The sequence below is a fragment of the Amycolatopsis sp. lyj-23 genome (assembly GCF_046549135.1).
GTDB lineage: Bacteria > Actinomycetota > Actinomycetes > Mycobacteriales > Pseudonocardiaceae > Amycolatopsis.
Window position 1 is genome coordinate 55,463 of the sequence record NZ_JAJPWN010000028.1, and the last position, 52,733, is coordinate 108,195.

Annotated in this window: 44 protein-coding genes and 1 pseudogene (1 of these 45 cut by a window edge); 20 read left to right on the plus strand and 25 right to left on the minus strand. The window is 71.2% G+C overall.

The annotated features are described in order from the left end of the window. On the minus strand, window positions 1-71 hold the start of the coding sequence (locus ACLJPY_RS46800) for an ABC transporter ATP-binding protein (protein WP_410597463.1). The gene continues 745 nt to the left of window position 1, outside the view; only the first 71 of its 816 coding nucleotides appear in the window; it begins with the start codon at window positions 69-71; the stop codon falls past the left edge of the window. 171 nt (window positions 72-242) lie between these two features. On the opposite strand from ACLJPY_RS46800, the gene ACLJPY_RS46805 reads away from it, so the two are divergent. Both ACLJPY_RS46805 and ACLJPY_RS46810 read left to right on the plus strand, forming a co-directional pair. Further along, window positions 243-1,832: an ATP-binding protein gene (locus tag ACLJPY_RS46805; RefSeq protein WP_410597464.1), complete on the plus strand. Its 1,590-nt coding sequence runs from the start codon at window positions 243-245 to the stop codon at window positions 1,830-1,832. Continuing rightward, entirely contained in the window at window positions 1,829-2,518 is a 690-nt protein-coding gene (locus ACLJPY_RS46810) for a response regulator (protein ID WP_410597465.1), read from the plus strand. The genes ACLJPY_RS46805 and ACLJPY_RS46810 overlap by 4 nt, the downstream gene beginning before the upstream one ends. Window positions 2,519-2,530: 12 nt before the next feature. On the opposite strand, the gene ACLJPY_RS46815 is transcribed toward ACLJPY_RS46810, so the two are convergent. Next, window positions 2,531-3,355, minus strand: coding sequence for a ZIP family metal transporter (locus tag ACLJPY_RS46815; RefSeq protein WP_410597466.1), 825 nt, complete (start codon window positions 3,353-3,355; stop codon window positions 2,531-2,533). 199 nt (window positions 3,356-3,554) lie between these two features. Beyond that, complete coding sequence (locus ACLJPY_RS46820; protein ID WP_410597467.1) at window positions 3,555-4,850, minus strand: ATP-binding protein; 1,296 nt, start codon at window positions 4,848-4,850, stop codon at window positions 3,555-3,557. A gap of 161 nt (window positions 4,851-5,011) precedes the next feature. Here ACLJPY_RS46820 and ACLJPY_RS46825 point away from each other — a divergent pair, with 161 nt between their 5' ends. The 5 genes from ACLJPY_RS46825 to ACLJPY_RS46845 are packed head-to-tail and all read left to right on the plus strand — an operon-like array spanning window position 5,012 to window position 10,385. Continuing rightward, on the plus strand, window positions 5,012-5,647 hold the full coding sequence (locus ACLJPY_RS46825; protein ID WP_410597468.1) for a hypothetical protein: 636 nt from the start codon (window positions 5,012-5,014) through the stop codon (window positions 5,645-5,647). Next, window positions 5,644-6,315 (plus strand): ABC transporter ATP-binding protein, encoded by a 672-nt coding sequence (locus ACLJPY_RS46830; RefSeq protein WP_410597469.1) that lies wholly within the window; start codon window positions 5,644-5,646, stop codon window positions 6,313-6,315. Before ACLJPY_RS46825 ends, ACLJPY_RS46830 begins: the two co-directional genes overlap by 4 nt. Next, complete coding sequence (locus ACLJPY_RS46835) at window positions 6,312-6,983, plus strand: ABC transporter ATP-binding protein (protein ID WP_410597470.1); 672 nt, start codon at window positions 6,312-6,314, stop codon at window positions 6,981-6,983. Before ACLJPY_RS46830 ends, ACLJPY_RS46835 begins: the two co-directional genes overlap by 4 nt. After that, window positions 6,980-9,619 carry an FtsX-like permease family protein gene (locus ACLJPY_RS46840; protein WP_410597471.1) on the plus strand — a complete coding sequence of 880 codons (2,640 nt, stop codon included), beginning with the start codon at window positions 6,980-6,982 and terminating at the stop codon, window positions 9,617-9,619. Before ACLJPY_RS46835 ends, ACLJPY_RS46840 begins: the two co-directional genes overlap by 4 nt. 52 nt (window positions 9,620-9,671) lie before the next feature. Continuing rightward, window positions 9,672-10,385, plus strand: a complete 714-nt coding sequence (locus tag ACLJPY_RS46845) for a response regulator transcription factor (RefSeq protein WP_410597472.1) — start codon at window positions 9,672-9,674, stop codon at window positions 10,383-10,385. 7 nt (window positions 10,386-10,392) lie between these two features. On the opposite strand, the gene ACLJPY_RS46850 is transcribed toward ACLJPY_RS46845, so the two are convergent. Both ACLJPY_RS46850 and ACLJPY_RS46855 read right to left on the minus strand, forming a co-directional pair. Beyond that, window positions 10,393-11,352 carry a M56 family metallopeptidase gene (locus tag ACLJPY_RS46850; RefSeq protein ID WP_410597473.1) on the minus strand — a complete coding sequence of 320 codons (960 nt, stop codon included), beginning with the start codon at window positions 11,350-11,352 and terminating at the stop codon, window positions 10,393-10,395. Between the two features lie 4 nt (window positions 11,353-11,356). Beyond that, window positions 11,357-11,734 carry a BlaI/MecI/CopY family transcriptional regulator gene (locus ACLJPY_RS46855; RefSeq protein WP_410597474.1) on the minus strand — a complete coding sequence of 126 codons (378 nt, stop codon included), beginning with the start codon at window positions 11,732-11,734 and terminating at the stop codon, window positions 11,357-11,359. A 121-nt stretch (window positions 11,735-11,855) separates the two neighbouring features. On the opposite strand from ACLJPY_RS46855, the gene ACLJPY_RS46860 reads away from it, so the two are divergent. Both ACLJPY_RS46860 and ACLJPY_RS46865 read left to right on the plus strand, forming a co-directional pair. After that, a complete protein-coding gene (locus ACLJPY_RS46860; protein WP_410597475.1) occupies window positions 11,856-12,473 on the plus strand; it encodes a phosphatase PAP2 family protein in 618 nt (205 codons plus the stop codon). A 348-nt stretch (window positions 12,474-12,821) separates the two neighbouring features. Beyond that, window positions 12,822-14,153 carry a hypothetical protein gene (locus tag ACLJPY_RS46865; protein WP_410597476.1) on the plus strand — a complete coding sequence of 444 codons (1,332 nt, stop codon included), beginning with the start codon at window positions 12,822-12,824 and terminating at the stop codon, window positions 14,151-14,153. 120 nt (window positions 14,154-14,273) lie between these two features. Here ACLJPY_RS46865 and ACLJPY_RS46870 read toward each other — a convergent pair whose 3' ends face one another. Next, window positions 14,274-14,963, minus strand: a complete 690-nt coding sequence (locus tag ACLJPY_RS46870) for an FtsX-like permease family protein (protein WP_410597477.1) — start codon at window positions 14,961-14,963, stop codon at window positions 14,274-14,276. 408 nt (window positions 14,964-15,371) lie between these two features. Here ACLJPY_RS46870 and ACLJPY_RS46875 point away from each other — a divergent pair, with 408 nt between their 5' ends. Beyond that, window positions 15,372-15,563, plus strand: coding sequence for a hypothetical protein (locus ACLJPY_RS46875; RefSeq protein ID WP_410597478.1), 192 nt, complete (start codon window positions 15,372-15,374; stop codon window positions 15,561-15,563). Window positions 15,564-15,891: 328 nt separating this feature from the next. Here ACLJPY_RS46875 and ACLJPY_RS46880 read toward each other — a convergent pair whose 3' ends face one another. The 9 genes from ACLJPY_RS46880 to ACLJPY_RS46920 form a co-directional block, all read right to left on the minus strand. Next, on the minus strand, window positions 15,892-16,929 hold the full coding sequence (locus tag ACLJPY_RS46880) for an esterase/lipase family protein (RefSeq protein ID WP_410597479.1): 1,038 nt from the start codon (window positions 16,927-16,929) through the stop codon (window positions 15,892-15,894). Window positions 16,930-17,203: 274 nt separating this feature from the next. After that, a complete protein-coding gene (locus ACLJPY_RS46885) occupies window positions 17,204-18,601 on the minus strand; it encodes a SpoIIE family protein phosphatase (protein ID WP_410597480.1) in 1,398 nt (465 codons plus the stop codon). Between the two features lie 791 nt (window positions 18,602-19,392). Next, entirely contained in the window at window positions 19,393-19,788 is a 396-nt protein-coding gene (locus ACLJPY_RS46890; RefSeq protein WP_410597481.1) for a tetratricopeptide repeat protein, read from the minus strand. Beyond that, on the minus strand, window positions 19,785-22,367 hold the full coding sequence (locus ACLJPY_RS46895; RefSeq protein WP_410597482.1) for an Hsp70 family protein: 2,583 nt from the start codon (window positions 22,365-22,367) through the stop codon (window positions 19,785-19,787). Before ACLJPY_RS46895 ends, ACLJPY_RS46890 begins: the two co-directional genes overlap by 4 nt. Next, window positions 22,367-22,918 (minus strand): hypothetical protein, encoded by a 552-nt coding sequence (locus ACLJPY_RS46900; RefSeq protein ID WP_410597483.1) that lies wholly within the window; start codon window positions 22,916-22,918, stop codon window positions 22,367-22,369. The genes ACLJPY_RS46895 and ACLJPY_RS46900 overlap by 1 nt, the downstream gene beginning before the upstream one ends. Then, the gene (locus tag ACLJPY_RS46905; protein WP_410597484.1) at window positions 22,902-23,348 is read right to left on the minus strand and encodes a hypothetical protein; all 447 of its coding nucleotides are present in this window, start codon (window positions 23,346-23,348) and stop codon (window positions 22,902-22,904) included. The genes ACLJPY_RS46900 and ACLJPY_RS46905 overlap by 17 nt, the downstream gene beginning before the upstream one ends. After that, window positions 23,345-28,273: a hypothetical protein gene (locus ACLJPY_RS46910; RefSeq protein WP_410597485.1), complete on the minus strand. Its 4,929-nt coding sequence runs from the start codon at window positions 28,271-28,273 to the stop codon at window positions 23,345-23,347. Before ACLJPY_RS46910 ends, ACLJPY_RS46905 begins: the two co-directional genes overlap by 4 nt. Beyond that, the gene (locus ACLJPY_RS46915) at window positions 28,270-29,538 is read right to left on the minus strand and encodes a serine/threonine-protein kinase (RefSeq protein ID WP_410597486.1); all 1,269 of its coding nucleotides are present in this window, start codon (window positions 29,536-29,538) and stop codon (window positions 28,270-28,272) included. Before ACLJPY_RS46915 ends, ACLJPY_RS46910 begins: the two co-directional genes overlap by 4 nt. After that, window positions 29,535-32,321 (minus strand): AAA family ATPase, encoded by a 2,787-nt coding sequence (locus ACLJPY_RS46920; RefSeq protein WP_410597487.1) that lies wholly within the window; start codon window positions 32,319-32,321, stop codon window positions 29,535-29,537. The genes ACLJPY_RS46915 and ACLJPY_RS46920 overlap by 4 nt, the downstream gene beginning before the upstream one ends. A gap of 127 nt (window positions 32,322-32,448) precedes the next feature. Here ACLJPY_RS46920 and ACLJPY_RS46925 point away from each other — a divergent pair, with 127 nt between their 5' ends. Both ACLJPY_RS46925 and ACLJPY_RS46930 read left to right on the plus strand, forming a co-directional pair. Continuing rightward, complete coding sequence (locus ACLJPY_RS46925; RefSeq protein WP_410597488.1) at window positions 32,449-32,811, plus strand: effector-associated constant component EACC1; 363 nt, start codon at window positions 32,449-32,451, stop codon at window positions 32,809-32,811. A gap of 4 nt (window positions 32,812-32,815) precedes the next feature. Further along, entirely contained in the window at window positions 32,816-34,792 is a 1,977-nt protein-coding gene (locus ACLJPY_RS46930; protein ID WP_410597489.1) for a CHAT domain-containing protein, read from the plus strand. Window positions 34,793-34,812: 20 nt separating this feature from the next. Here ACLJPY_RS46930 and ACLJPY_RS46935 read toward each other — a convergent pair whose 3' ends face one another. Together ACLJPY_RS46935 and sigK are read right to left on the minus strand one after the other, a co-directional pair. Beyond that, window positions 34,813-35,532, minus strand: coding sequence for an anti-sigma factor domain-containing protein (locus tag ACLJPY_RS46935; RefSeq protein WP_410597490.1), 720 nt, complete (start codon window positions 35,530-35,532; stop codon window positions 34,813-34,815). Beyond that, on the minus strand, window positions 35,529-36,122 hold the full coding sequence (gene sigK, locus ACLJPY_RS46940) for an ECF RNA polymerase sigma factor SigK (RefSeq protein WP_410597491.1): 594 nt from the start codon (window positions 36,120-36,122) through the stop codon (window positions 35,529-35,531). Before sigK ends, ACLJPY_RS46935 begins: the two co-directional genes overlap by 4 nt. Window positions 36,123-36,419: 297 nt before the next feature. Between sigK and ACLJPY_RS46945 the strand changes: the two genes are divergently transcribed. The 3 genes from ACLJPY_RS46945 to ACLJPY_RS46955 all read left to right on the plus strand — a co-directional run bounded on the left by ACLJPY_RS46945 (window position 36,420) and on the right by ACLJPY_RS46955 (window position 39,377). Continuing rightward, window positions 36,420-38,000, plus strand: a complete 1,581-nt coding sequence (locus ACLJPY_RS46945; protein ID WP_410597492.1) for a molybdopterin-dependent oxidoreductase — start codon at window positions 36,420-36,422, stop codon at window positions 37,998-38,000. 114 nt (window positions 38,001-38,114) lie between these two features. Next, entirely contained in the window at window positions 38,115-38,795 is a 681-nt protein-coding gene (locus tag ACLJPY_RS46950) for a fasciclin domain-containing protein (protein ID WP_410597493.1), read from the plus strand. 438 nt (window positions 38,796-39,233) lie between these two features. Further along, window positions 39,234-39,377, plus strand: coding sequence for a hypothetical protein (locus tag ACLJPY_RS46955; protein WP_410597494.1), 144 nt, complete (start codon window positions 39,234-39,236; stop codon window positions 39,375-39,377). Window positions 39,378-39,828: 451 nt separating this feature from the next. Here ACLJPY_RS46955 and ACLJPY_RS46960 read toward each other — a convergent pair whose 3' ends face one another. Further along, window positions 39,829-40,794, minus strand: a complete 966-nt coding sequence (locus ACLJPY_RS46960) for a ferritin-like domain-containing protein (RefSeq protein ID WP_410597495.1) — start codon at window positions 40,792-40,794, stop codon at window positions 39,829-39,831. A gap of 330 nt (window positions 40,795-41,124) precedes the next feature. Between ACLJPY_RS46960 and ACLJPY_RS46965 the strand changes: the two genes are divergently transcribed. Continuing rightward, window positions 41,125-42,024 (plus strand): hypothetical protein, encoded by a 900-nt coding sequence (locus ACLJPY_RS46965; protein ID WP_410597496.1) that lies wholly within the window; start codon window positions 41,125-41,127, stop codon window positions 42,022-42,024. Window positions 42,025-42,081: 57 nt separating this feature from the next. Further along, on the plus strand, window positions 42,082-43,827 hold the full coding sequence (locus tag ACLJPY_RS46970) for a beta strand repeat-containing protein (protein WP_410597497.1): 1,746 nt from the start codon (window positions 42,082-42,084) through the stop codon (window positions 43,825-43,827). Window positions 43,828-43,976: 149 nt separating this feature from the next. Here ACLJPY_RS46970 and ACLJPY_RS46975 read toward each other — a convergent pair whose 3' ends face one another. Then, window positions 43,977-44,213, minus strand: coding sequence for a hypothetical protein (locus tag ACLJPY_RS46975; RefSeq protein ID WP_410597498.1), 237 nt, complete (start codon window positions 44,211-44,213; stop codon window positions 43,977-43,979). A gap of 444 nt (window positions 44,214-44,657) precedes the next feature. On the opposite strand from ACLJPY_RS46975, the gene ACLJPY_RS46980 reads away from it, so the two are divergent. Further along, window positions 44,658-45,161 (plus strand): hypothetical protein, encoded by a 504-nt coding sequence (locus ACLJPY_RS46980; protein ID WP_410597499.1) that lies wholly within the window; start codon window positions 44,658-44,660, stop codon window positions 45,159-45,161. 175 nt (window positions 45,162-45,336) lie between these two features. On the opposite strand, the gene ACLJPY_RS46985 is transcribed toward ACLJPY_RS46980, so the two are convergent. The 4 genes from ACLJPY_RS46985 to ACLJPY_RS47000 all read right to left on the minus strand — a co-directional run bounded on the left by ACLJPY_RS46985 (window position 45,337) and on the right by ACLJPY_RS47000 (window position 49,227). After that, a complete protein-coding gene (locus ACLJPY_RS46985) occupies window positions 45,337-46,680 on the minus strand; it encodes a sensor histidine kinase (RefSeq protein WP_410597500.1) in 1,344 nt (447 codons plus the stop codon). Further along, entirely contained in the window at window positions 46,677-47,348 is a 672-nt protein-coding gene (locus tag ACLJPY_RS46990; RefSeq protein WP_410597501.1) for a response regulator transcription factor, read from the minus strand. The genes ACLJPY_RS46985 and ACLJPY_RS46990 overlap by 4 nt, the downstream gene beginning before the upstream one ends. A 71-nt stretch (window positions 47,349-47,419) precedes the next feature. After that, complete coding sequence (locus ACLJPY_RS46995) at window positions 47,420-48,046, minus strand: hypothetical protein (RefSeq protein ID WP_410597502.1); 627 nt, start codon at window positions 48,044-48,046, stop codon at window positions 47,420-47,422. Between the two features lie 476 nt (window positions 48,047-48,522). Further along, a complete protein-coding gene (locus ACLJPY_RS47000; RefSeq protein ID WP_410597503.1) occupies window positions 48,523-49,227 on the minus strand; it encodes a TetR/AcrR family transcriptional regulator in 705 nt (234 codons plus the stop codon). Window positions 49,228-49,317: 90 nt separating this feature from the next. On the opposite strand from ACLJPY_RS47000, the gene ACLJPY_RS47005 reads away from it, so the two are divergent. Next, entirely contained in the window at window positions 49,318-50,721 is a 1,404-nt protein-coding gene (locus tag ACLJPY_RS47005; RefSeq protein ID WP_410597504.1) for an MFS transporter, read from the plus strand. Window positions 50,722-50,736: 15 nt separating this feature from the next. After that, on the plus strand, window positions 50,737-51,375 hold the full coding sequence (locus tag ACLJPY_RS47010; RefSeq protein ID WP_410597505.1) for an NAD(P)-dependent oxidoreductase: 639 nt from the start codon (window positions 50,737-50,739) through the stop codon (window positions 51,373-51,375). Here ACLJPY_RS47010 and ACLJPY_RS47015 read toward each other — a convergent pair. Continuing rightward, the gene (locus ACLJPY_RS47015) at window positions 51,346-51,696 is read right to left on the minus strand and encodes a hypothetical protein (RefSeq protein WP_410597509.1); all 351 of its coding nucleotides are present in this window, start codon (window positions 51,694-51,696) and stop codon (window positions 51,346-51,348) included. The genes ACLJPY_RS47010 and ACLJPY_RS47015 overlap by 30 nt on opposite strands. A gap of 61 nt (window positions 51,697-51,757) precedes the next feature. Then, window positions 51,758-52,155: pseudogene (locus ACLJPY_RS47020) on the minus strand (helix-turn-helix domain-containing protein); the annotation flags it as partial. Between the last annotated feature and the right edge of the window lie 578 nt (window positions 52,156-52,733).

Here is a 52,733-nt window from a genome sequence, read left to right on the forward strand (position 1 = left end):
TGTCCGGACGGCGTCGCGAACCGCTGGGTGACGGTCGCCAGCCGGATCGCCGTCGGCGTTGAGGTGTCCATGGCCCGAGGACACTAGGAACCGGCCCAGTGGCGCGGAACCGTTGTGCCGCTTTGCCGGGTTAGCCGCGTAACCGCAGGTTCTGCGCGTTCTGCCAGCCCGGATTTCCCGTCCGTTAACGCTGCATGAGGGACACTCCGGCCACTCCGTCGCCGCGGACGGAAGGAGTAGCCGTGCATCGTCCCCACACGCTGTCCTCGCTGGTCCTCGGGTACGTCCTCGCGATCCTGGTCGTGACCATGGTGCTGGGCTTCGCGCTGTACACCCAGGTGACCCGGGACCAGTTCGACCGGACCACGGAGAACGAAGCGCTGGCGGTGGCCCAGGCCGTCGCGGCGGACCCGGCCGTGCGCACGGAAATGGCCACCGGCGACCGGACCGGTGATGTGCAGCGGGTGGCCGAGCGGATGCGGCTCGCCACCGGAACGGCCTACGTCGTGGTCATCGACCGCGAAGGAATCCGGCATTCCCACCCGAATCCGGCGCTGGTCGGCCGCCGCATCGAAGAACCGGTGATCGCTCTCGACGGGAAGACCCACGTCGGCATCGATCCCGGCAGTCTCACCGATTCGGCCAACGGCAAGGCGCCGCTGACGGCGCCGGACGGCACGGTGATCGGTGAGGTGTCGGCCGGCATCCTGGAACGGAACGTCTCCCAGAGCTTCTGGACCGAAATTCCGACATTGCTGGCCTACACGGGAGCGGCGCTGCTGGCCGGAGTCGTCGTTTCCCTGGTCCTGGCCCGGCGGCTCAAACGGATGACGTTCGGGCTCGAACTGGACGAACTGGCCTCGCTCCTGCAGGAGCGGGAAGCCACGCTGCACGGCATCCGGGAGGGCGTCGTGGCGTTCGACGAGCGTGGGCGGCTCAGCATGGTCAACGACGAGGCCCGGCGGCTGCTGGGCTGGCGGCACGCGGCCATCGGTGAACCGCTCGGGGAAATCCTGCCCGAGGGCCGGTTGCGGGACGTTCTGGGCGGCGCGGTGCCCGGCATCGACCAGGTCGTCCTGACCGACGAGCACCTCCTGGTGGCCAACCGGATGCCGGTGCGGGTACGGGGACGGCACATCGGCTCGGTGGTGACGCTGCGGGATCGCACCGAACTGGAGGCGCTGCTGCGGGAACTGGACAGCGTCACCGGGTTGACCGACGCCCTGCGCGCCCAGCAGCACGAGTTCTCCAACCGCCTGCACGTGCTGTCAGTCCTCGTCGGGATGGGTGAGGCCGAGGAGGCGATGGCCTACCTCGACGAGATCTCCGCGGGCAGCACGGCGCAGGCGGAGGGACTCCGTTCGCGGATCGCGCCCGCGTCGCTCGCCGCATTGCTGCTGGCCAAGATCACCATCGCGGCCGAGCGCGACGTTCACCTGATCGTGTCGGACGATTCCCGGCTCGACGAGCCGGGGCCGGACGCCCTGTTGACCATCGTGGGCAACCTCGTGGACAACGCCCTCGACGCCGTCGCCGAGACCCCGGCGCCGCGTTCGGTCACCGTGCGGCTGACCCAGGTCAACGGGCAGATCACCATCTCCGTCACCGACAGCGGGCCCGGCGTCAGCGCCGAACTCGCTCAACGAGTGTTCGAGGACGGGTATACGACCAAGCCACCCCGCAACGGTCTTCCCCGTGGGCTCGGTCTCGCGCTCGTGCACCGCCTGGTCACGCGGCTCGGCGGCCGGATCACGGCCCGGCCGGGTCCGGGCGGCGCGTTTCTCGCCGAACTGCCGCTTCCGGCTGCGAAAGAACTGGTGGAGCACCGATGATCCGAACCCTGGTGGTGGACGACGACTACCGGATCGCCCACGTGCACGCCGCCGGTGTCGGGCGGGTGGGCGGTTTCGCCGCGGTGGGGGAGGCCCACTCGGCGGCCGAGACCCGCTCGCTCGTCCCCACGTTGGAACCCGACCTGCTGCTGCTCGACCTCTACCTGCCCGACGGGCACGGGCTCGAGCTTATGCAGTCGCTGCGGGACCGCGCACCGTGTCCCGACTTCATCGTGATCACCGCGGCCCAGGACATCGGCAGCGTGCGGCGGGCGATGCAGCTCGGCGCGGTCTACTACCTGGTGAAGCCGTTCGGGTTCGCGCAGCTGCGAGAACAGCTGGCGGCGTACCGGCAGCTGCGGGAGAGCATCGACGGCGTGGCCGTCGCCAGCCAGGAAACCGTCGACGCCCTCTACGGCATCCTGCGCGGGCCGGTCGTCCGCACGGCCGGCCGGCGTCGCCTGCCCGCCACGATGGCGCAGGTGCTCGATGAACTCCGGGGCGCGTCCGGCGAGCTGTCCGCCACCGACGTGGCCGACCGGCTCGGCGTCAGCCGGGCTACGGCGCAGCGCTATCTGGCCGACCTCGCCCGGCGCGGGCTGGTCGATCTCAGCCTGAGCCGCGGCAACACCGGACGTCCCGAGCACCGGTACCGCGCGACCGGAGGCCCGCGGCCGGGACCATGAGCTCGCGGCTCGTCATGCGCCGGCGGCGGTGACGATCGCGTCCGTGACGAAGCCCAGGACCAGCCCGAGAAACACGCCCCAAGTCGTGACGGTCTTGAGGCCCGCTTTGCGGGCGACGGCGAGCAGTTCGATGACCACGTAGAGGATCGACCCGGCGGCGAGACCGAGGAACGCGATCGAGAGGGTCTCGTTGACGAAGGCCTGCCCGACCAGCGTGCCCACGAACGTCGGCCCACCGCCGATCAGGCCGAGCAGGGCGAGGTAGCCCCAGGACGGGCGGGTCCCGGTCAGCGGCGCCACGATGCCGAACCCTTCGGTGGCGTTGTGCAGCCCGAACCCGACCACCAGCAGCACGGCAAGGCTGAGTTCGCCGGCGGCCGCCGAGTTGCCGATGGCGAGCCCTTCGGCGAAGTTGTGCAGGCCGATCCCGATCGCGATCGTCATGGCCAGGCGGGAAGCCGGATTGCGGGTCGTCGCCGCGGTCAGCTCGCCGACCGATGCGGCACCCGGCCCGTAGGCGCGCTGCGTGTCCGCCCGGCGGCGAGCGGTCGCCTGGTCGAAGTAGGCCAGGCCGAGCAGGCCCGCCCCTGCGGTTACGAGGAGAACAGCGCCGTTGCCGAGCACCCCGCCGAGCTCGTCCCTGCCCAGCCCGGCGTCGATCGGTTCCCAGGCGTGGGCGAGCACGTCCCAGAGCAGGAAGATCAGGATGCCCGTGGCCGTGCCGTTGAGGAACGTCTTCAGGCGCGGCATCTCGGCGCGCAGCCGGCCGAGGGGCAGTCCCAGATAGATCGTGAGCCCGGAAATGGCGCCGAGGACGGCGATCTGGGTGGGTGACATGAGCTTGGCTCCTGGAATCTCGCGGTGAACGCTGCGACCGTAACTCAGGGAAGGCTGGCCTCATAGAGGTGAGGCGTACCTAATTGCCTCGAGGTGGCGTGTTTCATGCGGCTGGAGCATTGCGTTTTGTCCACTTCGGACGGTCAGGCAAACGCATGGGTAAACCTCGGTTAGAGCACGGCAAAATCTCCCGGGCCTGTCAGGCCGCCTCGTCGAGGCGAGGGAGATAGAGGGTGAACGTCGTGGGGGCGCGGCGGGTGACGGTCAGGCGTCCCCCGCCGGCTTCGGCGATCGTGCGGGCCAGTGCCAGGCCGATACCGTGACCCCCGCCGCCCGATGCCCCGCGGACGAACACGTCGGCGGGGTCCAGCCGGATGGTGCCTTCGTCGGTGACGTCGACGGCGAGGACGCCGGAGGTGTCGCGGGCGGTCAAGGTCACCGTGCCCCGGCCGTGACGCGCGGCGTTGTCGGCGAGGACGTCGACGATCTGGGTGAGCAGGCTCGCCGGGAGGGTCCAGGCCCTTACCTGCGGTTCGATGTCCAAGACGAGCCGGCGTCCTTCGCGGGCGAGCGGGCCGTGCCAGCGTTGCTCGGCGCCGGTGAGGACCTCGGCGACGGTGCCGGGCGCCGCCGTGAACCACCGTTCGGGATGGTGACGCGAGAGGGTCAGCAGGTCCTCGACGGTCCGGGACAGGTCCCGGACGCCCCGCGCGGCGTCGTCGAGGATCCGGGGCAGGTCGGCCGGCGGCGCGGTGCGCGCCGCCTCCAGCTTGAGCAGCAGCCCGCTGAGCGGGGTCCGCAGCTGATGCGAAGCGTCGGCGCTGAAATGGCTTTGCCGGTCGAGCAGCTGGGTCAGCCGGTCGACCATGAGGTTGTGGGCCAGTGCCACCCGGGTGATCTCCGGGATGTCGCCGGGTTCGGCCCGCGCGCTGAGGTCGCCGCCGGCGATCCGCTCGGACGCACTCGACAGATCCTCCAGCGGCCCGGTGAGCAGACGGGCCTGACGGCGTGCGACGAGCACGGCGACCACGAGGGCGGCACCGGCGAGGGCGGCGAGCAACAACCAGGCGAAAACGGCCCGGGTCCACACCACGCTCATCGGCGCCGCGGCTCGCACCACGCCGTCGACGTGCTCGGCGGCGGACACCGGGACCGCGACCACGAGATCCGCTCCCGGCTGACCGTCCGCCGCCGCGCCGGCGTAAGCCTGCCGGACGACGTCGTCGGCGATCGCCGGTCCGTGGCCGCTCTTGAGGTGGCCGTCGAGGTCGTACACGCCGATGGTGTTGTCGGCCTCCGTGGCCGGCAGCTCCACCGGGTCGCCGGTGAGGAACTGCGGACCCACCCGGACGGCGACGGCCAGCGCGACCCGTTCCAGCTCGCCCTGTTCTTCGGTGACCAGTGAGGACCACACCAGGATCGCCAGCGGGACGGCGAACAGGACCAACGCGACCGAGACGGCGATCATGGCCACCCGGACCACCCGAGCTCTCATGGAGCCCATCATGGTCGTCATCCGGGCTTCAGGGGCGGAACCCGGCCGGCCGTGGCGGCCAAGGTCAGGTTTTGCCGTCCTCGTACCTTTCCGGGCGGTTGCCGTGACCGTGTGGTCCATAGCGTGGGTCACAGGTGATCGGTGGGCAGCCGGGAGGTGTCATGTGGGGCCGGAATGTGGTGCTGGGCGGGGGAATTCTGGCGGTGACGTGGGCGGTGTCCGCGTGTTCGGGGACACCGGCGCCCCCGTCACCGAGCGCGTCGGCTCCGACGTCGTTGACCTCTTCGGCGTCCACGCCGGAGTCCGGGCAGCCGGCCACGGAATCCAACCCACCGGGTGACATCCCGGACAACCAGGCCTTCGTCGCGTTCACCCCGCCGGGCGCGGCGTTCTCGGTGAAGATCCCGGAGGGCTGGGCCTCGTCCACCGCGGGCGCGACGACGACGTTCACCGACAAGCTGAACCAGGTCCAGGTCGGCACGGCCGCCGCCGCGGCCGCCCCGACCGCCGCCTCGGTCACGGCGACCGACATTCCGGCGTGGCGCGGCCAGGTGCCGCGATTTGCCCTGGGTCAGGTATCCACGGTGACCCGCCAGGCGGGTCCGGCCGTCCTGGTGACCTACCAGGGCGACTCGCCACCGAACCCGGTCACCGGCAAGGTTCTGCGGGATGCCTTCGAGCACTACGTCTTCTTCCACGCCGGTACCCGGGTCGATCTGACGCTGTCCGGGCCGGTGAACGCCGACAACGTCGACCCGTGGCGGACGGTCACCGATTCCCTGCGGTGGCAGGGATGACGGCGGAACCCGCCCCGGCGCTGGAGGCTCGCGACCTGTATCGGTTCTTCCGCACCGGCGACGACGAGACGCTTGCGCTGCGCGGCGTGTCGCTGACGGTCCACCGGGGCGAGACGGTGGCCGTGGTCGGCCCGTCCGGTTCGGGGAAGTCGACCCTCCTGGCCTGTCTGGCCGGTCTGGACGAACCGGCGGGTGGCACCGTCCGAGTCGGCGGCGAGCGTGTGACCCATCGTCGGGAGGTCGATCGCGCGCGCGTCCGCGCCGCTCGCATCGGCGTTCTGCTCCAGGCGCGGAACCTCGTCCCGCACCTCGACGTGCGCACGAACATCCGGCTCGCCCGCCGCGCCGCCGGCCGTGGCCGCGTCCGGGTCGACGAACTCCTCGAGCAGGTCGGCCTCGCCGGCCGAGGCCGGGCCGTGCCTGCGCAGCTTTCGGGCGGCGAGCTCGCGCGGGCCGGCTTGGCGGTGGCGCTGGTCAACGACCCGGACGTCATCCTGGCCGACGAACCGACCGGTGAGCTCGACGGGGCGACCGAGCACCAGGTCCTGTCCCTGCTGCGGGAACACACCGGCCGGGGCGCCGGGCTGCTCGTGGTGACCCACAGCGCCGAGGTGGTGCGGATCGCCGACCGCGTGGTGCTCCTGCGGGACGGGGCGGTGGCCGGATGACCGAGATCATGGTGGCCTGCGACGACGTGTCGCGCACCTACGGCACCGGCCCGTCGGCCGTCGTCGCGGTGCACGGCACCACCTGCACCGTGCCGGCCGGGGCCCGGATCGCCGTGGCGGGGCCGTCCGGGTCGGGCAAGTCCACCCTCTTGCACCTGATGGCGGCCCTGGAGCGGCCGACGCGGGGGAAGGTCACGTGGCCGGGGTTGCCGGTGACCGCCGGCACCCGCGCGCACCTGATCGGGGTGGTCTTCCAGAGCCCCAGCCTGGTGCCGACCCTGGACGTCGCGGAAAACGCCGCCCTCCCGCTCGTCATCGCGGGCGTCGACCGGTCCGAAGTCGCGCGACGGGTGGCCGAGGCCCTGGAACTGGTGGACGTGGCGGAGCTGGCCGCCAAACTCCCCGAGGAGATCTCCGGCGGCCAGGCCCAGCGGGTGGCCGTCGCCCGGGTGCTCGCCCGGCGTCCGCGCCTGGTCCTGGCCGACGAGCCCACCGGCCAGCTCGACCACGCGGCGGGTCGCCGTCTGCTCGACGCACTGCTCGCCGCGACCGCTCACCTCGAGGCGGCACTCGTCGTCACCACCCACGACAATGCGGTCACCGATCGGCTCGACACGCACTGGACGATGCAAGAGGGCCGGCTGCTCACCGCCGCGGTGCAGCCATGACAGTGCGCTGGCTCGCCGGGTTGCTGCGGCACCGGACCGGCCGGGTGTTCGCCACCGCCGCGGGCATCGCGCTCGGGGTGGCGCTGATCGCGGCATTGGGGGCGTTCCTCACCGCGTCGCAGGCGACGATGACCGCGCGGGCACTGCGCTCGGTCGCCGTCGACTGGCAGGTCGAGGTGCAGCCCGGCGGAGATCCCCAGACCGTGCTGCAGCAGCTGCGCACCACGCCCGGAGCGGGTGCGGTCGAACGCGTCCGCATCGCACGGACCCCGGGCTTCCGCGCCTCCGGCGATGGCACCACCCAGACCACGGGCCCCGGCGTCGTCCTCGGTGTCCCGGCGGATTACGCGACGGTGTTCCCGGACGAAATCCGGCACCTGGCAGGCGCACCCACCGGCGTGCTCGTCGCACAGCAGACCGCGTCGAACCTGCACGTGCGCCCCGGTGACCAGGTCGGCATCGGACGCGCCGGGGCAGGCCCCTTGACGGTCACCGTCGCCGGGGTCGTCGACCTGCCCCAGGCCGACTCCCTGTTCCAGAAGGTCGGGGCAGCCGCCCAGGCACAGCCCGCGGCGCCTCCGGACAACGTGCTGCTGGTGCCGGAAGCCACGTTCGCCGAGCTGAGTGGCCAGCCCGGGACGACCCAGTTCCACGTCCGGCTCACCACCCCGTGGCCGGCCGATCCGGCGGCGGCGTACCAGTCGGCGACTGGCGCCGCGCACAACTTGGAGGCCCGGGCCGCCGGCGCGGCGCTGGTCGGTGACAACGTCGCCGCGGCACTGGACGCCGCCCGCGGTGATGCCGCCTATGCGCAGATGCTCTTCCTGTTCCTCGGATTGCCCGGGTTCGTGCTGTCCGCACTGCTGACCGCGGCGCTGGTCAGCTCCGGGGCCGGACGCCGGCGTGCCGAACAGGCGCTGCTCCGCACTCGCGGCTACGCACCGGCAGCAGTGGTACGGCTCGCGGTCGCCGAAGCCGTTCTCGTCGGTGTCCTCGGCGGTGCCTCCGGACTCGGCCTCGCCGCCGCGGCCGGCCGCCTCGCGTTCGGACCCTCTCCGGCCGGTGCCGATATCGGGGCGACCGTGCTGTGGTTCGCCGTCGCGTTCGCCGCGGGCTTGCTGGTCACCACCCTCACCGTCCTCGTGCCCGCGGTCGTGGACCTGCGCGGCCGCAGCGTCGCCCAGGCCCGGCAGACCGTCGGAAAACCCGGAACCCCGTGGTGGCTCAAAGCCGGGGCCGACTTCCTGCTCATCGGCGGATCGCTGGTGGTCTTCTGGGCGTCGAGCGGCGACGACTACGCGTTGGTGCTGGCCCCGGAGGGCGTGCCATCGATTTCCGTGTCGTACTGGGCATTCCTCGGACCCGCGCTGTTATGGCTCGGTGCTGCCGTGCTGTTGTGGCGTCTGGTGATCCTGGCCTTGGCGCACGGGCGTGGCCCGCTCGAACGGCTGCTGCGGCCCCTCGCCGGCCAGCTCGCCTCCCCGGGCGCGGCTAGCCTGTCCCGCCAGCGCCGGATCCTGGCCCGGGCGATCGTCCTGCTCGCGCTGGCCTTGTCCTTCGCCGCGTCGACCGCGGTGTTCAACAGCACCTACCAGCAGCAGGCCGAGGCGGACGCCCAGCTGACCAACGGCGCGGACGTCACCGTCACCGAGTCCCCGGGCACGCAGGTCGGACCGGACACCGCCGGTCAGCTGCGGGCCGTACCCGGGGTCCGCGCCGTCGAGCCGATCCAGCACCGGTTCGCCTACGTCGGCGCCGATCTGCAGGACCTCTACGGCGTGCGGCCGGACACCATCACCCGGGCCACCGCCCTGCAGGACGCCTACTTCCAGGGCGGCACCGCGGCCGAGCTGATGGCCGTGCTCGCCCGGCAGCCCGACGCGATCCTGGTCAGCGCCGAAACAGTGAAGGACTTCCAGCTCGTCCCGGGCGATCTGGTCAACCTCCGGGTGCAGGACAGCCGCACGAAGCAGCTGCAGGTCGTACCGTTCCACTACGCGGGGATCGTCAAGGAGTTCCCGACCGCTCCCAAAGACAGCTTCTTCGTCGCCAACGCCGCCTACCTCGCCCGGTTGACCGGTTCCGACGCCATCGGAGCGTTCCTCGTCGACACCGGCGGGACCGGTCAGGCCGAGGTCGCCGCGGCACTGCGGACCCGGCTGGGGGCCGGCGCGGCCGTCACCGACCTCACGCAGACCCGCGCGCAGGTCGGTTCCAGCCTCACGTCGGTCAACCTGCACGGCCTGACCCGGCTCGAGCTGACCTTCGCCGTCCTGCTGGCCGCCGGTGCCGGCGGCATCGTCCTGGCCGTCGGGCTGGCCGAACGGCGACGCACCCTGGCCATCATGGCCGTGCTCGGCGCGAACCGGCGACAGCTGCGCGGGCTGGTACTCGGCGAAGGACTCCTGCTCGGCGCCTGCGGCCTGCTCGGCGGCGCCCTCATCGCCTGGGGCCTGGCCCGGATGCTCGTCACCGTGCTGACCGGTGTCTTCGATCCGCCTCCGTCCGCCATCGCCGTCCCTTGGAGCTACCTGGCGGCCACTGCCGCGGCCGTGATCGCCGCCCTCGCCGCCGCCGCGCTGCTCAGCGCCCGGGCGTCGACCCGCCCGGCGGTGGAGGAGCTGCGGGACCTGTGACCGGCCACGGTGTCCCGGGCCGGCCGCGGCCACACTGGCTACGATCCGGCACATGAGCACGCAGCGTGCCGGCGACGCCGTCGAGGTCCTGCTGATCGAGGACGACCCGGCGATCGGTGGTCACCTCCGCACCGGACTGCTCGCCAACGGCTACGAGGTGCACTGGTGCCGCACCGGGGAAGGCGGGCTCGCCCAGGCGCGGCAAAGCGCACCCGACGTAGTCCTGCTCGATCTCGGCCTCCCGGACACCGACGGCGTCGACGTCGCCCGCACGCTGCGCGGCGCGGATCCGGAGGTCCTGATCATCATCCTCACCGCTCGTTCCGACGAGATCGACATCATCGTCGGCCTCGACGCCGGCGCCGACGACTACCTGGTCAAACCCGCGACCGTCACGGTGCTGCTGGCCCGCCTGCGGGCCCACCTGCGCCGCCGCCCCGTCGCGTCCGCCGGCACCGGCTCGGTCCACCTCGGCGACCTCGTGCTCGACGTCGACGCGCGGCGATGTCTGCTGGGCGGGCACGAGATCTCCCTGCGTCTCAAGGAGTTCGACCTGCTCGCCGCATTGGCCCGGCGGCCGGGTGTCGCGGTCAGCCGCGAAGACCTGATGGCGGAAGTCTGGGACGAGCACTGGTTCGGGCCGACCAAGACCCTCGATGTCACCATGGCTGCTCTGCGCCGGCGGCTCGCCGAGGGGGCGGGCGCGACGGCGCCGGTGATCACGACGCTGCGCGGGCACGGCTACCGGCTCGAAGCGCCGCTCTGAATCCGGTTCAGCGGTCATACGCGTCGTGGTCGTCGGGGAGAAGTCCCCGGGCGTCCGTGGCGAAGTCCTGTGCGGATTCGAGGTTCTGGTGCAGGTCGGTGGCCGAGTCCAGCACCGTCTGGGCGGACCAGCCGGTGATGCCCAGGACCAGGGCGGCGCTGAGCAGCGCGGCGGGGAGACGGCGGGCGGGTGCGGTCAGCAGGGCGCTGACCCGGCGTGGCACGGGCCCGCCGGTCGCCGCGAGGGCGAAGCCGGGTTGGGCGCGTCCGGCGAGCGCGGCTTTGGCGACGGCCTTGGCCACCACCGTGCGGTCGCCGACGTCCTGCGCGGCGGCTTCGTCGGCCCAGCGTTCGAGCGCGAACCTCGCTGCCGAGCAAAGCGGGCGCAGGAGCGGATTGAGGGCAGCGGCGAGGGTGATCGTGATGAGGAAGCGGTGATGGCGCAGGCGGAGGTGGGCGCGTTCGTGTGCCAGCAGGGCGTCCCGTTCCGGCGGACCGAGGGCGTCGAGCATGCCGCTGGAGATGGCGATCCGGCCGCCGCGGCCCGGCGCGGAGAACGCGACCGGTTCCTGGCCGCGCAGGATGATGATTCCCGCGGCCGGGTCGTGTTCGTCGAGTTGCCGGGTCAGTGCGCGACTCCAGCGCGCGTACCGCACGGCCGTGCGCGTGAACGCCACGCCGAGGGCGCTCAGCAGGAGCCCGCAGCCGATCGCCAGGGGAACGTTGACCGGTTCCACGGTGTTCAGGGCCTGCGGTGACCAATGGCCGGCCTGAGCGATGGCCGGTACGAGCGTCAGACCGGCGAAGGCCTGCAACGCCAGGGCGGCGGTACCGGCGGCGGCGAGCACCAGGCATCCGGTGGTCAGCAGCCAGCTCGCGGCGCGCGGAGGTAGCCGGGGGGCGACGATGCGCGCCAGGGGCCAGGCCGCGAACGGCAGCAGCAAGGGTACCCAGAAGTCGGGGTCCATGCGGTCAGCCTTCGTTCTGCCGCAACAGCTCGCGGAGCAGGTGTTCGTCCGATTCGGACAGGTTCGAGACGAAGCGGGCGAGCACGCTGTCGCGGTCCGGTTCGTTGTCGAGCACCTTGGTCATCCGCCGCGCGGCCAGCCCTGGTTCGTCGTCGACGGCGCGGTACCGGAAGGACCGGCCCAGCTTCTCCCGATCGGCGACGCCCTTCTCGTGGAGCCGGGACAGGATGGTCACGACGGTCGTGTAGGCCAGGCCGGCGCCGAGCCGCTCCCGGACTTCGGCCGGCGACAGCGGGCCGTCGGCTTTCCACAGCACGGCCAGCACCTGCGCTTCAAGCTCGCCGGGTGCGCGCCGGGCAGTGTCGTCTCGCCGCATCCGCATACCACCAATCTACCTGCCTGTCGAAACCCGTTCGTCACCTCCCGGAGGCGGGCACCCCTCGCGAGCATCTACACTGAAGTAGAAATTCTACGACCTTGTCAATCGAGCAGGAGGGTGGGCGGTGGACGGCGGAGCCATCGACGGCGGCTGGTACCTGGATGTGCTCGGGTTCGCCCGTGCCACCCCGTGGCTGCACGGGTTCTTCCAGGTCTTCACCAACGCCGGCCTGGTGCTTCTCGCGCTCGTCGTCGCGTTCGTGTGGTGGCGCGCGCGCCGCCGGGACGCCGGCCGGATGGCGGCCGTGCTCTGGGTGCCGATCGCCGTCGGCTCGGCTTACGGCCTGAGCAACCTCGTCAAGATCCTCGTCGAGGAACCGCGCCCCTGCATTCGCTATCCGGCCGTGCCGACCGTGGTCACCTGCGACTTCGCGACGGACTACTCGTTCCCCAGCAATCACGTGACGATCGCCGTCTCCGCGGCCGTCGCCCTGCTCCTCGTCGGACGCCGGGCCGGGCTCGCCTCGCTCGCGGTGGCGGTGCTGATCGGATTTTCCCGCGTGTACCTCGGCGCGCACTACGTCCACGACGTTCTCGCCGGTGCTGTGCTCGGCGCCGGGGTGGCGTTGATCGGCCTGCTGCTGCGCGCGCCGCTGACCGCCCTCGTCATCCGCCTGCGGGCGGGGAGAGGCCGGCCGCTGGTCGGGGCGGCCGCGCTCGAGGGTAAACGGGTACTGGGGTGACGTTAACCAGCGGATAACTTCGCTCCTGGTAACCACGGGGTGTCGGCTTGCCATCGCTACTACGTTGGTGTAGAAGTACTGAGGTGACTAGCGGCTTCTGAACGCCGCCGGCCTGGGTTCTGGCGCACTCGCTCGGGCGAGAAGTGCATCGTCCATTGTGGATTGTCTCGGCCCAGAATCAGCGCCTGTCAACGAATTCTTGCTGCGCTCGATCGATGGATTCGCGCAAACGTCGCTGGCAGAACATCTTTTCGGTCCTGCTGTGATCGCATGGACGGACTTTGCTTGCGAGGCTGGGCGAATTCCTCTGAACCGCTTGTGCCGCGCAGCCGTGTTGCAGGTGAGGTGGTGACCAGAGAGGAGGGGCAGATGCCCCGCTTGCGTAGTTCCGGACGACACCGCAAACAGGCGACGATCGGACTCGCCGCCCTGTTGGGAGTTGCGGGAGTCACCGCAACGGTGCTCGCTTTCAGCAGTCCGGACAGCAACGCCGCCACGGCCCAGACGGCGACCTGTCAGGGTCTCGAGACGGCGTTGCAGAACAATCTGAACTTCATCAAGGGGCAGAAGTCGAACCCGGACGCACAGTCCGCCGCGAGGACCACCAACCGGCAGGCGGTGGCGGATCTGATCCAGCAGCGGCTCGCGGCCGCCGGCTGCGTGGCAAAGGGTGCTGCGGCGGGCAAGGCCGCCGAAGCGGTCGTGAACTGTGCGGACAACGGCGCAGCGGCCGCCGCCGACCAGACCGCGACGGCCGACCCGAACGCCGCGGGCCAGGGCATGGCCGATCAGAACGGCATGGCCAACCAGAACGGTGCGGCCGCCGACAACAACGCCGCTGCCAACGGTGCCGATTGTGCCGCGATCGCGGCGTGCCAGGCGAACGCCGCTGCCGCCGACCCGAATGCAGCGGCCAACGGGATGGCAGCCGATCAGAACGGCATGGCGAACGAGAACGGCATGGCCGATCAGAACGGCATGGCGAACCAGAACGGCATGGCGAACCAGAACGGCATGGCCGCTGATCAGAACGGTGCGGCCGCCGACAACAACGTGGTCAACGCCGCCGACTGCGCTGCCATCGCGGCGTGCCAGGCGAACGCCGCTGCCGCTGACCCGAATGCAGCGGCCAACGGGATGGCTGCCGATCAGAACGGCATGGCGAACAACAACGGCATGGCCGACCAGAACGGCGTGGCTGCCAAGGACAAGAAAGCCACCAAGGACGCCGACAAGAACAAGAAGGACGGCGCCAAGGACAAGAAGGACGCAGCGAAGGACAAGAAGGCCGCGGCCAAGGACAGCGCCGCGTCCGCCGACCCGAACGCCGCGGCCGGGGGAGCGGCTGCCGACGCCAGTTGTGCCAAGGCGGCCAATGACGGTCTGGCTCAGGCAGCGGGCACCGCGGACCAGTCCGGCGCCGCGGCCGCAGGTGACGTCGTCTGCAAGGGCGCGACCGTGACGCTGTCCGGAGAGGCGGGTGCGCCCGCCGCGGCCAGCAACCAGTTCCCGGTCGGCACCATGCTGAAGGTCACCAACCTGGACAACGCCAAGTCCATCACCGTGCCGGTGACCGCGACGTCCGGCAGCTGCGCGCTGTTGAACAACACGGCGTTCGCGAAGATCCACCAGCCCGGCAAGCAGGTCATCCGCAAGGCGAAGATCGAAAAGGTCGGCTGACGGCGCACCAGGCTCCGGCGACGTCGGGGATGCCGGTGGTACCGCCGCCGCGGATGACGGGTTCGGATGTCGGCCCGTCATCCGCGGCGGCGCGCGTTGAGGTGGGCCGGATGGTTCTGGTCAGCGTTCGATGGGGAGCCGGGAGCGGGTGAGCAGGCCGGCCCCGAGCATGGCGATGACGGGGACGACGACGAGTGCGGTGCCGATGTTGAGCCAGGGCACGATGATCGGGAGTGGTTGCTGGACCGGCCATACGTCCGCGGTGGCTTGGTTCAGGCTGGTCAGTACCGCGATCGCCGTGCCGACGCCGGCCAGGGTGCCGAGGACGGAGCCGAGCCCGGCGATCACACCGGCCTGGCTCAGCGACAACGCCCGGCGCATGCGGGGCGAGGCGCCGAGGGCGGCGAGAGTGGCCAGATCCGCACGTCCGTCGGCGGCGGCGAGGCCGGTGGCCAGTGCGGCGGCCGCGAGGGTGACGACCCCGGCGACGATGGCCAGGACCATCAAGGGCTGACCGTCCTGCTGCGTGCCGCGGTCGACGCGGACCTCGAACTCCTGCCCGAGGCGGGCTTGGAGCCGGTCTTGTTCGTCGGCCGTCGGCATCCGGCTCGTGGTTGCCGCGACCGTGAACGGGATGGTGCCAAGCCCGAGAGCAGTGGCGGTGGTGGCGGTCAGCAGCGCGATCGGTGCGTGAGGACGGTGGGGGAGGGTGAAGGCGGGGGCGGTGACCGTGTGGTCGACCGGCCCGTTCTGCGCGGCGACGGCCAGTGTCACGCGCCCGGCGTCGACGTTCCGGGCATCGCTGACCACGATGGCACCGGCACGCAGGGCAGCCGCGGCCTGGTTGCCGTCTTCGGCGGGTATATGACGTCGCCGCTCGTCCCGGCGAGGACGTGGCCTGATCCAGCGCGCTCGGGATGTCACGCCGCCGCCAGGCGGGGATGCCCGGCCGATGTCGCGGCTAACCGATTCTCGGCCGGCGCCGATCCGGGTCCTCGAAACGGATACCTGGCAAAGTCCGGCCCCTGACCAGGCCGCCACAGCCGGAGCGGCGGCACAGCGCCCTTCCAGATGCCCCAGCACCAGCTGGTGCCGTCCGGATACCGGCCTCGGCGGCCGGTATCCGGCCGACCAGTGCCGGTCTCTTCCTTGTTCCGCGGGGCGTGGTGATCACGTATCGTGCTATCGCCCATGCACGCCTCGTTGAACGGAGACGCCATGCAGTTTGCCGGCGAACAGCGACAGGGGCCGCGGCAAGTGAAGGTCCTCGACCGTGAAGATATCGGCTTGGTTGTCGACGAAGGCAAAAGCTTCGGCTCCGGCGATGCTCATGTTTACTGTGTCGGCGTCCATTTCCCGGCCACCGGGGAAGTGAAGTTCTACGACAAGAGCAAGGTCACAACGGTCTGACGCCGCGACATCCAAGCGACGCAGCTGCCAGGCGAAAACAGTACGGTGTGCGCGCCAGCGAACTGGCTCGGCAGGCAGTCAGTTCGTCGGTGTCGACCACGGCGGATTCGGCCGTGCGGATCGCAGATCTCGCGCCGGCCGAGGAGCCTTGGCAGGCTACTGATGGCGCTCTCCGAGATGGCCTCTGGCGCGGGTTTGGTGGTCCGGCGACGGGCGGTGAGCGTGGTCGGTGATCATATTGCCGGTGCTCTGTTGATCTTGAGGCGTTGCTGCCGCATCTGGATGGGCGCAGCTGGGGCGTTGGCCGTGATCAGCTTATCGCGCCGTATCACTCAGCGGCTGCTACCCCGCGACCTTGTCGGCTGTTCGTCCCCAGCCACTCGAGCAGTGTGTGGTAGACGGCGTCGTCGTGCAGCAGGCTGAAGTGGTGCAGTCCGCCGAGCCAGGCGATGGCGGCGTCTTCGGTCAGGTCGTCGTCGGTGATCGGTGACACCAGGAGGTCGCCGACGATGCGGCCCCAGGTGCTTCCTTCGGTGCGGGACAGCGTCGCGGACACGAACAACCGGCGGATTCTTGTGTCTCCTTCTGGCCGCCACGGTGCTTCGGCGCCGGTCGCCCACTGCGTCCGGTGGACGTAGCCGTGGGCGAGGTCCTGGATGCCGTCGCTGCGGATGGCGAGCAGCCGGGCCAGGGGAGCGGTCAGGGATGACCTGCTCAGCAGCCCGGCGAGCTGGGCGACACGGCGTTCCAGCGGTGCTCCGGTGTGCGGGGTGCCGAGGCACACCAGCCGGCTCGCGAGAGGCAGCCAGCGCGCGTTCCGCTCTTGTGCCTGGTAGAGGGCACTGCGTGCCACCAGGCCGCCCATGGAGTGTCCGATGAGGACGATGTCGGTGACGGGCACCGGCCAGGAAGCGACGAGCCGGGTCAGCAGGGTGACGAGGTCGGCGCCGTTGTCGGAGACGTGCCGGCCGGAGTTGTAGCGCACGTACACGGAACTGGTGCCCAGGTCGTCGGCGAGGCGCGCTCCGAAGCTGGTGCCGCGGAACCAGCACCGTTCGGTCTCGACCAGTCCGTGCAGGAAGACGACCAGGCGGCCGGTCGCGTCGGGGAAGGCGGTGCTGAGGGATCGGTGGTCGAGGCCGACCGGTCGTCGGTCGGCCCGGATTGTCATTTCTGCGGTCGTTGCTCGTCCGGCCGTGGGGAGGTGCGTACCGAACATCCCGTGGGCGATCCCGGTGGCGTAGTGCGCGGGCGGCGATTCGAGGACAGAGGTGGCCAGATAGTCCCGGGCGGGCAGCCGGGAGGTCGCGAGGGCCGTGAGCCCGCTCGCCAGGTCGCTGAGCGCCGAAGTGGCCGTTTTGATCATGTGCTTTCTTTCGTGCCGTGTCGCCGCAGGACGGGCAAGCTTCGTGGGGCGGATACCCACCGCTGGGCGCGCTATGCGGATCGCCGTCGGCGTCCGAGGTGACGCTCGGCGCACAGCGGCCGGTGACGGCACCGACACCATCACGACCGTGCCGGCTCGCGGAGTCGTTCGCCGAGCACGGTTTGTCGCGGACGAGTTCCTTGGCGGCTTCGCGCAGAACTGCTTCCGGCTACCCAGTGCGTTGACCTGTCACGGCGCCGCCGCCAAGCCGCGGTCAGGGTGCCGACACTGTCTCGATGGTGAGGAATCCGGTCGAGGCGTCCGTCAGGCCGGCCATCTCCAATATTCGCAGCGGCGCGGACTTCGTGCTCGCTCGGACGATCAGCGCCGTGTCCCGCGTCTTCGCGAGCGCTGCGGCGTCCAGCAGCAAGGCAATACCGCAGCTGCTGAGGTAGCCCAGCTCGCTGAGGTCGACGACGAATTCCTTGGCGCCGGAGGCTTCGACGGCGCGCAAGACCGCAGATCCTGTGTCGTCGATGGTGTCCAGGTCAAGATCGCCGACCACGCTGATGACGACCGCGCCGGTTGCGGATTCGGTTACCGACACCGTCGCCGGCTGCATGGTGCCGAAAGGCACCTGTGCGCTCCGGCCGGGCTGGTCCGGATCTTCGGCCAAGCGGAACCTGATGGTCGTCCCGCGTTCGTCGTGGTCGATGGCGTGGTCCTCGGACATGGCCTTGATAATGGCGAGGCCACGCCCGCGGTGACCGTTGTCGGTCGGCTCAGGCCGCCATGTCCCGTCATCGCGGACGAGGACGTCGAGCTCGCCGGCGGCGCTCCGCGTGACCGAGTACGTGACGTTGCCGGGCCGCTGGGAGTAGGCGTGTTCGACCGAGTTGGCTACCGCTTCGCCGAGACCGAGTGTCAGGTCCTGGTGCAGTTCCGGGGACAGGCCGGTCAAGGCCGACCAGTCGGCGACGTCGGCGCGCAGCTGTCGCAGCACCGAAGTCTCCGCGGCGCGGCGCCGGTGCAGCGGCGGCGGGAGGAGACGCACGGCCAGCACGGCGACGTCGTCGGTCTGGCCGCCGTCGAGCAGCGTGTCGGTGATCGTGCTGACCAGCGGTTCCGGTGCTACGGCAGCAAGCCGCGCCGCTGCCTCGCACAGGTGCTGCAGGCCTTCGTCGATCACCTCGTCGCGCCGCTCGATCAGGCCGTCGGTGTAGAGGAGCACCGACGCTCCCGGGCTGAGGGTCGTCGACCACTCCCGGTAGCTCGACCGGTCCGGCCCGCCGAGCACGCGGCCGCCGCCGGAGAGCAGGCGCGCGGCGCCGTCGATGACCAAGGGCGGCGGGTGCCCGGCCACGGCCCACCGCAATTCGCCGGTCTCCCAGTCGAGGGTGAGGCACGCGCACGTGGTGCCGGCCGCCCCGTCCGTGCGGGCGGCGAACGCGTCGAGGCGCTCCAGGGTGGCGGCCGGGCCGTGCCCGTCGAGCAGGTTGCTCGCGAGTGCGCTGCGCAGCTGCCCCATCACTGCCGCGGCCCGCGGACCGGTGCCGACTACGTCGCCGACCGAGAGAGCGACCAAGGAACCGCCCAGGGCAACCAGTTCGTACCAGTCCCCGCCGGTCTGCGCGTAGGCGGCCGCAGGCCGGTAGCAGGCCGCCGCGGCCACCCGGGACAGCGCGGGCAGTTCGCGTGGCAGCAGGCTGCGCTGGAGCGTCTCGGCGATCTCGTGTTCGCGGTGGAGCAGCAGTTCCCGCTCGGCGGGTCACACGGGCTTTGGCCGTGCCGAGCTTCGTCACCGTGACGAACAGGGATTCCGGGCGCTTGAGTGGCCACTGCGGGATCGGCAATGAGGTGGTGTCAGCAGGTTCGTCCGGTTCGTCGAGCCGGAGTTGGTGGTACAGCAGAGTTCGGAGCGTGGCAGCGGCCCTGCCGCGCAGCGAGGTCCGGGATGCCCTGTGCGCCACCGTAGAACGTCACCGAACCCTGGTCGCCGACCAGCACATCGGCCGCGACGATGACCGCGCCAGTCATCCAGGTCGTCCAGAACGGTGACCCCGGCGTGCCGGCCACGTGTTCAGCCACTTCGGGCAGTCACGGGTGAGCCTGTGCAACTGCTCCCGATGGGACAGAGCGAGCACTGCGGGGACAACGCGTCCTTCGTGGAGCAGCCACTCCGCCGACAAGCCGAACACGGCGACGGCCACGTCGAAAACGTCACGCAGCGCGTCCGGCCAGGGGATTTGCCGGACACCGCGCGCGGCGAGGAAGGCCGACGTTCCGTCCGGGTAGGCGGACGACCCGGGATCGGTGAAGACGTCATCGATCCGGCGGTCTCGCGCGCCAGCAACGAGACGACATCGAACAGGCGAGTGGCGGCGGTGACGTTGTGCGCAACGGCCAGAACCCGTCGTGAGGGCTGGTAGGTGCGCCAGCGGTCGTGGCGAGCGGTCCGGCGCGTCATGACCGGGTCCGCGGCGACGCGGGTCCGCGTCCGAGACCCGGTGCCGGCAGGCGGGCGAGCCCCTCCGTCGCGAAGGGATCTCCGGGAGCGTGGTTCAGGACCGCTTGCCAGTGGGTCCGTGCCGTCTCGTGCTCGTCGAGCTGGTAGCTCGCCAGGGCCAGGGCGTTCCGCGCCTCGACGTCCATCGGGCACCAGTGGACGACGGCGGCGAACAGTTCCCTGGCCTCGGTCAGGTCACCCGCCCTCGCCGCGGCCAAGCCCGCGTTGAACAGCTGGGCCGGATAGGCGGACAGGCGGCCGAAGTGACGCAGCGGCGCGGCGCAGCGGACGCACGCGTCGGCGTCCGCTGCGTTCTCCGCGCCGCAGCCGGGCAACGGGCAGCGCAGCGTCACACCAGCTCCTCGGGGAGGAGGGCGGCGTACCCGTCGCCGGACTTGGGGGTCAGCACGTTCCTGATCTGCCGCAGCCGCTGGGAGTGCTGGCCCACCCGCGTGCGGACCATGACCGGATCGCGGTCGGCGTCGCGTTCGAGGGTCGCCAGGGCACGCTGGATCTCCGAGATCTCCCGCTGGAAGTCCTTTCGCCGCCTCGACTCCGCGAGCCGCATCACTTCGGTGGCGGACTGGGCGACTTCCCTGACGTAGGCGGCGGTGCGCTGGGATTCGGTCCGGGTGTCGTCGCCGCGCCCCGACCGGTGGTAGAGGCCGGCGAGGTAGTGGCGGACGGCGTCGAGCTGTGCGATCGCCTCGGCATAGGCGCGCTGGTCGCGGTTGCGGTAGGCACGTTCGCCGTGGTCGGCCTGGGCGCTGATCGACTTGGCGACGTCGTGCTGGTCGTGCTGGATGGCCAGGCCCTCGGTGACCTGGTGGACGATCACGTTGAGCTCCCGGCAGTTCGCGACGAGTTCGTCGAACTCCGTCTTGGGCGGCTCGAGCACGTCTTCGGTGGCGGGCAGGTCGTCGACGACGACCTCGAGCTCTTCGAAGTCGTGGACCGCCTGCACCCGATCGCCTCGGACCACCGCAGCCTCGAGGCGTTCGAGGAAGAAATCCCACTTCTCCTCGGCCACCGCGCGGTCACCGGCCTTGAGGAACTGGACGCCGTCGCGGAACCGGGCGGTCAGTTCGTCGATCTCCGCCTGTGCCGGGATGTCCCGCTCCGGCGGGTCGACCACCCTGGCGTCGAACTCCACCGAGCCGATGCTGCCCTGCACGGTGATCATGGCCCGGCCGTCGACGCGGACGAAGAACGTGATCTCCGTCCCCCGGACGGTCGTAGAGGGCACCGGCACTTCGATCACCTGGATCCGGCGCCGGCGCTGGTACAGCGGGAACAGGACCTTCTCCGTGTCGCCGGGGTGCTGGAAGCTGAACCGCGCGCTGGTCGGTAGCGGCGTCAGCGCCGGGAGCAGTTCCTTGCGCACGGGCTTGCCTGCCCGGCTGACCTCCAGCAGGAACGGTTTGGGGAGCTTGCCGGGCGCGTCGCCGCCGTCGGGACCGAGATCGTCGCTGTGCGAGACCGGGCGCGCGGTCGATATCACCGGCGTCCCGGCGCCGTCGAACACCTCGAACGACAGCAGGCTTTCCGCCCCGGACTGGATCGGGACCCGGGTGAAGGCGAACGTCCCGCCGGAACCGAGGTCGGCCTCGTCGTCGTAGGTTCCCGTGTTCAGCCGGATGTGCCCGCCGGTGAGGTCGATGCCGTCGGTCAACGCCTCGACCTTGCCCGCGACGCGGGTGCGGGTCGTGCCGGTGGCCCCGGTGCCCCGGAAGGAGATGCGCACGGTACGGCCGCGGTCCTGGCTGACCAGGCCGCCGGTGGCCGACGCGCGGACCGCCGCGCCCAGCGCCACGATGGTGTCTACCTTGTCGTAGATCGGCGCGGCGCAGCGCGCTCCGGTCGGGCCGCACAGCTCCTGGGTGACGAGCTCGCGCACCAGCGGGATGTGGGTGGACCCGCCCGCCAGGATCACCTGGTCCACTTCGGACAGCGTGATGCCCGCCTCCTTGGTGGCCACCGCGATCGCCTCGTGACAGTAGCCGAGCGTTTGGGTCAGCAGCGGGCGGGCGACGGCCTCGAACTCCTCCCGCTCGACGAACCTGTCGATGATCACCGGGGTGCCGTCCTTGTCCCGTACGGTTCCCGCGTCGCGGAACATGAAACCGTCCTGAGTGGACAGAGCTTGCTTCACCCCTTCGGCCAGCAGCCGCAGCTGCGCGAACCGGATCCGGTCGTCGGCGTCGCCCGCGACGTCGAGGTCGAACGCGTACCCGTCCTCGATGAGGTACTCCTGGATCCGCCCGGCCATCTCGATGTCGATGTTGTCGCCGCCCAGCATGGTGTTGCCGCTGATCCCGAGCACTTCGAACGCCCCCGCGGTGCACTTCACCACGCTCACGTCGAAGGTGCCGCCGCCGAGGTCGTAGACGAGGAACGTGCCGTCCGTGGTCTTGGTCGACCAGCAGTGGTAGCACGCGGCGGCGGTCGGTTCGTGCAGCAGGTCGAGCACCTCCAGACCGGCGAGCTCACCCGCCTGCCTGGTGGCCTCGATGGCGGGGTAGTCGAAATAGGCGGGCACGGTGACGATCGCCCGGTCGACGACCCAGGAGGCGCCGTCGGAGTCCCAGGCGGCGACGTCCGTTTCGATCTGCCGCTTCATCTCGGCCAGGATCTTCGAGGAAACCTGTTCGGGAGACATGTCCTCGTCGGTCACGCGCACGGTGGTGCGCCTGCCCATCAGCCGTTTGACCGAGCGGATCGGCTCCGGAGCCGTACCGGCGCGGCGGGCCGCCATCCGCCCCACGACCAGGTCTCCCGACCTCGGATCCTTCCACAGGCAGCTCGGGGTGGTCGCCGTGTGCCGGGTCTCCTTGTGCAGCACGATGTCCGTGTCGGCGCGGTTCATCACCGCGACCGCGCTGTTGGTGGTGCCGAGGTCGATCCCGACCGCCTTGCTGAGAATGTGTTCCATCACGTCTTTCCCTCGTCGGCGCCTTCGCGCGGGTCCGGCGCTCCCATGATGACCAGGCCGGGGTGGACGACCTCGGCTCCGTACCGCACGATCGGCTCGATGGTCTCGGCGACCACCTCGCCGGCGTATTCGGGACCGTGCCGCCAGCCCGTGACCCGGACCAGGTCGCCGACTTCGTCGAACGGCCGCCCGGTCGGGTCCAGGACCGTGAGGCCGCCGCGGTCGAGCGCGGCCAGCATCTGGTCGCGCAGCACCCGGAACGTGCGCTGGGCCACCGCCAGCCCGGCGTCGGCCAGTGCCTGGTCGTGCCTGCGCAGGGCGGCGGACAGGGTGAAGACCAGCACGGCCTGTTCTGCCGCCGAGGCGTGGGCCCCGGCGAGAGTTTCGGCCGCCGCGGCGCGCTCGGCGTCGAGGTCGCGGCGGCAGCGCTGCAGTGCCGCCGCGAGTTCCGAGGCGGGCGAGAGCAGCTCGACGGGCGCGGCGACCGGCCGTTCGCCGAAGGCCGGCCAACCGAGTTCGACCGGCACCGGTGTCTCAGCCGAAGAGGACATGGCGCACCTCGATCGGCGGGGCGTCCCAGACGGGACGCACGGGTGGGTCGGTCAGCGCGGCGGCGACGTCGGGTTCCGGCAGGGCGAGCACCTCGTCGAGCACCAGCCCGAGGATGGCCCGCAGGTCGAAGTCCGCGCGGCGCAGGGGGACGGCGCCCTCGGTCATCGCGGAGAAGTCGACCGGGTTGCGCCGGTTTTCGTGCTCGAACGGCTCCCAGTCGCGCTCGAGGTAGCCGCTGCCGGGAACTTCGAGCAGCTCGTGCCGGAGCCGGACCTCCGGGTGGGTGATCAGCGCCCGCCGCGCTTCGGCGATCGCGTGGCGTTCGGCGTCGGTGTCGGCCAGCTCGGCGGCCTCGGCGGCCCGGTCGACGATCTCCTTGCCGGTCGCGTCCGCGGGCAGTTGCAGGACGTGGAAGGGGTTGCGGTTCACCGTGCGCGCCTCAGTTCTTCGAGGTTCCTGCGGATGGTCTTGTTCCTCGGATCCAGGGCCAATCCCTCCTCCAGCAGTTCGCAGGCCGTGGTCAGCAGCTGGACGTGCTCCCGCCACCGGGCCGAGCACGGCCGGCAGACCCGGCCGTGGTGCTCGTCCCAGAACTCCTTGAGGGTGGCCCGGTACTCGCCCAGCGCGGTGACCTGCGACACGACCGAGGTGATCAACGCGACGCGTGCCGGGTTCGCCGTTCCGCCGCACACCGCGCAGTCCCGGCCGGCCGGCCGGGATCGCGTGCTGCGGTCGAGGATGCCGCGGAACCCGAACAGATCGCGGGAAATTCCGTACGCGCTTCCTTCGATCCCCAGCCGGGCCCGCTTCATGACGTCGGCGAAGGCCTTCTCGAACGGCTGCTGCCTCTCTCGCGACTCGTTCGCCAGGTGGATCGCCTCGGCGTTGAACGTCGCCGCCAGCTGTTCCGACCGGGCCTTGCGTTCGGCACCGCGTGCGTGTGCCATCCGCTCGCGCGTGATGTTCCGGGCCTTGGTCCAGTCCTTCGCGCGCATCGCCGCGCGCAGATCCACGGTGGCCAGGCCGGTCTCGGCCAGCGCGCGGATGCCAGGTTCGGGATCCTCCCGCAGGACCAGGTTCAGATCCTTGCGCGCGGCGTCGAGTTCGCCCTGCTCCGTGCGCCGCGTCGCCCGCCGGAAGTACGCCGCGGCCCGCAGCTGCCGCCGGACCTGTTCGGTGGCGGCGCTTCCCGGCTCGATCCCGCCCAGAACGGCCAACGCTTCGTCGTCGCGGCCCGCCTCGAGGGCCTTCGCCGCTTTCTGGAGCTGCTGCGCGGCCAGCTCGTCGGCGGCGTCGGCGAGCAGGGTCTCCGCGTTGCTGTTGCCCGGGTCCCAGGCCAGCGCCTCCCGGTACCGGGTCCGGGCCTCGACCGGGTCGCGCAGGGCGAAGCCGCGCAGCATCAGGTGCCGCGAGAGTGCCTGGTTCGCGGGGTCCGTGGCCTTTCCCCGGTCGCACAGCGGTTCCAGGGCCCGCGCGACCGGGGCCGCCGCCTCGGTCAGGTCGGCGAGCTCGGCCGGCTCGTTGCGGTGGTAGACCGCCATGGCCCACTCGTTGTACCAGCCGAGCACGGTCTGCAGGACCGTCCGCACGGGCACGTCCAGGCGCAGGAAGGGCTGCACCGCGGCGATGCCGCCCTCGTAGTCGGCGCTGATGCCCTCCGGCAGCCGGGCGATCGCGTCCGGATCGGCGACCGCCTCGCGAGCCGGGGTGAGAACGTCACCGGCCCACCCGTCGAGCGCCTCACGGGCCATCGCCGCGACCTCGGCGAACCGCTGCGGGTCGACGCCGCCCGGAAACGGCAGGCCGAACTCGGTGAGCGTGCCCCGCACCGCCGTCGCGTCGGCGCAGGCAGCCAGGAAACCCAGGTGCCGGCGCGCCGCGTCCTCGTCGCCGTCGGCCAGTGCCCGGCGGCCTCGGACGGCGTGCGCCGACAGCAGTTCCCGCACCACCTCGGCGCGCAGGCGACGTTCGTCGCCGCGCACGTCGTCGCGGCAACGCGCCCAAAACCGTTCGGAACTCAGCAGCCCGGCCCACAGGGCGGTGGCCACCACCAGCGTGTCGGCCTGGCCGGTGGCGGCCAGGGCACGCTCACGGTAGAGCACGGCCAAGGCGTGCTGAACCAGCAGAGCCGCCCCCAGGTGCGGCACGAACCGCCGCCACGCCGTCAGCACGGCGTCGCGGTCCTTGTCGAGCAACGCGTAGAAGAGGGCGTCGTAGCCTTCGACGGCGCGTTCGAGCACCCGGTACCGCCCCGCGTGCTCGCGATCGCTCTGGTCCGGGAACAAGTGGCCGAGCAGGCGATCCACGCAGCAGGCCGCAACGAGCCGCCGGGCCAAGCCGATGAGGCCGGACTCCACACCGTCCTCGAGGCACTCGTGGAGCCGGGAGAGGCACAGCAGCGCGCGCTCCTCGTCACCCCGGGCCGAGGCCGCGGCGAGCGCGCGTTCCTTCGCGGTCCAGGTGCCGTCGAGCTGCTTCCTCCGGTTCTTGGACATCAAGAGTTTCATCGTCCGGAAACGACGGCGCAGCTCGTCCAGCTCGGCGGAGGTGGGCAGCAGAGCCGGTGCGGTGGCCGCGTCCGCCACCCGGGCGGCCAGCAGCAGCAGACCGGCGGCGCGCAGATCGTCGCCGGCGCGGCGGGCGATGACCGCGCGGTGACGCAGGACGGCGGCGTACTCCGGGCGCGCCCGGCCGGCCAGGCCCGCGTCGCCGATCGCCGCGCGCCAGAACGGCTCCGCCGCCTCGTGCTCGCCGATCGCGGTCAGGTGACGCGCGGCCGTCAGCGGGTCGCCGACGGCCTCGCGGGTCGCCCGGTGCACCAGCCGGGTCAGGTACTCAGGAGCCCGCCGGGTGCGGACCGCGGCGTGCAGGTGCGGCAGGGCGGCGTTCAGGTCGACGAGGCCGGCCAGGTCGTGCTCGCGCAGCACCGGCACCAGGCTCTGCAGCGCCCGGACCGGGGCCTCGTCCACCTGCACCGCGGCCATGAGGAGACGGGTGGCCAGCCCGGCCGGTGCGTCCGGGGCGGGCGGCGGATCCGGCAGCGGGGCGGGCGCGCCGGTCAGCACCGCGGCCGCGAGGTGGCAGAACCGGGCTTCGGCGGACTCGTCGGCCGGGACCGCCCGCAGCGCTCGCGCCGCGCCGGCTTCGTCCCCGTTTCCCAGGACACGTTCGGCGATGGCCAGTGCGGCCGGCGCCCCGGCGCCGACCAGCTCGTGGGTGGCCCCGTACCGGCGGGCGCGACCGGCCGCGGCGACCTCGCGCATCCGCAGGGCGTCGGCACAGCCGGTCGCGGTGGCGAGCTCGTCGGCCAGGTCGCCCAGGGCCGTGACGCGGATCGGGTCGTCGGTTTCGAGGCGGGCGCGGGCGAGCCCCACCGCGACGGCCCGCACCGCGGCCGCGGGCGGGTCGGTCGAACGCACCAGCGCACGCACGCAGTGCGCGGCCGCATCGATCCCGGCCGTCGCCGGTTCGCGGGCCAGCGTGACCAGGGCCACGGTCCAGGAGACCCACGTGGGTTCGGCCTTCCACGGCGGCTGTTCCGGTACGGGCGGGCCGTCGCCGTCCGGGGCGGCCGCCCACTGCAGCAGCCGCGCGTCCCGTGGCGCGACATCGCCGAGTGCCGCGGCGGCGCGGAACTCCGCGGCCGCGGCCGCGAAGTCCCCGGTCGCCAGCAGGAACTGCCCGCGGGCGTACCGGGCCCTCGGTTCGCCCAGCTCCAGCAGCGCCGCCAGCCGGGCGCCCGCGGTGTCCTGGTCGGCCCACGCCCGCATCAGCTCGACCGCCGGATCCGTGCGCCGGGACAACCGCCCCAGCCTCGCCGGATCCCGGGTGAGCACCGACAGCACCAAGGCCGCTCGCGCGTACCCCAGCCCGTCGGCCGCGTACTCGAGCAGCCCGGGTTCCGGTCCGGCGAGCCCGGCCCACACGAGCTGGTCGGCCAGTGGCAGCCGGGTGAACCACGGGTCGGCCAGCCACCTGGCGGTGTCACTCCCGTTCTGCGCGGCGATGCTCGCGCCGATGCCGCCTCGCACGTGCTCCAGGTGCGCGGCCGGGCCGCCGTCCACCTCGTCCGGCGTGGACGGTGCGGTCCCGGTGGCGGCCAGGGCCGCGCGCGCCGCGACGACCGCGGCGGCGGACTCCGGAAGCCCGTCGGCGGCGGCCTCCGCGGCGGTCGTGTCCACGGCACCAGGGTCCGCTTCGATCAGCAGGCAGCCGATGGTCCACCGGTCCGGATGCCCCGCCGCGGCGGTGAAGCACTCGGCGACGCCTTCGCGGTCACCGAGCAGGAGCAGCGTCCAGGCGGCGTGGTACCTCCAGCCGGGGCGGTCGCCGTGCCGGTCGGCGAGCGGAACCAAGGTCTGCGCCGCTCCTTCCGCGTCACCCTCCAGCAGCAGTGCCCGGCCGACGGCGTAGTCCAGCCACTCGGCGGCCTCCACCCCGACCCGCAGCCGCGCGAGCCGGCCCGAAGCCGCCGGGCACAGGCCTTCGACGCCGACGTCGTCGAACCAGCGCAGGACCGCACTCAGCTCGGCCAGCTCTTCGACCACCCGAGAGACGTCCTGCCCCGCCGCGAGGGCCGCGATGCGGTCGTGCGCGCCGGAACGCAGCCAAGCCGACGCCAGACCCACCAGCACGTGGTGCCCGCCGCGGTCCTGCTGCCACGCGACCTCCAGGTGGCGGGCGGCCTCGGCCGGGGCGTCCTCGACGAGCAGAGCCGCGTAACCCAGTGCGAGGTCGATCCCGGGCACCACGACGTCGGCGGCGCGCAGAACGGCCGCCAGCTCACCGGTCGCGGCGACCCGGTCCGGGGCGGCGTCGAACCCGACGACCAGCGCCGCGGCCAGGATCGCGGTGATCGCGGGCTCGTCCGCCGGTGCCGCACCACCCGTCAGGTGGTCGACGTAGACCTCGCGGAAGGACGGGCCGTCGGCGCCGCGCCGGGCCAGCTCGCGCGCCAGCTCGCACTTCGCCGTCGGGGGCAGGGCCGCCCACCAGTAGAGCGCCGCCATCCTGGCGCAGGCGACGGTGTGCTCGCCGCGTGCGTCCCGCGCCGCGATCAGCGGCCACCAGGCCTCGGCGAGGCCGAGCCGGCCCCCTGACCCGTCCGCGACGATCGCGCCCCTGGCCTCCAGATCGCTCAGGTCGTCGGACGGCAGCGTCCCACCGCCGATCGCGAGCACTTCGGCGACGTACGGCGGCCACAAAGCCGCAAGCGCCCTGGGGTGCTCGGTGAATCCGGTCTGCAGAGCCAGCAGCGAACGGAGCCGGTGCGCCGGCTCCGGTTCGGCCAGCGCCGCGGCCCACCGGTTCCGCAGCCTGCCGCGGCGGGTGAACCGGTTCGCCCACGACGTCATCGCCCGCCACCTCGCTCACGGCCGCGCAACGTCTCGTAGCGGCGCGCCTGGAACTCGTTGCCGGATCGGCGGTACGCGTCGGCGAGCCGGGACAGCAGCCGGATCCGATCGCGTGTGTCGTGCAGCAGGGCTGACTGCTCGGTCAGTTCCCACGCCTCGCGCAGCCTGCGCGCGGCGTCGGCGTGCAGGTCCAGCTTGCCCAGCACTTCGCCCAGTCTGCGCAGCAGCTCGAACCGGGCGTCGCGAGTGGCGGCCGCCGCGAGCTCGCCTTCGAGCTTGTCCCGCACCTTGTGCAGGCGACGGGTCGACTTGCTGTCGGCCGGGCGTGCCAGCTCCACGTCGACCTCGTCGGGCACCGGGTCCTCGCGGCTGAGCGCTTCGAGCAGGTCGGCGGCGTCGCGGAACCGGCCGCCGGGCTCGAACTCCAGGCACCGCAGCACGATCCGGTCGAGTTTCGGCGTGACGGTGTTGCTCAGCACCGACGGGCGCACGGCCGGGTGCCGCCGCTTCGCCTCCGCGACCCACTGCGTGTGCAGGTGGTCGGGCACGTCGACCGGTGGCACGAGATCACGGAACGGGTGCTGCCCGGTCAGCCCCTCGTACATGAGCAGGCCGAGGGAGTACACGTCGGAAGCCGGGTTGCTGAAGCCTTCGGACGTCTCCGGGGCCATGTAGGTCGCCGTCCCCGCCACGCCCTGCGCGTAGCCGAGTTCCTGGACACGGGCGGCGAGGCCGAAGTCGACCAGCCGGACCCTGTTGTCCAGGCCGAGCAGGACGTTGTCCGGCTTCAGGTCGCGGTGCACCACCGGCGGGTCGAGCCGGTGCAGCGCGCCGAGCGCGGTGGCGACCTGCTTCGTCCACGCGGTCAGCTGTTCGGCGTCGATCTTGCGCTGCCGCGCGAACCGGTCGGCCAGCGTGCCGCCTTCGACGTATTCCATGGCGAGGAACGCCCGGCCGCCGGCCCCGATCAGGCCGGCGTCGTACACCTGCACCAGGTGCAGCCTGGCCGCGGCGTCGGTGATCCGGTCCATGGCGTCGGCGAGCAGGAACGCGTCGTCCAGCAGGTTCAGTGCCGCGGCGGCGGTCAGCCCGGTGCGGTGGGAAAGCTTGAGGGCGACCCGGCGCAGCGGCTTGCCCAAGGCGCATTGGCTGCTCCGGAACACCGCGCCGAACGCGCCCTCGCCGAGGTAGGTCTCCAGGACGTAGTCCCCGACGCGCTTTCCCTCGAGGTCACGGGCGCGGACTCCCTCGACCGGTGCGGTCACGGGCTCACCGCCGCCGTGAACGCGACGTCCACCGTCGGTGCCGAGGACGGGCCGTGGTGGCGGCAGAGCACTTCGACCCGGCCACACGCCAGGTAGTCCTTCGGCCGCCGGGTCGCCGCCCGGACGATCGGGTCCTCGACCAGTTCGGCGATCAGCTTCTTGACGATCCGGCCGCCTTCCCGGCCGCCGGAGCGGCGGTTCTCCGTGTCGGCGACGTCCGCGATGTGCGCCACGAGCGAGCCGGGAACGACGAGCTGCTTCTCGCGGCTCTCCAGCCAGAACCGCTGCCGCTGCTCGATGAGCTTCCGAGCTATGCCGGCCATCGCCGTCCGGTCGAGCGGGTCGAAGACGATGATCCGCTGGATGCGGGCCAGGAACTCCGGGGGGAACACCGCCTCGTGGGTGCCGGGGTGGCGAACCTTCGGCAGGTGCTCCCGCACGGCACGGGCGATCTCGGCCGGCTCCGCGCCTTCCGCCGACAGCCGGGAGATCTCCTCGGCCCCGGCGTTCGAGGTCAGGATGAAGATCGCCCGGTCCGCGTGGGCGCGGACGGCGCGCTGGTCCTCGATCCAGCCCTCGTCGAACAGGTTCAGGAACGGTTTCCAGACGTCGGGGTGCGCTTTTTCCGCTTCGTCGAGGAGGAAAACGCAGTACGGGTCGGCGTTGAGTTCGTTGATCAGCCTGCCGCCGCGTTCGTGCCCCACATAGCCCGCCGCGACCCCGATGATCCCGGTCACCGACTGGGCCTCGAGGAAGTTGCCCATCGCATAGATCTGCAGCCGCTTCGACGCCGAATAGAACCGCGCCAGCGCCTTCGCCAGCTCCGATTTGCCGACGCCGGTCTGGCCCGCGAAGAACAGCACCGACCCGGAGCGCAGCCCGAACTTGATCAGGCGCAGTTCCTCGGCGACCGCCGCGACCGCGCGCGGCTGTCCGATGACGTCCGCGCCGAGCGCCTGCTCGTAGTCTTCGCCCGCCTCGGTGTCCACGCCGGCCAGCTGGCCTTCGGGCACACCGGACACCCGCGACACCACCCGGATCACGTCGGCCACGTCGACGGTGCGCCGTTCACCGCCCTGGACCTCCTGTTCGAAGTCCAGGTCTTCACACGCACGCCGCAGCACCGTGACGGCTTTGCGGGGCAGCCGGTCGTTCAGGATGTAGTCGGCGCACAGTCCCACCGCACGCTCCACGCCCTTCTCCGTGATCTCCAGGCCGAACTCCGCGCCCAGGATCCGGGCGGCGGCGCCGACCATGTCCAGTGCGGTCTCCCGGTCCGGCTCCCGCACCTCCACCCTGCTCACCTGCGACCGCATCGACTGATCACCCGCGAGCAGGTCCTCGTAGTCGGTGGCGTCCATGATCCCGACGACCTGGACCCGGCCTTCCTTGAGCGCGGCCCGGAGTACCACCCGGTGGTCGGTCCCGGACTCCCCGCGCAGCAGCGGTCCCAGCCCGTCGAGGCAGAGCACCAGATCGGTGCGTCCGGAGACGTGGGCGATGACCGCGGCCAGCTTGCGCCGGCTGTCGGCGGGCGCCACGTCCCGGCCGTCGACCCACAGGAAGCGCTTGTGGCGCAGGAACGCGATCTCCCCGGTGGCGGCCCGCCTGGCCAGTTCCCGCACCAAGGCGGTCCGGCCGACCCCGCTGTGGCCGGTTACCAGCACGTGGTTTGCGGTCTTGCGGAACAGCGCCCGCACCATCAGCCCCAGCGGCTCGTCGAAATGCGCGGCGGGCGGGATCGTCTCCGTGCGGGCGGTGTGCGTGAGGTCCTCGGCGGGCAGCAGATCACCGGGGAGCCGGAACGCCACCTCCGGCGGCGCGCTGCCCCGGGTGTCCCGCAGGATCTGGTCCAGCTGACGGCGTGCCGTGGCCAGATCCAGCCGGAGCGGTTCGCGTTCGAGGATCGAAGCCAGCCGAACGGGCGGGTCCTCCAGCAGCGCGCCCAGCAGGTGCTGCGGCCCGACCCGGTCGACGTCCCACAGCCGGGCCAGCCGGTGCGCGGCGAGCAGGAGCGTGACCATCGCGTCACCGAGATCGGCGCGGCGCAGCTGCAGGGAATCCCGGGCGTGCTCGGAGATCCGGAAGCCGCTGACCAGCGCCTCCGCCACCCGCGCCGGACCGACGTCCGCGGGCACCTGCAGGCGGACCAGCCGCTCGGTCAGCCCCTCGGTCTCGCCGAGCAGGGCGATGAGGCAGTGTGGCGTCAGCACCCGGTCGTAGCCCAGCTCCGCCGCGTGCACGCACGCGTGCTGCAGGACCGCCCACGCCGGCTCGGTGAACACCTCCGAGCGCAGCCGTCCGGACGTTCCTTCGAACAGGTCGATCCCGGACGCGGTGCCGCGCTCGCCCCGTTCGCGCAGGACCCGGAGCGCGACATCGGTGTCCAGGATCTTGATCCGGATTTCCAGGTTTTCGAGCATCCGGGCCAGCAGCAGTTCCAGATTGTGAGCAGCCGGCCGATCGGTGCGGGCGGCGTCGAAGGCGTCCAGCGCCCGCAGCGCCGCGGCCGAAAACCGCTCACGCCGCCCGTCGAACTCCTCCTCGGCCGAATCCGGCGGATTGTGCACGGCGATGATCTGCTGCACGTGAGCCGCTTCGGCGCCGGTCGCAAGCGCCATCGTGACCGCGGTGAGCGCCGGGCGATCACCGACGGACAGCGCCGCGGCGAGGAAATCGCTGGGCTGCACCGGCGACGTCGCCCTGTCGACCGCGGCCAGCACGACCTTCTCGGTCCGCTCGTCGAGCGCGGCCGCGTTCAGCACCCCATCCTCGAAAAGCATTCGAGCCCCCTCGACTGTCCCGGCGGTCGGCCGCGTCGGCGATTCTGCCCCAAACCGGCGGCCTCCCGCCCGGTGATGGGCGGAAATGGGTCATCATCTGTCACAAATCGCGTACCATCCGCATCCTATGGAAACCCATGTTGCCCTCGCCGTCCAGCTCGATCCGGCCGCGGACGAGGAGCTGGCCGAACTGGCCGAATTGCTGCGCGGTGCGGGTGCCGAGGACGTCACCCGGCCACGCTTCGGCACCCCGGTACCGGGCACGCGGGGCATCGATGCGGAGATCGCCGACGTCGTCGCGAACGTGACGCCGGCGATCGGGCTGCTCGAACGCATCGTGTCCACCCTGCGCGGCTGGCTCGCCCGGCGTCCCCGGCGCACGCTCAAGATGACCATCGGCGATGCCAGCGTCGAGCTCACCGGCTTCACCACCGCCAGCGAGGAACAGCTGGTGCAGGCGTTCGTCCGGCACGTCTGCGAACGGGGCTGACGGCGTGGCCGAACTGGTGGTCAGCGTGACGGGCGCCCCCGGCGATCCGGCCATGACGTGCAAGTACGAGCTTCGCACCTCGACGGCCGAGGGCACCGGGCCGCTGCAGCAGGAGTACGTGGTGGAGCCGTCGCCGGACCTGGTGCGGCGGGCGTGCGACGAGCTCGACCGAATCGTCAAGGACGCCGTCGGCCCGGCGCCGGCCACCGCCGACGCCGAGAACGAACTGGCCAAGGTCGGCAAGCTTCTCTACAAGGCGCTGTTCCCGTCCGCGGGCGGTAGCATTCCCTCGCTCGTCACCCAGCTGTCCCAGTCCGAGGGGCCGTTGCTGGTCCGCACGAACGAGTCGGTCATCCCGTGGGAACTGCTGCACGACGGCGACGACTTCTTGGCGCTGCGGCGCGAGATCGGCAGGCGCACGTTCGTCACCAGGCCGGTCGTCAGCGGCCGGGCACCCGACTCGATCGGCCGGGCCCTGGTCATCGGCGACCCGCTGGGTGATCTGTCCGCGGCCCACGCGGAGGCCGAGCAGGTCACGTCCTGGCTCACCGGGCACGGCGTCGATTGCACCGTTCTGCTCGGTGAGTCGGCGACGCTGCTGCGCGTCATCGACGAGCTGTCCACCGGACGTTACGACCTGTTGCACTACGCCGGTCACGTGGCGGAACTGACGGACACCAGCTTCGTCGGCCTGCTCCTGCACGGCAAGGAACTGCTCGACTGGCGGGCGCTGGAAACCCTGGCGACGTTCGGCGCACCACCGATCGTGGTCGTCAACGGATGTGCGTCGGCCGGTCGGCTGGCCAACCTGTGCGTACCGTTCATGGTCATGGGTGCGAAGGTCGTCGTCGGTACCCGCCACCCGGTGCGGGAAGCCCCTTCTCGCTGTTTCGCCGAGCGCTTCTACACAGAGCTGGTCGCCGGCGCGACCGCGGGGGGTGCCGTCCGCACAGCGCGGCGGTCGCTGCGCAGGGCGGGTTCGATCGAGTGGGCGACGTTCGTGCTGTACGGCGATCCCGCCACCCGGATCGCCATGGGTGAACCGCAGCGCGCAGCGCCGCCCAGGCCACCGTCGGACCTCGGCCGGTACCGGATGGACGACGAGGCGCGCGCGGTCGTCGACCGGATGATCCTCAACGCCGCGCCGCTCGGGCTGGCCAGCTCACTGGAGCTGCTGACGGAGCTGCTGCCCACCGACGCGATGCGGACCAGGATCTCGGACACGGTCGACGCGGGCCGGCTCGGGTTCGCCACCCAGCTGCTGAACATCCTTCGGGAGAGCCTCCCCGCCGGCGATCCCGGCGCAGGCGGCCGCGTCGAGCTGTCCGACACGGTCAGCACCGTTCTGGTCCGGGCCGAACGGGCCGCCCAGCGAGCCGGTCGCGGTACCATCGCGGTCGCCGACCTCGTGGACGAGTTCATCGCGATGGGCGGCGGCTCTTCCGGCGAGTTCCTCGGGCTGATGGGCATTCCCCTGTCCGGCCCCGGACCGACCACACCGAGCCCGGCCGGCTCCCAGGCGACGATCACGCGCACCGCCCCCGCCGCGGAGCCCGGCAGCGGTTCATCCGACGAAGGCCTGTTCGACGGCAGCGGCGACCTCCGGGCGGACCGCCTCGGCCCCGACGTCGCCCGCGCCATCCGGATCGCGGCCCTCCTCGCCTCGCTCAGCGGCACCACGATCACGACGGCCTTGCTCCTTTGCGGCTTCGTCGTCGCCGGCGGCGACGCGCTGCGCACGGCTTTCGAACGGCAGGGCGCGGCCGAGGCCGTCATGGAGTCACTCGTCCCGAAACGGCGGACCCGCCGAAACCGGTTTTCCCCCGGCACCCGCCAAGCCCTTGTGCGCGCTTTGGACGAGCAGAAAACGCTCGACGAAGCCACGGTCCTTCGCCACCTCCTCGCCGGCTCCGTCTCCTCGGCGCGCGAAATCCTCAGAAGGTCCTCGGTCGACCCCGACCGCCTGGTCCAGGATCTGTAGCACCGCGCCTTCGCGCTGGTTCAGCCGACCGTGAGGTTCGCGATCGACGGTGTGGTCGGCTGCAGGGATCCGGTGGCGGGCTCGACGGTCACCGCGACACCGTCGGTGCCGGCGGGGAGGGCGGCTTCGAGGCTGCCCTCAGGGCGGATGAGGCCCGCCGAGCGTGGCTCATCCGGGCCGGTCAGCCACACCTCGTAGGCATGGCCGGCGTCCAGCCGCGGAAGCGCCTGCGCAGCGACGAAGACCTTGCCCAGCCGCCGGGACGCCGTGGCCGTGACCGAGCCACCACCGGCCACGGCTGCGCGTACGGTGGTCGCGTCGGGCGCGGCGGTCACTGCGCCGCCGTCGGCCACCGGCACCGGACGGCCGGAGACCGACTGGTCCAGCCCGATGCTGATCCCGCCGGCGAGCACCGCCGCCGCGGCGGCGACGGACGCGATCCCGATCAGTGCACGCTTGCGCCACGGGGTGCGTCGCGGGGGAGAGGTCGGCTCGGTGGCGACGCGGGGAGGAAGCTGCCGCGTTTGACCGACCTCGGCAAGCACTCGCCGTCGGAAGCTTTCGTCCGGGCCGAGGGCGGTCGCGGTGCCCAGCAGTGCCGCGGTCTCGCGGAAGCCCGCGACCTCCTCGGCGCAGGACGGGCACTCGCTCAGGTGCCGGGTGAACGCGGCACGTTCGAGGTCGTCGACCGCGTCGAGGGCGTACGCGCCGGCGAGGAGGTGGGCGTCGGCGGTGGTCATCGGTGCACTCCCAGCGCGTCGCGCAAGCGGACGAGGCCGTCGCGCATGCGGGTCTTGACGGTGCCGATCGCGACACCGAGTTCTTCGGATACCTCCCGGGTGGTGTAACCCTGGAAGTAGGCGAGCAGGATCGACTCCCGCTGAAGATCGGTCAGCACCGCCAGCGCGGCGCGGACCTGTGCTCGGTCGAGCTGGTCCAGGGTCGTCTCGGTGACGTCGTCGTAGGGGCGGCGCAGGTCCAGCCGGTCGGCTCGCTCTTCCCGGTTGACGCACGCCTGCTCGGACCGGACCCGGTCGATCGCGCGCCGGTGGGCGATGGTCAGGGCCCAGGTCTGCACACGTCCGCGTGCGGCGTCGAAGGTCGCCGCTTTGCGCCAGATCTCGAGCAGGACCTCCTGGGTGACTTCCTCGGCGTATGCCCGGGAACGCAGCACGTGGAACACGGTGCCGAAGATCGGCCCGGCCAGCTGGTCGTAAAGCGCGGCGAAGGCCTGTTCGTCCCCGAGCGCGCTGCGGGCGAGCAGCTGTTCCGGTGTGGTTTCCGGCTCCGGACCGGTGACGGTGCGGAACGCGACTGCGTGGGCGGTCATGGCACCTGCCTTTCCCGGCGGTGCCGAGTCACGGGCCGCGGTCGGCGGCGTGTCACGAGGTGTTCGTCCCGGCCGGCCCGCGCGGATTGGTGTTGTGACGAGAATTCCAGCTGGTCACCCGCGCGGAGGAGCGCAGTCTGTTTGTCCACAATGGATTGGGCGGCGTCACGGCCTCGGCCGCCGGCATTCCGCCAGGGCCGGCCTCAGCTGCTCGTGAGTCTCCGGTTCTGTCACCCAATCCGGTGTGACGCAGACAGCACGACCAATACGTCGGCCGCGCTGCCTCGAATTCCCGGTATGACCGCCACCGAGCTCGACCCGGAAGTGCCGGAACCACCGCCGCGTGCCCGGCTGCGATTCTTCGCTGCCGCGTTCACCGGCGTCCTCGCGCTGGCCGCCGCGCTGGCGGCCGGGCACCTGGTGGCCGGGTTCATCAGCATCAACGCCTCGCCCTACCTCGCGGTCGGCAACGGCGCCATCGACCTCACGCCGGTGGAACTGAAGGACTTCGCCGTCCGCACCTTCGGCACCTACGACAAGCTGGTGCTGCTGGGCAGCATGGCCGTGGTCATGGTCGGTGTCGCCGCGCTCGCGGGCGTCCTGTCGCGACGGTCGCCGTTGCCCGGCACCGTGCTCATCGCCCTGTTCGGCCTGGTTGGCGCCTTCGCCGTGTCCGAGCGCCCCGACCTGAGCCTGGTGGCGCTGCTCGCGCCGATCGCCAGCTTGGTGGTGGGCATCGTCGTGTTCTTGCTGCTGCATCGGATCGCGCCGCGCGCGTGGCGGGAGCCGGAGACCGACGAGAAGGCCGGTACTTCGCGGCGAGCGTTCCTGCTCGGCGGCGCCGGCGTGGTCGTCGGAGCCGGCGCGGCGGGCCTGGGCGGACAGCTCATCAGCTCCTCCCGCGACGCCACCGCGTCCCGCGAAGCCGTCGGCAAGCTGATCCCGGCACGCACCGCGCCGACGATCCCGGCGGACGCCGACTTCGCCAAGCTGGGCACCCCGCCGTTCGTTACGCCGAACGGCAAGTTCTACCGCGTCGACACCGCCCTGTCCGTGCCGCAGCTGCGCACCGAGGACTGGAGCCTGCGCCTGCACGGCATGGTCGACCGGGAAATCCGCTACCGCTACAGCGACATCCGCAACCGGCCACTGGTCGAGCGCACCGTCACGATGACGTGCGTGTCCAACGAAGTCGGCGGCGACTACGTCTCGACGTCGAACTTCATCGGCGTCGACTTGGCGGACCTGCTCGCCGAAGCCGGTGTGAAACCCGGCGCCGAGCAGCTGTTCTGCACCAGCGTCGACGGCTGGACCTCGGGCACCCCGGTCGCCGCGGCGACCGACCGCGGCCGCGGCGCGATGCTCGCGATCGGGATGAACGGCGAACCGCTGCCCCTGGAACACGGGTTCCCGGCCCGGCTGGTCACCCCCGGCCTCTTCGGGTACGTGTCGGCGACGAAGTGGGTCGTGGACATCGAAGTCACGACGTGGGCCGCGCGCCAGGCGTACTGGCTCAAACGCGGCTGGAGCCGGGAAGCACCGATCAAAACCGAGTCGCGCATCGACTCCCACCGCGGCTTCGCCAACGTTCAGCGGGGAAAGGTGCGCTTGGCGGGGGTCGCGTGGGCGCAGCACACCGGGATCGCGAAGGTCGAGGTCCGCGTCGACCAGGGCCCGTGGCAGGAGACGACGCTGTCGCAGGAGGTCAACCTCGACACGTGGCGGATGTGGTGGACCGAGGTCGACATCCCGGCCGGGGTGCACCAGGTGTTCTGCCGCGCCACCGACAAGTCCGGCTACACCCAGACCGACCAGCGCGCGGGCACCGTGCCCGATGGCGCGACAGGGTGGCACAACGTCACGTTCACCGCAGCCTGAGAATTTTTTCCCGATCGACCAATCCGATTCCCGCCGGGCGTCGAATCACTGGCAACAAGAGGTTCTCGCCGACTTTGGCAGCCTCAGCCGCGTAATCAATTGGAGTGAATTATCGTGCGTAACCTTCGTATTGCCGGTATCGGTCTGACCGCGGCCGCCGCGCTCACCCTCACCGCGTGCGGCAGCGGCAACACCGCATCCTCGGGCAGCTCCAGCGCCCCCGCTCCCGCCCCTTCCTCCTCGATGGCCGCGCCGTCCTCCTCCATGGCTTCCGGTTCCGGCGATGGTGTGACCACCAACGCCGACGTGTTCGGCCCGGCCTGTTCGCAGCTGCCGCAGGGTTCGGCCCCGGGCTCGCTGGACTCGATGGGCCCGCAGCCGGTCGCCTCGGCCGCGTCGACGAACCCGCTGCTGACGAAGCTGGTGGCCGCGGTGAAGGCCACCAACCTGGTGGACACCCTCAACAGCCAGCCCGGCATCACCGTGTTCGCGCCGGCCGACCCGGCGTTCGAGGCGCTGGGTGACGCGAAGTTCAAGGAGCTGGCGGGCAAGCCGGCCGAGCTGTCGCCGATCCTGCAGTACCACGTCGTCGGCAAGCGCTACGACGCCAAGGGCCTCGCCGCCGCCGGGTCGCTGGAGTCGCTGAACACCGCCGGTGGCCCGCTGAAGATCGAGGGCTCGGGCGAGAACATGACCGTCAACGGCGCCAAGATCCTGTGCGGCAACATCCCCACCAAGAACGCCACCGTCTTCGTGATCGACAAGGTGCTGACCCCGGGCACCAACAAGAACTGACACTCAAGATCGGACCACCGACGGGTGGCCGGTATCGGACGGTCGCCTCGGACTCCACGTATCTCCTGGAGTCCTGGGGTGACCGTCCTTCGGTGTCCGAACTCGGACAGCGATCGCAGTCTGGCGGCGGGTTGCAGGAGATCCGCCGCCGGGGACGCCGAAGCGGCGGCGTCCGCCGGTCGTCGCCACCGCCGGATCACTCCCAGGTCGTGGCGGCGACCGGCCCTCCCCGGTGAGCAGCGGCGTGCTCAAGTCCACAGAGGACAGGATCCGGCCGGCACCAGCTTCCAGACCACTTTCCCGCCGCTGTCGGCGCGCACGCCCCGACTGCAGAGCAGCTGCTCCACCAACCGGATCCCGCGCGGCAGACGCGCACGAACGCGGCGTCCGGATCGCGGTCGCTGACTTCCACCAGCAGGATCGCGGCTTACGGGTGACATGCAGTTCGTGCGCCACTGTGGTGTGCCAGTCGACCTCGCCGAGGAGGTCGTCGACCATCGACAGCTGGACGTTTCCGAACCGGTTGACGGCAAGCGCTCCGAGGCCACGGAACTCGCCATCGCCCCCGAAGCGGCCGGGTAACACTGACATCCGGGCCGCGAACGTCGTTGCCTTGCGGTGGCCTGGATGCAAACGGCCGCCGCGGTCTCCCGAGCGCCGGCGACCGCGGCGGCCGCCGCGTGCCTGCCGACTGCACCGAGGCCGCCGAAAGCGGCGGCGTTCCCGGCAGGGGGGGGGACGCACCTCCCGTGCTGAGCGGTTGATGTGGGCGGAGACTCCCGCACTCACCGCGGAGGCTGGTGAGCGCTGCTGATCTGCTCGTGAGCGTTCGCCAAGGCGTTTTGGCTTTCCGGAAGGCCGTGTGCACGGTGGCGATGGCGCCGGGCAGCTGTTCCGGCCCGAGGATGAACAGGGCGGCGACCAGCAGGACAAGCAGGTGTTCCGGGCTGAGGCCGAGCACCGTGTCCTCCGATCGGAGCCGGGTGGGACGGGTGCCGGAGCGCCCCGACGGCGCTCCGGCACCCGCGCCCGGTCAGTTGGCGGCGCTGGTGTTCACGTCGCCGTTGACGCCCTTGGGGAAGAAGCCGCCGGAGGTGGCGGCCTTGTTCGTCAGGTAGACGATGTTGAGGACCTGGCCGGGGGAGCGGCTGTAGGCGATGCCGTTGGTGTCGGTGGGGACGATGTTGGCGTTGCCGTGGCTGTCGATGACGCCCTGGTCGTCGTCGGTGGGTCCGTCGAGGCTGTCGCGGGCGTTGGACAGCTTGACCGTCGCCGGGGCCTGGCCGCGCTGGTAGAGGGCGCTGCGGATGTTGCCGGCGTGGTAGGCCTCGACGGCGAGGATGCCGGCGGCGGCTTCGAGGTAGGTCTTGTTGGTGATCAGCGGGGCGGCCCCCTTGTAGGCGGTGACGCCGACGTCTTCGAAGAGGAACGCGGCGAGCAGGAAGTTCTCTTCGCAGGCGAAGGCGTCGAAGCTGTGGCCGGGCTTGACCAGGCCGGCGGCCTGGGCGGCGGCGGTGAAGCTGGACTGCAGGTCGATCGCCGGACGGCTGACCGCGGCCGAGCCGAGGGCCGAGCGCAGGAACTGGACGTGGGCTTTCTCGTCGGCCGCGATTTCCTGGGCGTACTGGCGGGCGGTCCTGGTTTCGAAGCGGACCGCGCGGCCGCCGGTGACGCCGCCGCGGGTGCCGGTGCCGGTGGTCATGGCGTCGGCGAGGCCGCGGCCGGTGACCGCGTGCAGGTAGAACTCCGCTTCCAGGTACTCAAGGTTGAGGGCGAAGTTGAGGACCGCGCCGTCACTGACCCCGCCGGAAGCGGCGGCTGCCGCGGCGGCGGGCCGGGCGGTGGCGGCGGACGCGGTCCCGGCGGTGAGCCCGCCGAGGGCACCGACGCCGACGACGCCGAGTCCGGTCATCCCGGCTGCTTTGAGGAAACGGCGGCGGTCTTGGTCGTTTTCGGCACTGCGGTTGATCATCGACGCGGCATAACGCTTGCCAAACACGGGTGATCTCCTAACCCGCCCGCGCGCGAACGAGCGGGCGTAGCCCACCGCCGGCTCTCCGGCGCTGGGACGGATCCTTTCGTGGACCTTTCCCGTTCGGAGCTGTCCGCTCCACGGATGGGTCGATCCCCGGAGCCGGTTCACCGGCTTCGTGCCAGGCAAGCTTGATGTCCTTCTCCAGCGAAAAAAAGTCCGGAGATACCCCTTACTCAAGGGTGATAAACACGTTGCAGTGAAAGAAAAAACTTCAATCTTCACCCAATCCGGTGGTGCTCTTCGTCTCGAATGCTGACTGACGGTGAAGTCCAGACCGGAAAGGGGGTGAGATGGATGGATACTTCCCAGACGGACTACGCGCTGGTCCGGCGCCCGGTCATACTTCGGGTGCTGGTGGTGGCCGGCGCGTTGTTCGGGTTCGCCCTGCTGGCGTTGGCCGTGTCGGGGGCCGCGGACGCTTCCGAAGGTTCGCCGCCGCCCGACCAGCCCGGCCTGCTCGACAGCACCGGGCACATCGTGCACGGCGTGCTCAAGCCCGTGGGACCGGTCCTGACGCCGGTCACGGGCACCGTGCACGCGGTGACGTCGCAGGTGGCTCCGGCGGTGAGGCCGGTGACGAGCGGGCTGGAGCCCGCGCTCGCGCCGCTGACGCGCCCGGTGCTGCGGGCGGCGGAACCGGTGCTGGCGGCGTTGCGGCCGGTCACCGAGCCGGTGCTGGACGCGGTTTCTCCGGTGACATCGCCCGTGCTGCGCGCGACTGCTCCGGTGACCGCGCCGGTGGTGCGGGCGATCGGAGCCGGCCACGTGGCCCCGGCAGTGACCACTCAGCCGGCGAAGCCCACACCACGCGGAGACATCAGTGCTCCACCGGTGGTGGCTGCACCGGGCGAGCTGGTCCCGTCGATCGACCGGGCTACTCCGGTGGTCGACGCGCAGAGTGGCGATCAGCGTCGTCGTGACGCTCAGGTCGGTGCCCGGCACCTCTGCGGGGACGCGGATGCGGCCGGCGTTGCCGGTCTGATGCCCGGATCCGGCGGCGGCGGACCACCCGCCGACGTGGCCGGCACGAGCGGAGCAATGTCGGCGAGTTCCGGTGCTCAGCACGGTGGCGAGTACGCCGTGACCGCGGCCGGCTCGGCCATACCGGGCGTGGATCGCGCGTGGCGGGCACCGCCCGCCGGGGTGTGGTCGTTGCACTGGCTGGAGTACTACGGCAACGACCACCCGAGCTGACAGTCCCTTTCCACCTCCGGAAATCCATAACGGACAGATGGTAAGGAAAGGGAAGTCATGCACAAGTACGTGCGACGCGGCCTGACCGCCGCGGTCATCTCCGGCGGGTTCGTCCTGCTGGGATCAGCGGTGGCCAGTGCGGACACCGGCGACTCCGGCCCGCTGGGCGGGCTCGGCAGCACGCTGCACTCCGTGGTCTCCGGCGTGTCGGCCGGCGGCCACGGCGGGGACTCCGGTTCCGGCGGGAACGCCACCAGCGGCAACAACGCGGTGAGCGGGAACTCCGGCAACTCGGGCAGCTCCGGATCCACCGGGCACAACAGCGCCTACGGCGTCTGTGTGCTGGCCCGGTGCAGCACCTCGGTGTCCTCGGGCAACTCCGGGAACACAGGCGCGACCGGCTCGACCGGGAACGCCTCGAACACCAGCACCACCACCGGTGGCCACTCCGGGAACGCCGGCAACGGCGGCTCCGGCACGTCGACCACGTCCGGCACGAACACCGCCGGCTCGCAGTCCTCGCGTGGTGGGCTCCTCGGGGTCCTCGGCTCCGTGACCGGTACTGCCAAGGGCGGCAACGGTGGCGGCTCCGGCGACGCCGGGAACGCCACCAGCGGCAACTCCGCGGTGTCGGGGAACTCGGGCAACTCCGGGAATTCCGGCTCCACCGGCGGCAACAGCGCCTACGGCCTGTGCGTGCTGGCGCGCTGCGACACCACGGTGACCTCGGGTGACTCCGGGAACACCGGCGCCACCGGCTCGACCGGCGACGCGACCAACACCAGCACCACCACCGGCGGAAACTCCGGCAACGCGGGCAACGGCGGCGACGCCACCACGATCGCGTCCGGTCAGAACTCCGCCACGAACAACGGTGGGCACGGCTGGGGCTGGAACCGGCACGACCAGGGCGGCAGCAACACCGGTGTCCTGGGTGTCGTGACCGGCGCCGCCATCGGCGGCAACGGTGGCAACTCCGGCGACGCCGGGAACGCCGGGAACGCGAGCAGCCACGACAGCGCGGTGACCGGAAAATCGGGCGACTCGGGTGACTCGGGTTCCACCGGCGGCAACACCGCCATGGTGTGGACGCTCGGCGGCCCGTACAACAACGGTCGCGGCCACCACCACGGCTGGAAGCACGACTGCGGCTGGAACCACAGCGGCAGCGGGAACCACGAGGGCACGCAGTCGGCCACCACGGTGACTTCGGGCAACTCCGGTGACACCGGCGCCACCGGCTCGACCGGCGACGCCTGGAACGTCAGCACCACCACCGGCGGAAACTCCGGCTGGGCGGGCAACGGTGGCGACGCCACCGTCGTGAGCACCGGCCAGAACTCCGCCACGAACAACGGTGGCCACGGCCGGGGCTGGAACCGGCACGACCAGGGCGGCAGCAACACCGGTGTCCTGGGTGTCGTGACCGGCACCGCCATCGGCGGCAACGGTGGCAACTCCGGCGACGCCGGAAACGCGAGCAGCCACGACAACGCCGTGACCGGCGCGTCCGGCGACTCGGGCAACTCGGGCTCGACGGGCGGCAACACCGCCGTCTCCTCGACCCGCGGGAACGAGCAGCAGGGCCGCCACCACGGTGGCTGGAACAACGAGGCCGACCACTTGCGCACCACGGTCACCTCGGGCGACTCCGGCACGACCGGTGCCACCGGTTCGACCGGCGACGCCGGGAACGACAGCACCACCACCGGCGGGAACTCCGGCTGGGCCGGCAACGGCGGCAACGCCGCTGTCCACGCCTCGGGCTGGAACACCGTCGCGCACACCCCGCACACCGTCTGACGGTTCACCGGGGAGCACAAGGAGCGGGGGCACCGGATTCCGGTGCCCCCGCTCTGTCGTGCAGGACGGGCTCAGGGGCCGAGAACCGTGGCCGCCGAGCCGGGTCAGCCACCGCCCGCGGTGGCGAAGAGCCCGGCGACACCAAGCGCTTAGAGGACGAGCACGACGAGGGAGCCGACGCCCATGCGGCCGATGCGGCGGCGCGGGCGGAACAGCAACCCGGCGGCGTGGACGAGCGTGAGCAGGACCGCCGGCGCGGTGAGGTAGATGTCGGTCTTCCCCGCGTGAGGCAGGACAGCCTGAACCGCGCAGAAGTCACTGGTGACGACGCAGGCGAGGGGCGATGGCCCCGACCGCGCAGCCAGTGCACCGCTGACCTTGACCACGCTGGTGTTCTGCTGCCGCAGCGTCCGCGGTCACGGCCGCAGCCGTGCGCGAGCTACGCCGTTCCCCGGCACGAACGCGTCGATCCGGTCGGCTGCGACCTGGACAATGACGACGAGTACGACGTCGCTGTTCTTGACCCCATCTGCGTGCTGACGAGCTGTTGAAGGTGGCGCCCCCGCCAGCCCCCTGCAGTCGCGAATACCCCGGTCGACGAGCGTGTAGCCGTTGCGACCACGTCGCTGCGCCTGCGGCTGCGCAACGTCGGCCTGGCCATGCTCACGGCATACACCGGCGCGACCCGCCAGCGCAGCTACAGATCAGCGCGACCGTATTCAAGGTGACATTCACGGGGTTCGCGCCGTCCTCAGTCGGCTGGTTGGCGACCGCTGAGTCGTCCAGTCGGGCGATGTGCTGGACGTGGTCGACCCCGTTCCCGACAATGGATGTCGGGGGTGGGGGAGTGGCACGTCGTGAGCAGCCGCTGGGGCTGGGGAACGAGTCGGTCCTGGCGTTCGCGGCGGATTTGCGTGCATTGCGGGTTAACGCGGGAAATCCGGCGTACCCCGAGCTGGAGACGTGAGCTGACCGCTCGGAGGAGCTGTCCGGACTGGGAGAAGCAGGCGCTGGACTACATCGGCATGATGCGTGCCGCCGTCGCCACCGATCCCAGCCATCCCCGCGCCACCGCGATCGTCGGCGAGCTGAGCATCCGCAGCGCCGAGTTCCGCCGGTTGTGGGCCCGCCACGACGTCCGCGAGTCGGTGAGCGGCACCAAGACCTTCCGGGTGCCCGCGGTGGGCGACATCCTGCTGGACTGGGACACGTATCCGCTACCCGGCAACCCCGGGCCGGTCATGCTGGTGTTCACCGCTGAGCCGGGCAGCCCCGACGCGGACCGGCTGCGGCTCTTGGCGTCGTGGCACGCGTCCCGCTCCACGCTCGGCTGACGTCGCCGAACCGGCGGCTTCGACCGCTCACGCCGTCCGCAACGCTGCCTGGCCGCGACGACGATCGGCTGCGACGGTCCGCCGGTACTCCTCTGGTTCAGCCGAGCGAACCTCAACTCGCCGACTGGCGCCGGGGCTGCGGGAGGGCGGTGGCGCTTCCCAGCTCCGATTCCGCTCAGTCGGGCACGACCGGCAGGTGGAATCGCATGCGCAGGCCGTGGTCCAGCGGTTCGGCGGCGACCTGCCCGCCGTGGGTCTCCACCACCTGGCGCACGATCGCCAGACCCAGGCCGGAACCGGGCATCGACCGGGCCTGGGTGGAGCGGTAGAACCGGTCGAACACGAACGGCAGGTCGGCCGCGGGGATACCGGGGCCTGCATCGGTGACCGAGAACTCGCCGTCGGCCACGGTGATCGTGATCTCGCCGTCGGGTGGGCTCCACTTCACCGCGTTGTCCACGAGATTGCCGATGGCCCGTTCGATCGCGTCCGGGTCGACGTGCACGAGGCACGGGGTCAGGGTGGATGTGAACCGAGGGGCCGAGGTTCGCGTGGCGGCCTTGGCGATCACGGTCTTCGCCACCAGGTCGAGCCGGGTGTCCTCGGTGTGGGCGGCGGTTCTGCCGTAACGGGCGAGGTCGACCAGGTTGTTGATCAACGACCGCAGTTCCCGTGCCTGGCCGATCGCGTCCTGCACGAGCGCCGGGGCCTCGGGCGCGCGCAGGCCGTCGCCGTCGGCGAGCAGTTCGAGGTTGGTGGTGAGGCTGGTCAACGGGGTGCGCAGCTCGTGGGAGGCGTCGGCGACCAGGTGCCGCTGTGCTCGCATGGACGCGTCCAAAGCAGTTGTCATGGCGGCGAAAGCCTGACCGAGGTGGCCGACCTCGTCACGTCCGGTCAGGTGGTCGACGGGCGCGGTCAGGTCGTGGGTCGCGGTGATGTGCTCGACGGTCCGGGTGAGCTGCTGGACCGGCCGCAGCACGCGGCGCGCCGCCAGCCGTGCGGTCACCGCGGCCACCACACCGCCGCCGAGGGTCAGCGCGACCAGCAACGCGGCGAGCGAGGCCAGGACGGCGGTCTGGTCGTCCTGCCGGTGGGCGACCCGCATCAGCCCGCCCGGCGGCTTGCCCATCCCGGAGGTGAGGAGGCGGTACTCCACGCCGTGGTAGGTCGTGTCCTGGAAGTACGCGGGCTGCGTGCCGTCGGCGACGTCCGCGTCCCGTTGGGTGATGTCGACGAAGGCCCGGTTCGAGCCGGGATACACCGGGCCGCCGACGAACTGGACCAGCGTGCTGCCCAGTTCGACCGGCTCGTCGATGGGAATCTTGTCGCCGGACTCGGCGACCTTCTGTTTGAGCTGGCGGGCGAGGGAATCACCTTCGCTGATGCTCTGCTTCAGCGATGCGTCGACCTGTTGACGCATGATCGACCGCACGGCCGGGTAGACGACCAGCGACGCCACGGCGAGCGCCAGCAGTACGACAACTCCACCTGCGAGACCGACCCTGGTGCGCAAGGTCATGGTTCTTCCCGTAACACGTATCCCAGGCCGCGCACGGTCTGGATCAGCCGGGGCTCACCGGCGGATTCCAGTTTTCCGCGCAGGTAGGAGATGTAGACCCACAACTGGTTGGACGCGGGTCCGAAGTCGTAGCCCCACACCGATTCGAAGATCAGCTCGCGGCTCAGCACGCGCTGGGGGTTGCGCAGGAACAACTCCAGCAGGGAGTACTCGGTGCGGGTCAGCTCGATCGCCCGACCGCCCCGCTGCACCCGGCAGGTGGTGGTGTCCATCTCGATGCCGGCGAACCGCAGCACCTCCTGGACCGCGCCGCTGCGCCGCAGCAGGGCTCGCAGCCGTGCCCGCAGTTCGTCCAGCGCGAAGGGCTTGACCAGGTAGTCGTCGGCGCCCGCGTCCAGCCCGGCGACGCGGTCTTCGATCAGGTCGCGCGCGGTGAGCATGAGAATCGGCGTCTGGTCGCCGCGGCGGCGCAGCCGCCGGCAGATCTCCAGGCCGTTCGGTTCCGGAACCAGCACGTCCAGCACGACCACCTCGGGTCGTGACCGGCCGAGCTCGTCCAGCGCCTGCAAGCCGTCGGCCGCGAGGGACACCTGATAGCCGTCCCGGCGCAGCGCATGCTCCAGCGAGCGGCGGACGGCCTCGTCGTCATCGACTACCAGTACCCGCACGCGCCCAGTATGGAGCACACCACGGTGTCCGGACCGGCCGTCGGCCGGCCCGGACACACCAGGGGACAGGATCACTTCCCGCTCGGCGCCCCGTCCTTGGGCTTGCCGCCCTCCTTCTCGGCGAATTCCTCCTTCACCTTGCGCAGCCCGTCCAGCAGCCGCTGCGGGGTGGTCCCCAGGCCCTTGGCGATGGCGATGAACGCCGGATCCTTCGTGACGTCGTCGCCCTTGCCGCCGACCTCGTCGAGGTCCTTGAACACCTGCCGGGCCCGGTCCTCGCTGATCTTCAGCTCGGCGGCCAGCAGCTTGACCACCTCGACCGGAACGCCCGCCTCCTTGCCGGGAACGGGTTTGCCGGGTCCGGGTTTGCCGGACAGTGCCTCCAGCACCTTCTCCGCACGGGCAACCGTGATCCGCAGTTCCTTGGCGAACGCGGCGATGGCCGTGGCCTTTTCGGTTCCGTTGCCCAGAGCGCGTTTCAGGTTGTCCAAGGCGGCGGTCAGCTGCTTGACCGTCACGTGCAAGCTCGCGGCGACTTTGGCGAGCTGCTCGTCGTTCTTCTTGCCGCCGTCCTTCTTGCCGTCGGACTGTGCCGACGACGGAGCCGCCGGAGCCGCTGCCGACGCGGCGGCCGCGCCGGTCACTGCCGTCAGGCCGGCCACGATGGCAGCGGCGACAAATCTGGTCCGAATCCCCATGTGTGTCCTCGCTCGATGCAGGGCACCGGCCCATCCGGTGCCGCCCCCACCACACCAACTGCACTTCAGCGGGACTTTCACCCAACTTTGGAATCACCTAAGGAACATCGTCGCAGGTTTCCGACCGCCAACCATTGCCTTCGAGCGGGCACAGGTCCAGGCCCTGCTGCGGCAGGCGCAGGACGACCTCGCGGCGCTCGGGAAGGCCACCGAACCGCAGGTGACAACCCATAACTGCCGTCACAGATCGCGGACAGGTGACGTGACGTCACACGTACAAAGCCAGCCAGAGCTGCGGTTTGCGCTCCTGGTCTCCGGTTCCGCTACGCCAAACCGGAGCTCGACCAGATCCGACCAGCGCCCATCGGCCACCGCGATCCGACGGAGCATGGTGTACAGCTCGGCATGTGGGCCGAGCAGCAGGCCGCGGCGGTCGATCGGACGCAGCGACAGCTCGACGCACCTGGCCCACACCGTCATGCCTGCTCGTCCGCCTGGCCGAGACGGCGCCTCGATGAGCGCGACAGGACGCCATCCAGCATCACGTCGATGATCCAGGCGCTGCGCTCCTCGTGGCTGCCGCGCACGAACAGCGCCGACCCGAGCGCGTACAGCGTCGGGTGCCGTTCGGGATCCGACGCGTCGAGCGTGGCGACGAGGTCGCTGAGGTCCTGTTCGCCTCGGTCGCGGCGGCCGTCCCACTCCGCAACGGCCGCGGTGGCGTGTTGCAGCAACAGGTCCGTCGCGCGTCCCGCGGGCTCCGGCTGCACGCCCGCGGTCGTCAGCAGCCGCATCAGCAGCTCGAGCAGGTCGAGGTAGTGCGGCCCGTCCGGCCAGACGAACAGCGCCGACCGCGCGATGCCCGGATGGGCGGCCAGCATCGCCGAGTAGTCGGCGAGCAGGCGGTGCAGCCGGTCGCGCCAGGGCTCCGCCTCGTCCCAGGACAGGTCCAGCGAGGCGATCAGCCGGTCGATCAGCAGTGAGTTGAGCTCCGTGGCGTTGCGGACGTACACGTAAAGCGACGCCGGCCCGGTGTCCAACTCGGCCGCGATCCTGCGCATCGTCAGCGCCTGCGCGCCTTCCGCGGCGAGGATCGCCATCGCGGCGTCCACGATGCCGTCCCGGGTCAGGGCGGGTTTCGCCGGCCGTTCACGGCGGCTGATCGGCGTTTGTCGTGCCATGTGACCAGCGTATCAGTATTCGAACTCGATCGTGACGAACATGTTCGTTACGATCGAGTTCGTCAGATTACGCCGACGAAGGACTTGCCCATGACCACCACTCTCTCCCGGGCGTCAAAGCGAACGATGGTGATGACGCTCGTCGTCGTCCTGCTCGCGGACGCCCTGGACCTGATCGACGCCACCATCGCCAACGTCGCGGCACCGTCACTGGCCGCCAACCTCGGCGCCGGACCAGCGCTGATCACCTGGTTGGGCGCGTCCTACGCACTCGCGCTGGGCTCGCTGCTGGTGCTCGGCGGCCGGATCGGCGATCGCTTCGGCCAACGCCGGACCTTCCTGGCCGGCCTCACCGGGTTCGTCCTCGCCTCCGCCGCGGCAGGCCTCGCGGCCGGACCGGGGATGCTCGTCGGCGCCCGGGTCGCCCAGGGCGCGTTCGGCGCTTTGCTCATCCCGCAGGGCATGGCGATCATCACCTCGACGTTCCCGAAGAAGGCGCTGCGCAAGGCGTTCGGGCTGTTCGGTCCGATGCTGGGCGTCTTCGCGGTCGCCGGCCCGCTGCTCGGGGGCGTCCTCATCGACGCCGACCTCTTCGGCCTGGCGTGGCGGCCCGTCTTCCTGATCAACATCGTCGTCGGGGGCGTCGCGCTGGCGCTGGCCTTCCAGTTCCTGCCCACGGTCGAAGCCGACCGCACCACGCGCATCGACCTCGTCGCGAGCGGACTGCTCGCCGGCTCGCTCTTCGGCTTCCTGTTCGGCCTGATCACCGGCGCCGAACACGGCTGGGGAGCGCTCGCGCTCAGCACCACGGCGGCCGGTGTCGTCCTCTTCGCCGTCTTCTGCCGCCGCCAGGCCCGCAGCGACCAGCCGCTGCTGGCCCGCTCGCTGCTGCGCAACCGCGGCTTCACCTCGGGTCTGGTCATGGGTCTGCTGGTGTTCGCGGTGTTCAGCGGACTGATGTACGTGATCTCGTTGTTCTTCCAGATCGGCCTCGGCTACTCGCCGACCATGACGTCGCTGAACCTGATTCCGCTCACCGCGGGCATCATGGGCGGCTCCGGGATCAGCACCGCCCTGGTGGCGAGGCTCGGCCGCAAGCTCGTCGCCGGCGGACTGCTCGCCACCCTGGCCGGAACCGGACTCCTGCTGCTCGTGGTGAACGTCGTCGCCGCGGAAGCGACGTGGTGGCACAACGCCGTCGCGACCGTCGTCGTCGGAGTCGGCGCCGGCATCTGCTTCAGCACGATCTTCACCTTCGCGCTCGGCGACGTGGAGCCGCACGAGGCCGGCGCCGCGAGCGGCTCCCTCAGCGCCGTGCAGCAGGTCGCCAACGGCATCGGCTCCGCGACGGTCACCAGCGTCTTCCTCACGGTGAGCACCAGCGGAGGCACCACCACCGCCATGACCACGACGCTCCTGGTCGTCGGCGGTGTCGTGCTCGCCTGCCTCGCGGCCGTGCCACTCCTGCCCCGCACCGCCGCCCTCGAAAACTGAATCCGGAGAAACGCCATGAGCAAGCTCGTCGTCTTCGGCGCCAACGGCGCCACCGGTCACGCCATCGTCGAACAAGCCCTCCGCGACGGCCACCACGTCCGCGCCGCCGTGCGTGATCCGGCCACGTTCCGCCCGGTCCAGGGGGAGCTCCCGCCCGATCTGGAAGTCGTCCGTGGCAACGTGCTCGACCGCGAGGAGGTGCGCGCCGCGCTGAGCGGCCAGGACGCCGTCATCTCCGCGATCGGACCGCCCGGGAGCCGCTCCGGCGGCCTGTACTCCGCCAGCGCCCGCCACTTCGTGACCGCGATGACGGAGGAAGGCGTCGACCGGATCGTCGTGCTCTCCTCCAGCGGAGTGCGACACGATGACCCCCACCACCCCCTGTGGTACCGCGCGGTCGCACGCACCCTCATGCGCGAGCTCTACGGCGACATGCGCGCCATGGAGCACGTCCTCGAAGGCAGCCTCCTCGACTGGACCGCTGTTCGTCCCTCCCGGATCGTCGACGCACCGGCGACGGGGAACTACCGGGTGGGCGACGCCGAGAACCCCGAGGGCGGCACTGCCATCAACCGCGACGACCTCGCCCGGTTCGTTGTGCGGGCGACCACGGAGGACGGGTGGTCACGGCGTCGTCCCACGATCGCGCACTAGCCGGAAAGCGCGCTGAGCGACGAGCGATGCGCCGGGTTCGGCGGGCCGTTCGCCGGCGCGGTGATCAGCAACTGACCGCGCCGCCGGTCTGGACGGCGGAATACGTCCGGCGATGACGACCACCTGCGTGACGATCACCGCGCCGATGGATGGCACCTGGTGTGCGTACTCGGGCCGCGGCTCAGCGGGCTTCGCCTGTTCCGCGGCGCCGGCCCGGAAGCCGGTCATGACCTCGCGCAGGTGCGCAGCACGAACACGCATTGCGTCGCGCTCCGACACGGTCAGCTGCGCGAGCACAACGGCCGACTCGCGCAACGACATCCGAAGCAGGTGCTCCGGCGAGGTAATGCTCTAGGTTTGCCGTGCCAGTAGCGGCTGTGGTGGTGGCTTTCTTGTTCTGCAGGCCGGCGACCCGGTGCCCGCCGCCGTCGGGGATGTTGCCCAGCTTCTTGAGATCGACGTGGACCAGGTCGCCGGGTGCGGGATGTTCGTAGCGGCGGATCGGCCGGTCGGTGGCCCGGTCCAGATGAGTCAGCCGAGAGCAGCGGTAGCGGACCAGGACCCGGTGCACCGTGGAGGGATTGAGGCCAAGCAGGTGAGCGATCCGCGGGTCCCCACCGGCGGATCACCCGAACTTTGACGATCCGCCGCTCGACCCGGGCGGGGAGCCGGGCTGGTGCGTGGTCGGCTGGACCGGTCGGCCAGGCTCGCTTCGCCGTGCTCGCGGTAACGGCCGGCTCACCAGACGACGGTGGAGATCGACACCCGGAACCGTTCCGCACGATCGCAACCTCCCCGGGCAATACAGGTGATGAACATGTGCGAAGTCCGATCCACCATGACGGTGAAGCCGGTGGCTCACTCAGGTTGGCCCGTGCCAGGATCACGCCCAGCGCGAAGCCGAGTAGGTGCGTGGGTGGGGCCGGTACAGGGTTGCAGGCAGGGCACGGCGGCCCAGTGTCGGCGCGGGCTTCGCGGTGGGCGGACGCCGGCGAGATCCGCGCACCTCTGGCCGCCGTCGCGACGGTGGCGTTCGAGCAGACCGCGCCGGTGCAGTCGTTCCCCTTTTACAGGGGTCAGCGGCGCCGCGACGACGCGCCGGTCGTTAGCCAACCGGCCCGCGCGGCTCGTCGCCCGCAACGCCGAACGGCCGTGAACCGTTCCGCACATTCGTCGATTCGTTGTTCAGGTCTGCCGGTTTCCTCTCGCGCCCGAGTTGCTCGGTCACCTTCTAGGGCCTGTATCGAAGTTGTCTCCGGCGGGTTGAGCTGGAGTTGGCGGTGCTGGGCGTGTCGTCGGCCGAAATGGGTGAGGTCTCCGGTATTTGGTTCGTCGACCAAGAAAAACCTGAACACCGG

Bases quoted from the DNA above. Each gene is read 5' to 3' on its own strand.
- ACLJPY_RS46810 (WP_410597465.1), top strand. From the start codon at position 1,829: ATGATCCGAACCCTGGTGGTGGACGACGACTACCGGATCGCCCACGTG.
- ACLJPY_RS46815 (WP_410597466.1), bottom strand. From the start codon at position 3,355: ATGTCACCCACCCAGATCGCCGTCCTCGGCGCCATTTCCGGGCTCACG.
- ACLJPY_RS46820 (WP_410597467.1), bottom strand. From the start codon at position 4,850: ATGAGAGCTCGGGTGGTCCGGGTGGCCATGATCGCCGTCTCGGTCGCG.
- ACLJPY_RS46825 (WP_410597468.1), top strand. From the start codon at position 5,012: ATGTGGGGCCGGAATGTGGTGCTGGGCGGGGGAATTCTGGCGGTGACG.
- ACLJPY_RS46830 (WP_410597469.1), top strand. From the start codon at position 5,644: ATGACGGCGGAACCCGCCCCGGCGCTGGAGGCTCGCGACCTGTATCGG.
- ACLJPY_RS46835 (WP_410597470.1), top strand. From the start codon at position 6,312: ATGACCGAGATCATGGTGGCCTGCGACGACGTGTCGCGCACCTACGGC.
- ACLJPY_RS46840 (WP_410597471.1), top strand. From the start codon at position 6,980: ATGACAGTGCGCTGGCTCGCCGGGTTGCTGCGGCACCGGACCGGCCGG.
- ACLJPY_RS46845 (WP_410597472.1), top strand. From the start codon at position 9,672: ATGAGCACGCAGCGTGCCGGCGACGCCGTCGAGGTCCTGCTGATCGAG.
- ACLJPY_RS46850 (WP_410597473.1), bottom strand. From the start codon at position 11,352: ATGGACCCCGACTTCTGGGTACCCTTGCTGCTGCCGTTCGCGGCCTGG.
- ACLJPY_RS46855 (WP_410597474.1), bottom strand. From the start codon at position 11,734: ATGCGGATGCGGCGAGACGACACTGCCCGGCGCGCACCCGGCGAGCTT.
- ACLJPY_RS46875 (WP_410597478.1), top strand. From the start codon at position 15,372: ATGCAGTTTGCCGGCGAACAGCGACAGGGGCCGCGGCAAGTGAAGGTC.
- ACLJPY_RS46880 (WP_410597479.1), bottom strand. From the start codon at position 16,929: ATGATCAAAACGGCCACTTCGGCGCTCAGCGACCTGGCGAGCGGGCTC.
- ACLJPY_RS46895 (WP_410597482.1), bottom strand. From the start codon at position 22,367: ATGGAACACATTCTCAGCAAGGCGGTCGGGATCGACCTCGGCACCACC.
- ACLJPY_RS46900 (WP_410597483.1), bottom strand. From the start codon at position 22,918: ATGTCCTCTTCGGCTGAGACACCGGTGCCGGTCGAACTCGGTTGGCCG.
- ACLJPY_RS46910 (WP_410597485.1), bottom strand. From the start codon at position 28,273: ATGACGTCGTGGGCGAACCGGTTCACCCGCCGCGGCAGGCTGCGGAAC.
- ACLJPY_RS46920 (WP_410597487.1), bottom strand. From the start codon at position 32,321: ATGCTTTTCGAGGATGGGGTGCTGAACGCGGCCGCGCTCGACGAGCGG.
- ACLJPY_RS46925 (WP_410597488.1), top strand. From the start codon at position 32,449: ATGGAAACCCATGTTGCCCTCGCCGTCCAGCTCGATCCGGCCGCGGAC.
- ACLJPY_RS46935 (WP_410597490.1), bottom strand. From the start codon at position 35,532: ATGACCACCGCCGACGCCCACCTCCTCGCCGGCGCGTACGCCCTCGAC.
- sigK (WP_410597491.1), bottom strand. From the start codon at position 36,122: ATGACCGCCCACGCAGTCGCGTTCCGCACCGTCACCGGTCCGGAGCCG.
- ACLJPY_RS46945 (WP_410597492.1), top strand. From the start codon at position 36,420: ATGACCGCCACCGAGCTCGACCCGGAAGTGCCGGAACCACCGCCGCGT.
- ACLJPY_RS46955 (WP_410597494.1), top strand. From the start codon at position 39,234: ATGCAGTTCGTGCGCCACTGTGGTGTGCCAGTCGACCTCGCCGAGGAG.
- ACLJPY_RS46965 (WP_410597496.1), top strand. From the start codon at position 41,125: ATGGATACTTCCCAGACGGACTACGCGCTGGTCCGGCGCCCGGTCATA.
- ACLJPY_RS46970 (WP_410597497.1), top strand. From the start codon at position 42,082: ATGCACAAGTACGTGCGACGCGGCCTGACCGCCGCGGTCATCTCCGGC.
- ACLJPY_RS46980 (WP_410597499.1), top strand. From the start codon at position 44,658: ATGTCGGGGGTGGGGGAGTGGCACGTCGTGAGCAGCCGCTGGGGCTGG.
- ACLJPY_RS46985 (WP_410597500.1), bottom strand. From the start codon at position 46,680: ATGACCTTGCGCACCAGGGTCGGTCTCGCAGGTGGAGTTGTCGTACTG.
- ACLJPY_RS46995 (WP_410597502.1), bottom strand. From the start codon at position 48,046: ATGGGGATTCGGACCAGATTTGTCGCCGCTGCCATCGTGGCCGGCCTG.
- ACLJPY_RS47000 (WP_410597503.1), bottom strand. From the start codon at position 49,227: ATGGCACGACAAACGCCGATCAGCCGCCGTGAACGGCCGGCGAAACCC.
- ACLJPY_RS47005 (WP_410597504.1), top strand. From the start codon at position 49,318: ATGACCACCACTCTCTCCCGGGCGTCAAAGCGAACGATGGTGATGACG.
- ACLJPY_RS47010 (WP_410597505.1), top strand. From the start codon at position 50,737: ATGAGCAAGCTCGTCGTCTTCGGCGCCAACGGCGCCACCGGTCACGCC.
- ACLJPY_RS47015 (WP_410597509.1), bottom strand. From the start codon at position 51,696: ATGTCGTTGCGCGAGTCGGCCGTTGTGCTCGCGCAGCTGACCGTGTCG.